This window comes from Phytoactinopolyspora alkaliphila (genome assembly GCF_010550695.1).
Lineage (GTDB): Bacteria > Actinomycetota > Actinomycetes > Jiangellales > Jiangellaceae > Phytoactinopolyspora > Phytoactinopolyspora alkaliphila.
The window spans coordinates 173,467-231,137 of sequence record NZ_JAAGOB010000009.1; the positions used below are offsets into that span (position 1 = coordinate 173,467).

The following is a 57,671-nucleotide window of genomic DNA, read 5'->3' on the forward strand; positions in this document are numbered from 1 at the left end:
ACAGGTCGCCGGTCCCCGGGGGGTGCGCGTGGGGGGCGGGGGGCGGCCACCGCCGCCGCCGCCCGACTCGGGAGCAAGCGTCACATACGCGGGCTGATATGTGCTCTCATCTGACACGACGGAAGAACGTGGTGAATTTTCTCGAGATTTTTAACATATTGAGAAGAACGTGTTGAAAGAGTTGACACGTGCCCTGGAACCCTGAACTCTCGTTCAACGAGCTACCGCCACTGCCACCGCCCGGAATCGATCTCGAACCAAGGTCGGTCCTCAAATCAACCATCGAAGCACGGACTACGCTGGCGACTCTGGCCCAAGCTGGACAACTGCTGCCCAACCCGAACGTGCTGGTCCACGCCGTCCCTCTCCTCGAGGCATAAGCAAGCTCCGAGATCGAGAACATCGTCACCACAGCCGACGAATTGTTCAAGCATGTCGACTCCGGAGGCGGCGACCATGCCACCAAGGAGGCACTGCGCTACCGCAGCAGCGCCCTCTTGGCCGGAGTCGAGGCATGAACCGCCCCGGGTGTCTGGAGGCCCGGTTTTGTGGCTCAGCCGGTTGGCTGGAGCTCGTTCCTTGCAGCGTAGTGGATCTGTTCGACAACGGCTGGTGGTAGATCGTCGACTGCTTCATGAGGTCGCTCGTGGTTGAACCAGTGGACGTAGTTCAGCGTCTCGATCTCGACGTGCTCGACTCCGCGCCAGGGGGCCCTCGGGCCGGATCAGCTGCCTTCAAGGTCATCGATCCACGCCGAAAGCTTGTACCGACGCAGGTCAAGCTCTTCGGCACCTAGCGGCTTCGGTCCGGCTGGTATGACCTCTCGGGCCTCCTTTGCCAAAGCCACGGTCTCTTCGTTCTTACTTATTGCAAGGCCGTTGGCGGCCAGCGAATCGAGAACCGGGCGGCGCTCATCATGCCCCCTCTGAAACCACTCGCGCGCCCTCGCCGAGCCATAGACAAAAGCCTCAATCAACCATTGCCGATGTGTGGTTGTCTCTACATACGAGACGTCCGCGCTGTCTCCGCTCAGCACGATGAGTATGTCGAGATCCGAGGTCGGAGTTACCGCTCCTGAGGCCGCGCTCCCATCCAAAATGGCGACCTGCGCATCGGGGTAACGCTGATCGACAAATTCCCTCGCCACTGCATAGGGATCCATCACACTGCCATCCTGCCCAACGGCATCGTGGCCAATGCACACCAGACCCGGATAGGGCGCTGGGCCAACCAAGCGTCCATGACGTGGTCGGGCGTGCCCGTTTTCGGCACGACCATCCAGCACAGCCGGCGTGGGCAGTCGTCGACCGTAGCGGCGACGCACGCCGCGCGGTCAGCACACCGATCAGCCCGGCCGACAACACAGCACCGACACCGACCGTGGTCCGGACGAGCCCGACTACGCCGTCATCGTCATCGGCTCCGTCGTCAACATCCGGCGGAAGAACAGCGTCAGCGGACGCAGGTGCCGGATCGTCACAGTCATCACCGACGACGCCGGCAGCGGCATCGACTAGCGAATGCGCAGGCCAATCGGGATCTATCCATAGAACAGTGACCGAACGCCTCGCTGGCGTGGGAACCTGGTTGAACCGTCTGTGATATCGCGTCAGGATGACCGCATGGATAGCGCGTGAGCGACTCGAGCTCGAGCGGCAGGCTACGCTCAAACGTCTGGCGAGTCTCACCGGCAGTTTTGACGCGGTGGTGGCGGCCTCACGCCACACCAACGCTGATGACGAGCACGATCCGGAGGGCGCGACCATCGCCTTCGAGCGGGCGCAGGTCGGAGTTCTTGTCCAGCAGGCCGAACAGCATCTTCAAGAGATCGACATCGCCATCGAGCGCCTGCACGCGGGCACCTACGGAACATGCGAACGCTGCCGAGGACCCATCGGCGAGCGGCGGCTCGCAGCGAGACCGGTAGCGCGTACCTGCATCACGTGCGCCGCGTAGAGCCGACGTCCCACTTCGACCGGTCCCAGCCAATCGGAGGCAAGGTCCCGACGCGGCCACGCACGAACAACCATCCGCTATCATGTCCACATGCATAGGGCCTGCTACCGAGCTAGCGCTTCAGGTGCTCGGAGCTGCAGTCGACTCTCGCCAAATGATCTGGTTTAGAGGGGCGAGACCGTCCGGTGGAGGCTCATCGCGTAGTGCGGCGATAAGCCGCAGCATCGCTCGACGTCCAGCCTCGGCTCGGTCATTGTCGACGGTAGTCAACGATGGAAAGAGGAATGGACTCACATCGTAGTTGTCCCAGCCCGTGACGCTGATATCACCCGGAACTGACCAGCCGCGCTCGGCTGCGCCGCGCATGACTCCGACCGCGACAAGGTCGTTGGCCGCGATCACTGCCAGTGGCGGTGTACCGTCAGGAAGGGCGCGGATCGACTCCACGCCAGCCTCGCCCGTCCAGTCGTACCCGACAATTCCCAAGGACACGAGGCCTAGACGCTCGATTGTAGCGGCATAAACCTGGTTCCGGCGCTGGGCAGAGGCGAAATGCGGAGGGCCAGCGACGTGTAAGAAGCGCGTGTGGCCAAGAGCAGCTAGATGCTCGATGAACGCCTCGACCGGGGTGGCGTCAGCCAACTCGCCTGCCGTATGCATATCGTCGTCGAAGTTCACTGACGTGACGATGGAGACGTCCCGCGGTGCATTCTGCTCGAGGGTGGGCAGCGTCGGCGCGAACGACAAGATGCCCTCATACTGTCTCGATCCGGCTAGTTCGAGGATGCGTTCACTACGATCTTGGATGTTCCCGTCGACGCTATGCATCTCCATCACGTAGCCCGCGGCCTCAGCTGCTGATCCCGCGCCCGCGAGCATGTGGACGGGGTTGTAGATAGGGATGCCCATCACGACGGCGACCCGACCGGTCTTCCGTGTGCGCATGGCCCGAGCCGCAAGATTTGGCTGGTATCCGAGCTCCTTGACCGCCCGCAGAACGCGCTGACGCGTTTCTGGCGAGATCGAGCCCTTGCCCGAAAGTACGTAGGACACCGTTGACTGAGCCACACCGGCTAGGCGTGCTACGTCTCGGCTGGTGGCTCGTGCGCCCATTTGTGCCCTATCCTTACCGTCATCCGGGGCGCCGAGCAGGCTCCCCGGCCCGCGCTCCGACACAATCTTGACCCGGCGCGCCGTGCTGACCTCTACCTTGGTGGTACGTATCATCCATGATACGTACCACCATGGCCGGGATCGACATCGGTGATCGCATCGTCACCCGCCATCGACGGCGGCTACGAAGCATGATGCCGGCCCCCCGAGGACAGGGGCCGGCGCAGCTCAGCCGATCAGATCCGGGCCTTGCCCGCGGCCCGCATGATGGCGCTGCGCTCCCGCTCGTCGATCACTGCCCTCTCGACCAACTCATCGGTCACGTCACGAACGTGACGCATGAACGCACCCTTATTCGGCCAAGACTGCTCGTCCAGGATCAGATCGTTAATCGTGCATCCATTGCCCACTGTCCGGTTGGGCACACCGCTATCCACGCCGCCAACCACGACGGTCTCGCGCTGATCAGGATCCGCGCAGGCCGGATCTTCACCGTCTTCGCTCAACGCGCTGAACTCGAGATAGTCAAGAACCAAGGCGCGACCGCTGGAAACTGGGTGCGTGCCCACGGCCCTGAATTCGATCTCGTGCGTACCTGTTGTGAGCTCGACGATACCGATATGCGCGCCGGCGTAGGTCTCAGTGCCGTACTGATCGACCGGACCACCGACAGCCGTATCATCGACATAAACCTGCGCGATTCCGTGGCTTTCCGCCTTCTTGCCTCCGAGGCTCAGGTGGTAGACGCCATCTTCGGGTACCTGCACGGAGTAGACGACCCCTTGGCCGTCGTCGGTCGTGTCGAGGAGCGTAGCGGCGTTGTTGCTCGCGCCGGACTCATCGAGGCGGTGCACGGTTGCCCCCGAACTCGTTCTACCCTCCAGATCTTCGATCTCCACGCGGAAGGGTTCGGTGCTGCCCACCGCAGGCATCACGTCGATGCGATGGGCGGCATCGCCGGGGAGCGTCAACGCGACACGTGCGCCGTCGGCGGTTACGTCGATGTCCTCGTCGAGAACCACAGGTGGTGCGGTCAGCGCCTCCGAGTTGGTCAGAAGCGTCGCGCGGACACGAACCGAATCGTCGCGGACGAGCTCGGCCGGGATGTTCACGAGTTCGAGGTTCACCTCTTGCTCCTCTGACGTCTGGTTACCGATCAGCGTCACCGAGCGGTGCAAGCCAGTGTCGACCGCAGTGAGAGCATCCACGGGGACTGGATCAGGGATCGTGACCTCGCCCGCGTTGACGCCGAGGTAGTCGATATTGGGGCCGCGGGCACCGGTGTTCGTGACCCGCACAGTGTTGACGCCAGCGGCCAGGTCTGCATAGACGACCTCGTACTCCCAGTTGCTCCATCCGCCGGTCACCGGGAACGGCGATGTCAGAACGTGCTGCCCGTTGATCGTTAGATCCAACGGACGGTCACCGGTGCCGCCGTTCGCGTATCGGAACAAGAGACTGTGCGTGCCGGCCGTGGGCCCATCGATAGTCCATTCGGCCCAATCGCCGCTGGCGTTCAACGGGTTCCAGAACCCGGCACCGGTGAAGCCGGACCAGTCGGTGGCCAGTTGCGCCCCGTGCATCTCGGCGTCCTCGGCCTGGTAGATCATCTCCGGGCCGGTGAACTCCGGCGAATCGCCGGACGTCGTGGTGACCAGGCGGCCTGTCATGTCCCGGTATGCGTTGAGGTTCCACCAGACGCCGCGCGGGAGAGACACTGTACGGTCGACTGCGTTGCTGAGGGTGGCCCGGAAGTCATCGTCGTCACCGCTCCACTCCCACGCCGCTAAGCCGGCCGACTCCAAGCCTAGGCGAGCCACGCGCTCGAACTGGGCGAGCCAGCGCACGTTGTTGCCAACGTGCCAGGCACTTGGATTCCCGGTCGCGCCGCCTTGGTATTCGGAGACAGTGATCGGCATCGGTTCGATGTCGTTGGCGACCATCCATTCCGTAATCTCCCGGACGTGACCCGGGACATCGGTCGGGGCGTGCGCCAACTCGTGCCAGCCCAGCAGGTCGGGCAGGCAGTCGTTCTCCTTGCAGAAGGTCAGGACCTCCGTCAGTCGCTGGGGATTGTAGCGCCAGAGTTCGGGGCCCTGCACGCGCGCGTCCGGGTCAAGTTCTTTGAGTGTGTCGTGGGCGACCTTGTGCGCCTCGAGGAACCGACTGAAAGGTCGTTCCGGGCTGTTCCACTGCAGGTCTGGCTCGTTCCACGTGATCCACGAGTCCACCTCGTAGCCCTTCTCGACAGCCTCCTCGAAGACGCCGGTCACGATTTCGCGCCAGGTGTCCCAGTCGCCGTCGTCCCCAGGACGGTAATCGCGGAGCGGGTGGTCCGGGATGCTTTAGTAGTAGTACACGCCCACTTGGAGGTTGGCACCGGTCGCCGAGACGCGCTCGTAGGTTGCCGGGTCGTACAAACTCGGCAGGTTGTGGTGGTAGTCAGCTCCGCGGATCGTGCGGACCTCGACGCCGTCAACCAGGTACTGGGGCGGATCCTCCGCGTCGATTCCGTGCAGGAATCCGCTGGCAACCTGTGTGGAGGGACCGGCGTCAGCGGCGTAATCGACTGTCACGTCGATAGGCTCGTCCACGTCGAGCTTCTCGGCCGTGGGGGCGCTGATAGCACCTACCGACCCGGCCAGAAGCACGCCGGCAGCCGCAGCGATGGCAGTGGGTGATCGGCGCCTGAAGCCGAGCCGGTACTGACGACCTGCAGCCGGAATCGTAGTGCGTTGCGTACGCATTATCGCAGCTCCTTCCAACGGGGCGTACTCGCAGCTAGGACGGTGGTTCGGTGCGTGCGAATCATGTGCTCTCCGATCTTCATTGATGGGACATGACGGCATGGCTCAACGCGTCGCTACACGGAATCTGCGGCCGCGGAGGGTGCGACGATTGCGGCCGGCCAGATGGGTTCGTTGAGAACGCCGGGTCCGTGGGTGCCTAGGCCTCCGGCCACGGTGTCAACACCCTGGCCCCGAGCTGTGCACGCACACTCAGCTCGGCGGCCTTGAAGGCGTGCTCCTGGGTCATGGCCGTCTCGGTCCGCTCAAGGCAGTCGAGGATCAGATGGCCGAAGTACGGGTAACCCACGTTCCTGTGCGCGACGAGGTGGTGCTCGCCCGAGTCGTTGACCAGGAAGACGTGGCCCGGGCCGTCGTCGGTGCCAACGTTGACGTACTTTCGGAGCTCGATGTATCCGTTGGTCCCGAGGATGAACGTGCGGCCGTCGCCCCATGTGCTCAGCCCGTCGGGCGTGAACCAGTCGACCCGGCAATACCCCGTCGCGCTGTTGTCCATGACGATCGTTGCCTCGCCGAAGTCGTCCAGGCCCGGGTGCTCGGGGTGGTGGTAGTTCGCGATCGCCGAGTAGGCCACCTCGCCGTCCTTCGCGCCCGCGTAGTACAGCATCTGCTCGAAGTTGTGGCTGCCGATGTCGCACAGGATGCCGCCGTACTTGTCCTTTTCGAAGAACCAGTCCGGGCGGCCGGTGCCGAGCCGATGCGGACCGAGACCCATGACCTGCAGTACACGGCCGATCGCGCCTTGCTCGATCAGCTGGCCAGCCAGTACGGCCGCCTCTGCGTGGATGCGCTCGGAGTAATAGACGGCGTACTTGAGCCCCGTGCGGGTCGTGGCTTCTCGGGCGGCCTCAAGCTGCTCGAGCGTCGTCAGCGGCGCTTTGTCGGTGAAGTAGTCCTTGCCGGCGCCTATGACGCGCAGTCCCAGCGCGCACCGCTCAGACGTGACAGCCGCACCGGCGACCAGGCGGACCTCGGGGTCGTCGAGCACCTCGTCCTCGCTGCGCGCGACTCGCACGTCGGGAAACCTCGCGCGAAAGGCCTCGACCTTGGCCGGGTCACGATCGTAAACCCACCGTAGCGTGCCTCCGGCGGACGCCACGCCCTCGCACATCCCGTAGATGTGTCCGTGGTCGAGGTGCGCGGCGGCGAAGACGAACTCACCCGGGCCTACTACGGGGTCGGGTACTGGCTCGGGCGTATAGGATGCGCCGCTGGTCCCGCTCATGAGGTCCTGCCGGCATGGTCTGCGCTGCTGCCGACAGCGATGGCGCCTGGCAGCTCATCGACCGATGTCGACTTCTCGAAGAAGTGCGGCGCTCGCTCGACGAGTGTGCCAGTGCGGTAGTACGGATCGTCCGGCGCCAGCGGCAAATCCACGGTGCGACGTTCGATACCCGCCGCGTAGATCGCGGTCACAAGTTCGACGGCCCGGCGACCGTGAACGCCGTCGACTGCGGGACGACAGCGCTCGCGCACCGCGGCCAGCACGTCCCCAATCTGCCCGCGGTGCCCCACGTGCTCCAGTGGACGGTGTGCGGCCGCGAGCGCCTCGATCTTGGCGACGCGCTCGGGGTCGCCCCCGGGCGCAGGGAAACCGTTGGGCATCGAGGCCTCGGCAACGACTTTCCAGGGCTGAGACACCCGCGCGTGCCGGCCGTGCACGACGATCGCCTGTTCCTCGCCGTGGTGGACCACCGAGCTCGTCACCTCGGCCAGCGCCCGTTCGTACTGCAGGACTGCAACTGACAGGTCCTCAACCTCTGCGTTCTCGTGCGCGGCGTTGGTGAGCACGGCCGTCACGGCCCGTGGTGTACCAAGTAGCCAGAGAGCCAGGTCCAGGTGGTGGATGGCATGGTTGAGCGTGCAGCCGCCGCCCTCAGACGCCCACGTGCCACGCCAAGCCAGATCGTAGTATGCGATGCCGCGCCACCAGGCCGAGTTGAACTGTGCGTGGGATACAGGCCCGACGAGCTCCGATTCGAGTATCGCCTTGAGCCTGGCCATGTCGTTGCGGAAGCGGTTCTGGGCGACAACTGAGAGCACCCTGGCGTGCGCCGCGGCGGCCGCGATCATGGCGTCGCACTCCTCGAGCGAGGGCGCCATGGGCTTCTCGACCAGCACGTCGACCCCGGCACGTAGGGCCGCAATCGTCAGCTCGGCGTGCGTGGCCGGCGGTGTCGTGATGCTCACGAGATTGAGGTCCTCGGCCGCGAGCATGTCCTCGGCGCGCTCGTAGACCCTGGCTCCGGCGAGGCCGAACTCGTCCCGCCGGGAGGCAGCTTTGTCAGGCACGACGTCGGACAGCGCGACAATCTCGCACTCCTGCGTGAAGCGCAGGTACCCGTCGATGTGCGAACCGGCTATGCCGCCAGTGCCGATGATTCCGATCCTCAGCATCTATCCCCCGCTCAACCCGCGGTCGCGATGGAATTTGCCATATGCGAGATGAAGGCATCCGCCGCCGGATGCTGCGACCTCGACGAGATAGACCAGTACATGCCGGGCTTGAAGTAGTCGTACTTCGTGACGCCCGCGTCGGGTGTGGGCAGTGGCACCAGCTCGAGCTCGGCCCCGCTGGCTGCCGTGTAAGCCGTGATCGTTGTCGACGGGACGAAGATCGCCGCTGCATTGCCGGTCGCCATGGGGGTCTGGTCGAGCGGCAGGCCGGCACTCTCGGCCGTCGCTGAAGCCGGCGGTGCGGCCCCGCCCGTCGTCCAGTCGAGCGCGAGCTGGAAGAAGTTGGCCATGGTTTCCTGCCGGATCACGATGGTCTCTTCGTCGAAGAGCTCGTCACCGTGCTGCCGAGCGAAGTTCTGGAGCGTGAACTCGTAGGTCATGATCCCAGTGCCGTACGTGCCGGCGGGCGAGTTCTTGGTGACGTCCTGGGCCCACACCTCGAACTCCTCCCAGCTCCAGGTCGACATATCGGGTAGTGGCACGCCGACTTCCTCGACCAGGTCCCTGTTCACCAGCAGGCCGGCTGCCACGGTTGAGATCGGCATCCCGTACAGCGCGTTGTCCGACTTGCCCATGTCCAGCACGGATTGCTCAAGGTTCGACGTGTCGAGTTCGGGCAGGGATCCGAGGTCCACGAGGCTGTCACGCGAGGCGTACGAGGCAAGATAGAGCTGGTCCATCTGGATGACGTCCGGAGCGTTGCCGCCCGCCGTGGCGGTTGCGAGTTTCTCCCAATACCCACTCCAGTCGGAGAACTCCGGTTCGATCGTGATGTTCGGATACTTCTCTTCGAACAGATCCAGGACTTCCTGTGTGCGAGAGTGGCGGGCGTCGCCGCCCCACCATGTGACGCTCAGGGTCACCGGGTCGTCACCGTCGCTGCGCGCCAGTGCCAAAGCCAGTGCCAGCGTCGCGGTGGCACTGGCGACTGTCCGACGAATCTGGATGGTCATGTGTTGGTCCTTCCTTCCGTACTGAGGCTCACTTGAGCCCGGTCGTAGCGATGCCTTGGACCAGGACCTTCTGACCGATGGCGAAGGCGAGGATGAGGATGAGGGGCACGATAGAGACGACACTCATGGCGAACATCGCTCCGAATGACGACGTCGACTGAGCGTCGATGAACGACAGCAGCGCAATTGGCACGGTGTACAGCTGTGGATCAGTCAGGTAGATGAGCTGGGAGAAGAAATCGTTCCACGTCCAGATGAAGGTGAAGATCGCGGTGGCGGCTAGTGCGGGCGTCATGAGCGGCAAAATGATCAGGGCGAAGATCCGGCCATGACCCGCCCCGTCGATACGTGCTGCATCGTCGAGGTCGCGGGACAGGGCCCGAATGAACTGGACCATGAGGAAGACGAAGAAGGCGTCGGTGGCCAACAACTTGGGCACGATGAGCGGCCAGAACGAGTTCACGAGGTCCGCCTGTGCCCAAAGGATGTACTGGGGCACGATGACGATGTGCACGGGCAGCATGATCGTGATGAGCATGTAGGCAAACGCAGGCCGCTGGAAGCGAAAACGCAGCCTTGCAAAGGCGTACGCCGCCAACGAGCAGCTCACCAAGTTCCCGATGATCGAGCCACCGACCACGAGCCCGGAGTTAAGCAAGTAGACGGTGAACGGCCGACCCAACGCCGTCCAGCCGTACGTGTAGTTCTCGACATGGAACGTCGTGGGCATGATCGACGCGTTGCCGAAGATCTGACCGTCCGGGCGCAGCGAGCTCACAAGCATCCAGAGCACTGGGTACAGCATCGTGAAGACTGCCGCCATGAGCAGTGCATGCTTCACCGCACGTCGGGCAATGCGCTTGAGTCGTGTCCTGTCCCAGCCTCGGAACCGTGGCTGTCGCACCATGTCAGCATCGTCCACGGCTCCTGGACGGTCCGCGGAGCGGCTGGCCGGGCGGACGTTGGAGTCAGTCGGCATAGTGAACCCAATACTTCGAGAGCCAGAAGTTGACCGCGGTGAACGCGCCGATGATCAACACGAGAAGCCAGGCGAGCGCTGATGCATAGCCCATCCGGAAGGACGTGAACCCTTCCTGATACAGGTAGAGCGTGTAGAACAACAGCGAGTCGGAAGGTCCGCCCGTGCCGCCCGAGACGACGAACGCCTGGGTGAAGGACGAAGAAAGAGTTGATCATGGCGAGCACGAGGTTGAAGAAGATGAACGGCGTCAACAGCGGCAACGTGATCGCCCGGAATCGGCGCCATGGTCCTGCACCGTCGGTTGCGGCAGCCTCATAGAGCTCGGTTGGAATCTGTCGCAGGCCGGCCAGGAAGATCACCATGGGCGACCCGAAGGTCCAGATGTGCAGGAGGATGATCGTTCCAAGAGCGGTATTCGGGCTCCCGATCCAACTCGTCGTTGTGTGGATGCCGAAAAGCCCGAGCAAGGTATTCACCAGTCCGGTGCCCCCGAACACCAGGCGCCACAGCACTGCGATCGCTACTGATGCGCCCAGCATGCTAGGCAGGTAGAACGCCGCGCGATAGATCGACCTGCCCCGCAGGCCGCGGTCGAGCAACAGCGCGAGCCCAAGAGCCGTGAGAAGCTGCCCCGGCACGCCGATCACCACGTATCTGAAGGTCACCGCCAGCGCCGAGTGCAGCCGTGTGTCGTCGACCATGCGCTCGAAATTTGCCGTACCAACCCAGTTTGCATTCTGGAGCAGGTTGTAGTCGGTGAATGCGAGATACAGCGATGCGACGATCGGGCCGAGGGTCAGCGCTGCTGCACCCAGCACCCAGGGCGCCAGGAAGGCCAAAGCCGTACGGTTGTCCGGGGTTGCCTGCGTTTGGCGCGCCTTAGTAGAGCGGCGAGCGAGCCGTTTCACCTCGGCGACGGACATAACACCTCCACTTTGCGGCAGAAAGCCTCTTGGTAGTGATACGTATCGGTGACGTGGATCGCTACTTTGATGCACTGTCACGTTTCTGTCAAGCAGCCCACCATGCAAACGTCCCCCTGCGATCGGGGCCGCGCCCTCACCTGCGTTTCCGCTGGCGAGTGTGATCTACCAGTGGTAGCCCCGACGGGATTCGAAACCCGCGCTGCCGTCTTGAGAGGGCGGCATGCCTACGCCGAGCACACATAGGATGACCTGCAACGATGCTTACTCGACGGCCGCGCAGACGGAAACTTGGGCACGCATTCGACACAAACTGTCGACGACGACCGGAGACAGCTGGCTACTGTCGTCCGTCAGCACGCCGTCGGTACACCACTAACGGAACATCCGCTGGGCTATGGTGAGGGCATGAGCACGCCGCTGAACCGCTACCCGGCGGTCACCCGACACCACCGGCCGCCGACCCGGCCGCCATCCGGGCACGTCTGAGCTGGCGGGTCGCCGTCGAGTTCGACACCGAATGGGACATCGTCCTGGAGTGGGCCAAGCAATCCAAGGACCTCACCGGCGTGCATGAGTTTCTCCGCAAGTGGCAGCACATCGCACACACCGAGACCACGGATCCGGGCTCGTACTTCCGCGTGCTGGCCAAGGCCGAACAGATCACTCATACCGGCCACAACCCCGACACCGTCCCCGCAGAGCAGATGCACGAACTCATCCGGCAACGCTTGAGTTCGTAGATGTGTACCGCCTCATCCCGGACGCAGCCGTACTCGGACCAACTCGCCGCACTCCCTGACCGAGGACGCACTAGCTGCCTACGCCGATGTCCTCGACGTTCTCCAGCTCACACCATGGAACGGCCGACCCCAGCACGAGGCAGACCCGAACGGCGCAGTAAGGTGGTGGCCGTTCGGCCCCGACCACGCAGGTCAGGTCATCTACCTCATCCACGAGGAACAACAAGAAGTCCACCTGCTGCTCATCCAATGGCTCGGCTGACGCCGTCATCCGGCACGCCATCGACAACTGGCCAAAGTCCTGCCTCCAGCGCCGGTCGCCCTGGCGCAAACCACGCTCGTCAGTGCGAGCAAAGTCTCCGCAGACTAGCGCGCTCACTGCCTCATCCACGATCTGGAAACCGCCTTACGTCACGCCACTGCTGCGTTGGGGTCACGAGCCGAACCCAAAACGAACACCCTGGTCCGCTGATCTGCCGATTCGTTGTCGAGCTGGGCTGAAAATTGCGCGCCAAACCCTGGGGACAGTCCTCAGCGGTGTAGGGAGTTCCGCACCGCGGCACAACGCTGGGAAAGTCGGTCTCAGGCCCCGTGACGCAACTCGCCGAATTCGCCGAGACCTTCACAAGAACCGATCGGGACGACAGCCACGCAAGGCGCCCTGCACCTCGCCATCCACGATCTCCTCGGCAGCCAATCGTCCCGCAGCCGCCAGCCAGCGTCACTCCCGAGTGCATGACGGTCACGTAAAGACCGGGCCTAAGCGCACCAATGATGGGCTCCTCCGTCTCCAGGCATCGGCCGCCATCCGATGTCAGCCGAGAGGATCTCCAGCGGCGACTCTACTGCGAACATGCCACGGATGACATCCCTCCCACGACGAGCGCTCCGGTCAAGGTCGGCACGGCTCGACCCGCCGCTACGACGATCGTCGTGGCCTCAATCTCCCCTTCGGTCGTACTTCCTCGGTGCAGCCATGGATGCCATTCTCCCTCGCTAGATCGACAACCTCCGGGAGATCCAGGACGGTTCATCGCCTACGGCACCAAAGGACAAGTCGACTCCTGTGCCTGGGCAGTACCAGGACTAGGATGGGCCGCCAAAGGACTCAAGGTAGCAAATCAAGCACAAGGAGCGGAGATGAGCTTGTTGATCTCGCTTCGTCACCTCGGCGCCGCCATATTTTCGATGGCGAAGTCCGCTCAAACGGGTCGTACGGTGGCGGGCACCGCCCGGGCACGGGGTTCCCGAACAAGTCCGAATTTCCCGCTGACTGCTCAGACGACCGGATCATGCACGAGATCTCGGATATTGCAACGGACCCATCGCTTGCCTGGCGCGCTGGCAACAGGCCTGGCGACATCTTCGTCAGTGGAACTCGCGATGGTATCGACACTGAAGTTCTCATCCGCAACAACCAGGTCTGCACCGGCTATCCCACGAACGTCGTCAGGAATGCGCCGTGAGCCCTGAGGAGTACCTCGGAGCCGTCAAGGCGGTCGCCTGGGAAGCGGCTGACTACTTGCCGGCCGAACGCCTGGCTGAAGTCCATAGTCTTATCGACCATGGAGAGCCTGCCGAGGGACTCTGCTCCTTAGCGTGGGCAATCGTCAACGAGCAGGTGCAGGTTCCGGCCGCCCTCATCAACGCGATCTACGAATTCACTGCCGAGGTGATCGAAGATGAGTTCATGCCCACCGATCTCAGGAAATTTCAGCTCTCCGACGGCGGCCGATGATCCCGTGGCTTCGCCAAGCCATCACAGCGCTGCACGTCGCATTCATCGCCGCAATGGCGGTCCCCGGGGGCAGCGGCGGTCCGCGCCTGCGGGAACCGGCGCACGTCTACACCTATGTTGAGTGTTGAAATGACTGAGTCGAATGTGGTCGTCCATCCTGAGCCAACATGGCGAGACAGATCAGACTTCATCATTAGTGCGGATTTATCGGAAAAGGGCCGTTCGGAGCAGCTTTGGGCACGCCAACTCGCTGACTACCGGTTTGAAGTTTGCCGTATCCCATTTTTTATGTATGACGTCGCGCTCGGAGATATCGTTGAGACCGACGAGTCGTACGATATGACCAAGGTGATTAAGAGTTCAGTTCATTCGGTATTCCGTGTCTGGTTTGGCAATTCCGGATATCCGCGCCAGGATATTGCGGACACTGCTAACATGCGGCGCGGCGATCGAATGGTCTGCTGTGAACCTCTTAGCTGTCGATGCTGCGGATGCTAAAACGGCGGACTCCGTCCTCATATTCCTCACTGATCAACACAATAAAGGCAAACTAACGGTTGAGACTGGAAAATCCGCCTAATGCTGCCGACCTCGTGGACGCATGATCCCGATATCGCTCGCCAATATGATGGCGCCGGCGGTGTTGTGCTTGGAGCCCTCGGAGACCAGGGCAGCCCATACAAGTAAACGCGAGATACATTCCGTGAAGCGTGGCAAGAGACGCTCCCGGCGGGAAGACCGCGGCTGAGTTGATGGCGGAGCTTTCCCACGATGAGGACTACCTACGCATGAAGGCCGCCCAGGAGGAGAAGCTGCAGGCGCGCGCGGAGGTGTTGCGCCGAGCCGAGCAACCCATCTTGAAGACCTAGCCCGTGCCGGTGTTGAGGTGTCGTCGGTGTGGGACCTGGTCAACAACTCCTAACCCTATCCCGACGCGCTGCCGATCCTGCTGGACCATCTGCGGCGCGGCGGCTACCCCGACCGTGAACCGCCGCCGCGAAACCTCAGGGAATCAAAGGTGGGTTCAAGCCGGGACCGGCTCGGTTCGCGCGAAGTCGCCCGTGTTTGGCAGCCGCTATGCACGGGCAGGCGCGGCTGACCTGCTCGGCGGAAGACGCGCGGCACTGCTCATCGGCGATCCGTTCGACCTGATCACGGAACTCGGGACGTCGTCGCTTGCCGCAACGCTTGCCAGCGTCGACGCGTTCGACGCAGGCGCCGATCGAGAAGGGGTACTCGCTGCGTTGCCCACTCCGCTCGCGGGGAAGGGAACCGCCTACAAGTTCGTGGCAATCCAGGCGCGTCACGGCCCGGCGTCACTCAGGAACTCTTGCTAGGAGAGTCTGTCGAGTGCGCGACGTGGGCGTCGCCGAACGTGACATAGATCGGAGTAGCTCGTGGAGTCTGGAGACGTGGCGAGGCGGCGGCCTCGCCGCACTAGCCACGATTAGTCTCGAGGAGGACAACTGAATCACCTGTCGCGCCATGTTAGCTGGTCAGATGGCTCGCCGCGTGTGTCGTTTTAGTGCTCCGGAGGTGCGGTGTAACTCGTGAATCGCGTCGTCCGCTGTCGGCACCCGACGAGATGGAACGTAATCAGGAGGAGTTAGTCGTGGAGCGTGTTGAGACCAACGTGCGGCGGTCTAGGCTGTGACCGACGGAATTGAGCTCGTCGACGAGGAACTGGCTCGCGAGCTGATTGCCCAGGGGTACGAGAAGACTGGGAGGCACGCTTCCAAGGGTTTCGGCGATGAGGTGACGTGCTATTCCTTCATGCACGTGTCGGTACGTGTTGTCCGCGATCGCGGCCAGTGGTTCTTTGAAGCATCACCGACCAATGGAGTGGACTGGTTCGATGCGGACTTGTGGCACGCATGCCTCACGAACGAGACCCCGCCTGTGGAGCCGCGTGCCTCTGCGGCTCAAGCGCACCTGCTGACAAATGATCTGGCAGACCTTACAGAAACGGCACAGGAGGCACCCATGGCGACCGTAGAGCGCCTGCGGTCGCTGCGACGGGCACGTTCCCAGCAGAGGATCGGTCTCGACGTCGGAGAGGACAACAGCTAGTGGCCATGGGGCATGCGTTGGCACTGGCAAGAACAAACAAAGCGAGCATAGCGCTACGTGGTTTCCGCCTACGTCACCATGTTGATCTACAGCCTGCTGGGAGTGGAGATATCTCGTTGACTCGATACATGGACCGGTCCACTGTCCTGTCTCTTCTTCGTGACCGTTCCGACGAACCGTCTCGGACCTTGGCCGCTGCGCTGCGGGTCACCGATCAGACCGAGATGTTGCCCGTGACAACGATCGTACCCGCCGAACTGGTGCCGACGTACGAAGTGCGGCTTCGCCGCAGCGAAGCAGGCGAGGGTCCCGAAACAGTCGGGCTCAGCCAATTCGTGCACTGCCTGCGGCTGGACAACGCGACAGAGATGTTCAACATCACGAACGCCGATACGACTTGGATCGGGCTGCTCGATGCGAACGGAGTCTTTATAGCGCTCACTTGCGTCATGAGGAACTCAACTGGCGTCCATCCGTAACCACCTTGGCGGACAATGATGTACGAGGCTGGCCACACGGCCTAAGGAGTGGTCGGGCATACCCTCCAGCGCGCTTCGCCCTACCGCATGTCAACGGCGCCGGGCCTCGACTCATTGAAGCTCCAGTGAAGTTCCGACTGGACTTCGGTCAGTCGAGGCCTTCGATGATGCGGAAGTCGCGCTCGAAGCCGTCGGGGAGTTCGGCCAGCGCCTCCTGGTAGGCCGCGCTCGCGCGTGCGGCGACTGCCTTTTCGAAGCTGTCGAACTCGATCAGGACAACGCGCTCGGCGATTCCGGCTTCGTGTGCGTCGACCCGGCTGCCGATGCTGGCGAGCACCCGCCCGCCCGCGGCCGCGACGGCTAGACCTGCCCGTTCGTTGTAGACATCAAGCGCCTCAGGGTCTGTGATGGTGGGGTAGACGCTGACCCAGTAGCCCTTGGGCATGGAACCTCCAGTGTTGGAAGGGGTGCTTCGAATTCCGAAGCACTGCCGCGATGTGCGATACTACCGATTCGGAATTCGAAGCACAAGAGTTGACGGAGAGTCATGAACGCGTCGCCGACGCCCATGCCGGGCCGGCCGGTCCGTGGGTCCACCACGGGACGATCGTTGATGGCGGCACTGGACCTGTTCGGGCGCCGCTGGACTTTGCGCATCATCTGGGAGCTGGGGAACGAGCCGCTCGGCTTCCGGCTCCTGCAGCGGCGCTGCGACGGCATGTCGTCAAGCGTCCTGCAGCAACGGCTCAGAGAGCTCCAAGAGGCCCGGCTCGCCGAGGTGCTGCGCGACGGCAACTACACCCTCACCCCGCTCGGCCACGACGCCCGCGAGTCCCTCGGTCCGGTCATCGAGTGGTCGCGGCGGTGGGCTGCCGAGCTTGCCGACGCCCCGTCCACTGCCGCCGAGGGTGCGGCGACGGCTAGCGCAACCGGTTCTGACAGCGGTCCGCGCGCGGGACACCTCAGATTCTTGGCTCGAAACCACAGGACTGGAGACCACGGACCATGACAGAGTTCCCCTCACAGGCGGCGCGAACCGCCGTCGCCGCTGCACTGGCCGAGGATGAGGCGAGCCAGGACGTCACCACTGCGTGGAGCGTTCCCGAAGGCCTGGCGGCCGTGGCCGATATCCGCGCCCGGCAAGGCGGCATCGCCAGCGGTCTCCCCGTGGTCGCCGAGGTCTTCGCCCAGGTCGACCCCGAGGTCACAGTGGAAGCGCTCGTCCCCGACGGCGCCCGGCTGACCGGCGACGATGTCCTGGTACGCCTGTCCGGCTCGGCGCGCAGCCTGATCACCGGGGAGCGAACGGTGCTGAACTTCCTGCAACGCATGGGCGGCATCGCGACGCTCACCGACCAATACGTCCAGGCCGTGGCCGGGACCGAGGCGCGCATTCTGGACACCCGCAAGTCGGCGCCGGGCCTGCGCGCCATGGACAAGTACGCGGTGACCGTCGGCGGCGGCCGCAACCACCGGCTCAACCTCGCGTCGATGGTGCTGCTCAAGGAGAACCACATCGCCGCGGCAGGCGGCGTGACCAACGCGATCGACGCGGTCCGGCGCGGGACGGCGCGCACCGGGCAGAAGGTGGAGACCGATGTGGAGGTGCAGACCGTGGCGCAGGCCGTTGAGGCCATTAGTGCCGGGGCCCGCTGGATCATGCTCGACAACATGCCGGTGGCTGACATCGAAATGGTCGTGAAAATCCGGGCCGAGCGGTGCCATGCCCCAGGTAGTGGTCATCGACGCGTGTCAACGGCAGGGCCGGGGCGGCAGCCCGACCGCTGTTCTCGACGAAGTGTCGTTCACCGACGAGGAGCGATGCCGCATTTCCCGGGAGAACTGGGCACTTCGCACGCCGTCTTCATCCGTGCCACCGGAGTTGAGCGCGGCCGTCCCTCGTACTCGACTCTCAAAACCCGTGGCACTGAGCACCCGAGGTCGCGTTCCTCGTCCTCGCGCGCCGACCTAGCCGGCCCAGGACAAGACCTCGTCGGGGAAGTTCCAGCCATTGCTCGACGGTATGCCCGTACCCCGGTCCAGGTTGAACCCAGCCTGATCACACAGACCCTTGCGAATACGTCGATACCAAGTGACCAAAGTCAGCAGCCACGACACGTCGTACAGTCGCCGAGGCGATGACGGCAGTGACATGTTCGTTTTCACCACCGAACGCGGTCAGCCGGACGGAGTGCAGCTGCTGTCGGCCTTGAAGAGGTTCGCCTTCAACTCGAGACGTCGGGACGATCCCGACCCCGAATCGGTCTCCGAGACATTGCGCTGGGCGAGCAAAAACACACGACCGGTCTCAGAGCTGGCCGATCGCGCCGTCCTCGAACTCGCTCTCGATACGGCTGGACGGCCAACCGCATGCCCCCAGCGTGGTGTCCCGATGGCGGAAGATCCTCAACAATGCCGTCGAGTACGCCATCGAACGCAAGATCCTCACCACCAATCCCCTACCGGCGCTCAAATGGAAACCACCTCGCACCGTTCAGGCCGTCGACCGCCGCCGCGTCGCCAACCCCGCACAAGCTCGGGCGCTCCTTACAGCCGTAGACACGCGGGCACCACACCTTGTTGCGTTCTACGCCTGCCTGTACTTCGCCGCCCTGCGGCCAGAAGAAGCTGCCGGGCTCACCAAGCAGAATCTGACCCTGCCAGCTGAGGGTTGGGGCGAAATCCATCTCGAACGGGCGAAGCCTCACGCTGGCAGCGAGTGGACCAACACCGGCGATGAACGCGACAACCGCCAACTCAAGCAACGCGCTATCGGGGAGATCCGGACCGTACCGTGCCCGCCGGAACTCACCGCCCTGCTTCACCGCCACATCAAACGGTTCGGCACGACAGCGGACGGGCGACTCTTCGTCGGCGAACGCAACACCGACCACCTCCCAGTCCTCACCGTCACCCGAACATGGGCGCGTGCCCGCGAAGCCGTCTTCGGCCACAATGCCGGTACGTCGCATGTCGCGGCGAGACCCTACGATCTACGCCACGCAGCCGTGTCGACATGGCTCAACGCCGGCGTCCCGGCAACCCAAGTTGCCGAATGGGCCGGGCACTCCGTCGACGTCCTCCTCGCCACCTACGCCAAGTGCATCGACGGCGACGCAGCGCGCAACCAAGCCAAGATCGAGAACGCTTTGGGCCACGGCCCGGCACGCTAAAACTTAGACGCGTATTAGACGAGAGCGGCCGTAGAAACCCGTTTTCTGGCCGGAGACAGCCGGACACACGAAGAGCGCCCCTCACTCGCGTTTCTGCAGGTGAGGGGCGCTCTACCAGTGGTAGCCCCGACGGGATTCGAACCCGCGCTACCGCCGATGAGAGACCGGCATACCCGCGCAAGACGTACCTGCGCTGACCAGCACCGACACCCCTTCGACTGGGACGCCTACGAAAACTTGAAAACGTATTGGCGCGTACGGTCGACCGCAACCGGAGACGTCCGGTCACCGTCGTTCATCAGCACGCCGTAGGCGCGCCGCGCACACAGCACAGCGCGCTTCGGATGCCTGAGCTGCTACAAGGTGGGAACCCGACATCCGTCGGCAGCCGGACCCGGCGGGCAAGCCCACCAACCCACGCGAAAAGCCTGGGTTAGGTCATCTCCGGCATCGTGTCGCCGACGCCCCGCAGTCGGTCCTTGTATGCGACCACCTTCTCGAAAATTGCGGTGATCCAGTCCACAAAGCGGGGGTCACGCAAGTACTTGCCGCCGACAATCACGGACTTCTTAAACAGATGTGCTGACCCCTCGTACGACAGTTCGTGGCCTTCAGCGACATGCCTCCATGCCGGATCACGATGCGTCGGGGTAAAACCACGCTCCGCCTCCATTCCCTCTGCACAAAAGATCGCCCGCATATCCGCCGGCGAGAGGCCCAACTCCTCTTCAAGCTCTTCCGTGGCGACCATCTGGAACATGAAGAAGGGCGGGAACTCGGCATCCATCGGCGCATTCCACAGGATTGGAACGCCGAACAACCCGGGTTCGGCCAACAACTGCTGAACGCGGCGCCGATTCTCGCGAGCTTGGACACGAGCTTGGTATGCACGCAACCATTGGAGCACCATCAGGCCAGCTGCGTGTTCGCCCAGCCGCAGGTTTCCGGCCGTGAGTCGGGGCATTTCCTCGAACGGAATTGCGTCCAATCGACTCGGACCAATTCCGGTGTGTGTATCTGCTCGCATGATCCGTGCCAATTCTGGGTCACTCGTAAGCGCCACGCCCGCCTCACCGGCGGGGGTGGCTTTCCCCTCCCCTTGTCCCGACACTGAGGCTGTCGTCGCTCGTGATCGCTCGTAGCGCGCGCCGCCACCGAGAGCGTTGTCGTGGTGCAGCATCACGTCGTACTTCCTCGCCAGCGCGACGAACCGATCGATCTCACCGAAAGCGCCGTACATTGTCACCGGAACCAACGCCAGCACACGGTCGGCGTGCTGATCCATGTATTGCTCCGCTGCCGCGGAGCTCGGTGTGGCGTCACGGCTGGCGTCGATGGGCACGAGAACTATTCGACGTTCGAGATCTGGCGCGAGCCCGGCGAGGACTCCGTAGTGCGCTGATGCGTGAGTCGTATCCGCGACGAGTACGCGCTCCCTGCCAACGACCCACTGGGGGTCGACGGCTTGTCGCGCGCGGAGCTGTGCCCGGAGACCAACGGCGATACCGAGGGTCCCGTTCGGCACGCCAACCCCGTACGCATAGCCGGTCGAATCCGCTACGAGTTGTTCAAGCGTGAGTCGCCACTCTCCGGCTCCGCGACCAAATGCGAACCACTGTCCTCCTCGTGTTATCTCGGTGAGGAGTCCAACTTCCAGATCGCCCCTAGGGGGAAAGGTCGGCTCATCTCCCGCCGCCAGCACCGGCTGGCCGCCGAGAATGGCCGGCAAGGCTGTCCGGCTCACGTCTTCACAACTCACAGAGTTGGCAAGAGTCGGTGGCCCGGGGCGAATCGATCGAGCGCGAACTTATCTAGCCGTACACCGAGTCCCGGGCCTGACGGAACGGCGAGCATACCGTCGTCGTCGAGCCGGAACGGATCCTCGACCAGATCATCGATGTACGCCGAGCCGGTCTTGTACTCCACCAGCTCGGTGCCCGGTAACGCCGCAGCGAGGTGCAGGTCGGCCGCCAACCCGACCGCAGTGTTCCAGCCGTGCGGGATGAACCCGACCGCGAATTCCTCCGCCAGCCACGCCACCCGCCGTGACTCGCTCAACCCGCCGCCCTTCGTCGTGTCAGGCTGCACGATGTCGAACGCGCCACCAGCGATGAACCGGGCAAAGTCCTGCCTGCGGCTCAACACCTCGCCACCGGAGATCGGAACCCGGGAGACCTGCCGCAGTCGCGCGAATCCGTCGAGGTCGTCGGGCCGCAGCGCTTCCTCGAACCACGCCACGCCATATCCGGCCAGCATGTCCGCAGTCCGCACCGCCCACGAGTAACCGCGCCGCCAGAACGCGTCGGAACCGCCGGCGTCGACCGCCAGTAGCGCGTCAGGCCCGACCGCGTCCCTCGCGGCTGCCACGATCCGTTCGTCGACGGTGTCCCGTTCCCGCCCGAAGTTCCCCCAACCGATTTTGAACGCCGTAAACCCCGCTTCGGCCAGCCGAGTGAGATTGCCAGTGAGCACCGGCTCATCGTCCACCAGCACCGACGCGTACGGGCGCACCCGCTCGCGATACCGCCCGCCCAGCAACGTGCTGACCGGCAGCCCTGTCACTTGGCCCAGGATGTCCCACATCGCCACGTCGATGCCGCTGATCGCGTGCGATATCGCGCCGCCACGGCCGAGCCAGAACGTGTTCTCATGCAGCACCTGACTGACCCGATCCGGTTCCCGCGGATCCGCGCCGAGGCACAAGGGCTCCAATGTCTGCAACGCCGCCCGCACCAACGCTTCGCTGGAGAAGACGCTGCCGACGCCCACCACACCGTCGTCGGTGTGCACAGTGACGAGGGTGTGCACGTTGTCGTCCGGATCCAGCTCCTGGGCCCAGCCACCCTTCGGGGTAGCGCCACGCAACCCGGCCGCGCGTATCTCGGTGATCTTCACGATGGTTCTCAGCCCTTCTCGATGTCGATGACGACCGCCTCGTCGGCGGCCAGGTCCAGCTCTCGCCCGATGCGCCCACCGGGTTCGCGACCGACACTCGACACAACGAGTGTCCCGGCAAAGTCCAGCCTGACGGGCACGGGCTCGGAGGCAAGGTTCAGCAAGATGACCTTGTGGTCATCGCCGGCGCGTCGCTCGTACGCGAGAACGCGGTGAGCGTCACTGTCAGCAGCGACATCAGGCAGGAAGACGATCTCACCGCGGCGGAGCGCCGGGGACTCGTGCCGCGTGCGCGTCAGCTGCCGGTAGAGCGATAGCATCGAATCCGGGCGAGACAGCTGTGCCGCCACACTGATCTCTGCGGCGTCGGAGGCCGCAGGCAGCCATAGCCGCTCTTCTGGCGCCGCCGAAAAGCCACCGTTGACGTCGTCGTTCCACGGCATCGGCGTCCGGACCGGGTCACGGCTGACTCCGCCGGTCGCCCGGGCGAAGTAGTCCCGCTGGCGGTCGACCGGCACCGGCCGGTCGGTGAGGCCCAGCTCGTCGCCGTAGAGGAGACAGGGCGTGGCAGCCAGCGTGAGCAACAGAACCGCGGCCACCCGAGCCTGGGCCGTACCGAGCCGCGTCGCCAGGCGCGCACGGTCATGGTTGCCGAGCGCGACGATGGGCCACGCACCGGGTGGCAGCGCGGCGTACATTCCGTGCAGTTCGGCGCGGAGGAGGTCGGCGCTCCAGTGGGTCTCCAGCAGCCGGAATGGGAACGGCAAGTGCATTCCCGCCAGGTCGGTGCCGTAGTACTCAGCCCAGTCCTCCCAGGACATCGCCTCGATCTCGGCGATAGTGACGGTGCCGGGGTACTCGTCGATGACGGCGCGGATCTGTGCCAATGCGTGGTGCGTGTCCGGGTGACGTCTGTCGTGCAGATGCACCTGGGAGCCGAAGTCGGGGTGCTGCAGGTCGAACGGATTGTGATTCCCGCTGGGAGCCTCGGGATTATCGCGGAACTTCGGGTCTTTCATCAGCATGTGCGCGACGTCGATCCGGATCCCATCCACGCCCCGGTCCAACCAGAACCGGAGGACATCGAAGAGCGCCTCCCGGACCTCCGGATTGCGCCAGTTCAGGTCCGGCTGCTCCTTCAGATGTGAGTGCAGGTAAAACTGGCCCGTCCCGGCGTCCCACTCCCAGACCGATCCGCCGGCTTCGCTCGTCCAGTTGTTGGGCGGCCCGCCGTCGCGCGGATCACGCCACACGTACCAGTCCCGTTTGGGGTTGGTGCGCGCTGATCGCGACTCGACGAACCAGGGATGCTGGTCCGATGTGTGGTTGGGGATGTAGTCAACGATGATCCGGATGCCACGCGCATGTGCCTCGCGTAACAGCCGGTCGAACGTTTCGAGCGTGCCGAACGTCGGCTCCACTTCGGTGTAGTCGGAGACGTCGAAGCCCTGATCGAGCAGGGGTGACCGGTAGAACGGCCCGGTCCAGACCGCGTCCACGCCGAGGGTGTCGTGCAGGTAGTCGAGCGAGGCGATCAAGCCTTCGAGGTCACCGATGCCGTCGCCGTTGCCGTCGCGGAAGCTGGGCAGGTGGCACTCGTAGATGATGGCCCCGCGCCACCACGCCTCGGCTGAGGTGGAGGGCGGGAACTGCACGTTGGTGGACGTGGACGTAAACATCGACCTGTCCATGGGAATTGTTTGCTCCTTCGGATGAGTCATGGGTTGACCTGTTTGAACAGGTGAACACCGGCGTCGACGAGGTCGTCCTCGATTCCCGGATGGAACGGAAGGCGCCCGCAGATCAGGGGCACTTCGTAAGCCGGGTATGGGTCTGCCGGCGGCTGGTACGCGTCCCGCGTGGGTGCGTAGCCGAGCCAGCCGTTCGTGGTAGACAGCACCAGGCATTCATCCCCCAGGTCAGCCTGTAACCGTCGTTTGATGCCATGGAAAACCTCGAGGTTGTAGCCGAGCAGGGTGATCGGACCGATCCGCAGGGCCTGGCACCACACCGGCCCTCCGACGTTGGCGCCGCGCTCGAGACGTTCGATGGTCCCGTTCAGCGAGTTGCGGACGACGGCGGCCGTCGCCTTCTCCGCGGCTACCTGGTCGGCCGGCGTGGAGTTGATGAGGTGCTGTGCCTCGTCCCGACGCCGACGCAGCTCATCCAGCCTGTGCGGATTCGGCTCGTGCGCAACCTCCGCCATGGCGACAGCGATCGGCGCGGCGTCGATCGGTTGTGCGGCGCGAATTCCGTGATCCACGCACTCGGCGAGCTTGCTCCCGAATAGCTCCAGGGCCACCAACGACTCCGCCGGCGGGCCGTGTGCGTACAGCGGGTTGATGTTTCCAAGCGCTCCCTGCAGGAAGAGACCGGTAGCCCTGGGGTACGCGATCTCGAGAAGGCGCAGCGCCTCCCCGGGAAAGTCACCGTGAATGGTCGTCGACTGCTCGCAACAAATCACCGGATGGCACGAGTAGTAGACCAGGAATCCGGCGAGTTCCTCGCCGTGGTCGACGCGGAGCACTCGGACCGAGGTGTCGATGGTGTCCGGCTCCGGCTCGCGCCAGGTCCCCGCCAGCGCCCGCTCATTGGTCAATCCTCGGCGCGGCAGCATCCGGTTGTAAGCGAAGGCGTCGAGCGGCACCTCGGCATGGCTCACCCTGGCGGGGCGAGCCCCGCTGATCGCATCGAGGCACGCCCGCGCGATCAGCTCCGGCAGCTGAGCGAGATACACCCGGTCAGGCTCTCCCCAACCATGGTTCTCAACCGCCGCGGGGCCGGAGTGGTTGTGTGTGGCGTGCACCGCGACGTCGTCCGCTCGCCATCCGGTGCGCTGGACCGTCAGCGCGACGACGTCGCGCACCTGTTCCGCGCCCAGTCCCATCAGATCGCAGCTCACCAGCAGCCAGCGTCCCGTGGACGACTCGACCGCCACGGCTCGGGCGTAGATCCGGCCGTGCACGCCGGTGCTCCGCCGGCGCAAGTACGGCCCGAATCCGGCAAGTTCCACCCCCACCGGTGGAGTGATGTCCGCACGGCCGAAACCGATCCGCGTGGTCGGCTCCGTCACTCTCGCGTCGATCATGTCGTCATCCCTTCGCTACCCCGGCGAGCAGGCCGCGGACGAAGTGCCGCTGCAGAGCCAGGAAGACGATCATCGGCACGATGACGGACAGCACGGCCGCCGAGGTCAGAATCTCCCAACCGTTCCCGCGCGATGCCACCAGCTGGCTGACGGCGATCGTCATCGGTGCCACTTCCCGGAAACCGCCGAGGAAGATCAGGGCAATCAGCAGGTCGTTCCAGGTCCAGACGAACTCGAAGATGGCGAGAGAGGCCAGGGCGGGCCGGGCCACCGGCAGGACCACAGCAAAGAAGGTCTGGCTACGGCTGGCCCCGTCGATCTCGGCCGCCTCGAACAGTTCCCGCGGAATCGCCGCGAAGAAGTTGTGCAGGAGATACACGGCGAACGGGACGGCATATCCCAAGTGCACGATCCACAGCCCCAGGAAGCTGCCGGTCAAGTCGAGCGCGTTGAACGCCCGCAACAGCGGGACGAACGTGATCTGGACCGGCACGATAATGAGGGCGACGATGAGCAGGAGCACGCCACCGCGGAAACGGAAGCGCATCGAGGCGAGGCCGTACGCGGCCGCCGCCCCCACGACGACGGTCAACAACGTCGCCGGAACCACGATCGCGAGGCTGTTGAAGAGGCTCAACGCCATCCCGTCGCGACCGAGAACCCGGCCGTAGTTCGCCAAGGTGTAATCGCCGGGCAGGGTGACGGACTCCCACCAGCCGGAGGACAGTACGGCCCAGGACGGCCGGAACGAGCTGACCACTAAGCCCAGCAATGGGATCGACCAGATGGCCGTGATGCCCAGGACGACGACATGGACCGGCACCCGTCGCAGGCGGGAACCGGCGGCGCCGGATGTCGCGACGACCCTCCGGTTGTCTTTGCTGGCGATCGGGTCGGCATGCGTGACCACGGCTCAGGCCTCCCTGCTGTTCCGGCGGAACTGCCGGACGTTGAAGATCATGATCGGGATGACGGTGATCATCAGAAGCGTGGCAACGGCCCCAGCCAGGCCGTTGTCCTTGGCGGTGAACAGCGCCCGATACATCACTGTGGAGAGCACGTCGGTGCCATAGTTTCCGTTCGTCATGACGTAGACGATGTCGAACGCCTTGAGGGCGATCACCGTCATCGTGGTCGCCACGACGACGATGGTCGGGCGCAGAAACGGGAGCGTGATGTGGCGGAATGCTTGCCATTCCGAGGTGCCGTCCAGCCGCGCAGCTTCCAGCAACTCGTCCGGCAGGCTGCGCAGCGCCGCACCGAAGATCACCATGGCGAATCCAGCCTGGGTCCAGAGCGTGGCCCCGATCAGCGCGTAGTTGTTCGTGGCCTCGTCGATGATCCAGGCGATCGGCCCCACCGACGGGATGAGTGTCACGACGGCGTTCAATGTGCCCGTCTGAGCGGCGCCGGGCGGCTGATAACCGTACATGAAGCTCCAGATCACACCGGCTGCCACCGCGGAGATCGCGATGGGCAGAAACAATGTGATCTTCACCAGTGCGCCGTAACGCACTCGCTCGGCGAGCACGGCGACGGTCAGCCCGACCAGTACCGCGAAGGACGGCAACAGCACCACCCACAACACCGTGTTACGCAGGGCGATCCTGGTGACGCCGTCGGAGATGAGATGAGCGTAGTTGGCCAGGCCCTTGAACTGCTCGCCGTCGGCGTCGAAAAAGCTCCAGCCAACCGTGAACGCGGCAGGCACCGCAAGCAGGAGCACGACGGTCGCCGTCGCAGGCCCAACGAACAGCCAGGGCGCCAGCCTGCGGTGCCACGCATGCGGCAGTCCGGCCAAAACGCGGTCGCCCACTCGCAGGTACCCGTACGCGACCGCCAGGATTACGCCGGCGGCGAGCGTCATGAGTACGATTCGGTCCCCGATCACGTGTGCTCCTACCGGGCGTCCTGGATGGTCTGCAGGATGTCTTCGAGTTCGCCGGGGTGCTGCGTGTAGGAGAGCCCGGCCTGCCAGAACGCGTCCACCTCGATTTGCGGCATTAACGCGTTGCCCAACGGGGAGGTGATTTCGGCGGTGTTCAGCAGCTGGTTCGCCTTGCTGAGGAACGGGTCGCCGTACAGGTCGGCGTCCACGTTGGTGTTCGGCGACAGCCAGCGTCCGGTCGCTGCGACCAGCGCGCCGGCCTCGGCGGATGCGAGGTACCGCACCAGTGCCGCCGACTCGGGCGTCTCATTGACCATGCCGACTACCTCGCCGGAGATCGAGCGGATGCCTGGATGCTCTGCGCTGAAGTCGGGCACGGGGAAGAAGTCGAGATCCTCTCCGGGCTCGACGTCGGGGAAACTGTCGGTGATGATCCCACCCATGAAGGTTGCCTGCTGAAGCAGGTAACACCCAGGTGGGTCGGGGAACATCGGGGTGCCGGCCTCGACGAAACTGGTGCTGAGTGCGGTCATGACCCCGCCGTACATCATCTCCTCGGTCACCATCTGGCCATAGGTCTGAAACGCCTGTCGAACCTCGGGCGACGTCCATGGGACATCGCCGTCTCGCCATCGCTCATGAAACTCGGGCCCGGCTTGGCGAAGCAAAATCTCGTCGATGAAGTCCGCTGCCGGCCATCCGCTGGCCGCGCCACTCTCCAAGCCGACGCACCAGGGTGCCTCCCCCGCCTTCGCCTTCTCCGTTGCCCAGTGCTGGAGCTCGTCCCAGTCGGCAGGTGCGGTGGGACCGTCGTAGGTCTTCGGGTTGTACCAGACGAGACCGCCCAAATTCACGGTGTTGAACAGTCCGAACAGCTCGCCGCCGGATGATCCGGTTTCGAGCAGGCTCTCGGTGTAGTTCTCGTTGAGTACGTCGCCGCCGATGACGCCGCGCAGATCGGTGAGCGCGCCCTGTTCGGCCAGGCCCGCCATCTCACCGATCGCCGGCGTCATCACCAGGTCCGGCGGATTTCCACCGTCGATTCTGGTCTGCAGGACGGCGGTGAAGTCCCGTGTGCCTTCGTATTGCACATCCACGCCGGTGGCGTGCTCGAAGGGCTCGAGCACCGATTTGAGCGCATCAAGCTCCTCACCACCCATGACGCCGAGCATGCTCACCGTCCCACTCAGGTCTTCACCACCCGCCGCCTGTTGTGCAGCTTGTTCCGCGGCGGCGCGAATCGATTCGTCGGTCGCCGGTTCTTTCACCACAGGTTCCTCACCACGTGTCGATACGTCGCTGCTGCACGCCGCCAGGATTAAGCCAGCGGCGACGAGCGCGATCCAACGAATTCGGACGTTCATGCCAACTCCTCAGAGGTGGTACGTCGCCGGCGTGCGGCGCCGGCCAGGAAGGTGCTGAGAACCGTAGCAGAGTCGACAGACGATTGTCGACAGTCGCTCGTATGCAGTACTGTTGGGGCTCGTCCACCGTTTCAACGTTTGGAGGTTGCCCCCGATGGCCGGATTGGGCTTACGGCGAGTTCCCACCCAGTCGCGCCGCGAGCACGTGGCGGAGATCCTGCGCGACGCCATCACCAGCGGGCGTCTCGCGCCTGGGGATCGGCTGATCGAGCTCGACCTCGCTGCCGAGCTCGGCACCAGCCGCGCCCCCGTCCGGGAGGCGTTGCGGCAGTTGGAGCAGGAAGGGCTCGTCGTGTCGTACCCCTACCGGGGCAGCGAGGTCCTCGGGGTCTCGCAGGACGAGGTGGAGCAGGTGCTCGTCCCCATCCGGATCACGCTCGAACGGTTCGCGTTCAAGAAGGCACTAAGCACGCTGACGCCGCAGGACCTGGAGACCTTGCAGACTCTGGTGGACGAGATGGAGGAGACTGCCCGCGCCGGTGCGGCGGAGGAGTTGGCGGACGCCGACATCCGGTTCCACGAGCTGGTGATCACCCGCTCGGAACAGCGGCACTGCCTGCAGATGTGGAAGACGATCCAGCCGCGTGTGCGTGCGTACTTCCGCCGGGACGCACCTGCACATTCCGACCCTGCGTATGTGGCGAGACAGCACCAGCACCTGCTGGACGTGATCAGAACGGGCGACGAAGCCGCCGTGCTGGACGCCGTTGAACAGCACATCCACATTCACCTGGAACCGGCGACCGAGCCTGAAGGCGGCGAGCACGGTGAGTGAGACCACGCTGGTCACCGGCGCCGGATCCGGCATCGGCCGCGCGGTGTGCCTCGCACTGGCCGAACGCGGTGCGCGACTGGGTGTCGTGGATCTCGACGGCGACGCCGCCCGTTCGGTTGCCGAGCAGGCCACGACAAGGGGAGCGGCCACGGCGGCTCCGGTCAGCTGTGATGTGTCGGCGGAAGGCGCGGTCCGCGAGGCGTTCGACACCGTGACTCGGACCGTGGGTGCCCCGACCCGCGTGTTCGCGAACGCCGGCACAGAGATCAACGCGCCGCTACACGAGTTCGACGTTGACACGTGGCGCCGCGTGATCGAGGTAAACCTCATCGGTGTCTTTCTCACGTGCCGAGAGGCGCTTCGCCGCCTCGTGGCCGACGGCCGCGCAGGCTCCGTCGTGTGCACGTCGTCACCGGCGGCCTTCGTCGGACATTCGGGAGGTGGCAACAGCGCCTACGCCGCATCGAAGGGCGGCGTGTCCGCGTTCATCCGCTCAGCCGCGCTCGACTACGCACCGTACGGAATCCGTGTGAATGCGGTGGTTCCAGGAGCGACGGACACAGCGATGCTGGTCAACGGCGTGGCCTACGACGCACGCAAGGACGAAATCGAGCGGATCCGGGAGGCGGCGAAAGCCCAGGTCCCGCTGGGCCGACTGGCCCGTCCCGACGAGGTCGCCGCCGCGGTGCTGTGGCTCCTCTCGGACGAATCGTCATACGTAACGGGCTCGCACCTGATCTGCGACGGCGGGCTCATGGCCAAAAGCGCCAACGACTTCTAGAAGGAGGCACCGGACGATCATGCTCGACACCCTTCCCCCGGTGGGCGCGACGACGTGGGTCGTGGCTGACGGTTACATCCCTCCGGGCAGCACCGGCACGAACCTGGAGACGGCCAGCCACGAGAGCGTGTGCATTCTCAACGCAGGGCCAGAGCCCGCAACGGTGCGCCTCTACATCTTCTTCACCGACCGAGACCCGTACGGGCCCTACGTCATCGAGATCCCCGCCCGGCGGGCGCATCATCAGCAGATCAATCGGCTCTGCGAGCCGAGCACGGTACCTGTCGGCGTCGACTACAGCATGCTCTTGCTCGCCGACACACCTGTGGTCGTCCAGCACACCAGGCTGGACTCGCGGCAAGCGGAGAACGCGCTAATGTCGACCATCGCATACCCCGTCGACCACTCGGCTGGAGCCACGCGGAACTCGAGCTGAATCGGCCTGGGATTCGTGGAGGGCGGTGTTAGGCCGCCACGGGGGTGTCGCGCCTTCGGGGAGAATCGTAGTGGGCCTATCCGTACCTCCCCGTCCTCACCGTCACCCGAACCTGGGCCCACGCCCGAGAAGCGGTCTTCGGCAAGAACGCCGATAGCTCCCAGATCGCGGCCCGGCCTTCCGACCTACGTCACACCGCAGCCTCGACGTGGCTCAACGCCGGCGTCTCACCCACCCAGGTCGCCGAATGGGCCGGGCATTCCGTCGACGTCCTCCTCAAGATCTACGCCAAGTGCATCGACGGCGACGCCGCGCGCAATCGAGCGAAGATCGACTAGGCCCTCGGCCCGTCTCCAACCCCCTGAAAACTTGGCCATGTATTTGCCAAGAACGGCTGTCTCCGGTCAGAAACCCGTTTCTGACCGGAGTCAGCCGGACACATGCAAAGCGCCCCTCACTCGCGTTTCCGCAGGTGAGGGGCGCTCTACCAGTGGTAGCCCCGACGGGATTCGAACCCGCGCTACCGCCTTGAGAGGGCGGCGTACCCGAAACTCAACGCACTTGCGCTGACGTGCGACGATGCGGGTTCGACGACCGCGCGAACGGAAACTTGGGCACGTATTCGACACAAACCGTCGGCTAAGTCCGCCGACAACCGGTCACCGTCGTCGACCAGCACACCGTCGGAATGCCCAGAAACAGAACGTCTCGCTGGACTATCGTGACGGCATGAGCACGCCCGCTGAACCGCTACCCGGTGGTCCCCCGACACCACCGGCCGCTGACCCGGCTGCCACTCGGGCACGCCTGAGCTGGCGAATCGCCGTCGAGTTCGACACCGAATGGGACATCGCCCTCGAGCGGGCCAAGCAGTCCAAGGACCTCACTGGGGTGCATGAGTTTCTCCGGAAGTGGCAATACATCGCCCACACCGAGACCACTGATCCGGGCTCGTATTTCCGCGTGCTCGCCAAGGCCGAGCAGATCACCCGGACCGGGCACAACCCCGACGCCGTCCCCAACAGAGCAGATGCACGAACTCATCCGGCAACGCTTGGGCGAAGCTGAACATCGGCCCATCCGCGTATTCTGATGATGAACAGCCATTCCGGCCTGCTGCCCGGACTGCTCGGGAGGCGGGCCCAAGGTGATGATCGACTACAACGTCAGCGACCATTGGTCCGCTGACGATCCGGATTGGCTGAAATCTCTCGTCTCGTCACTCGACCGCCGCCACGGTGTCAGCTCCGTGCTGCCACTTACCGTGATCCTGGAGGAGGTCCTGGAGTGGCTGGAGCTTGCCAGCGGCGTAGACGCCTGGAAGAAGGCCGCGAACCGAAGGTCGCTGCAGCTCGACCTCGACGAGTCCATCGGCGCAACTGGTGCCTCACTTCGAGCACACGTCGCCGCGTCACTCGCACAGTTTCAAACGACCTTCGCGCAGCTCATCAGTGGCCCTGCGACGGTCTTGGCACAGCCACCAGGCACCCGCACCGACGCCGCGTGGACCGATGTCTCCACGGCCGCGAAAGATCTCCTCGAAGCGCTCGACACCGACGAGGCCGTCCGGGTCAGCTGGGATGACCTCGTGGCCACAGCTCAGGACCGCACACTGGGGGGCCGGGAGTACCGTCCGATCGCTGCCCTGCTCTTCGACCAGTTGCGCAGGCGCGGCCTCAGCGCGGAGTGGACGTTCCACGACCTCGTCTCGGCGGTCGCATTCGGCCGTGATCCCGACGACATTCCCATCGGTCAAACGAACATACCGCTAGAGGAGCGGATCGCGAGCGCCCGAACCCACGTCAGCACTCCCGCTAAGGTCGAGCCGATCGTGGTGTGGCTCGGCTACCAGGGCCAGGCTTTCGCACGGCTTTCCGCTGGGCGAGTGTCCTTCATGAATGCCTACTGGGCGGTACCCAACGCCGGACCCGATGGCCAGGACTTCGAGCACAAGGCAGAGCTCTGGAAACTGGTGCAGGACGGCAACCTCTTCAAGGTCGCAGAGCTGGTCAGCGAGGAGTCCGACGTCGACCTTCTCGTTCGCGTCGACCTCGGTGAAACCACGGCCGCCGGTGCGTTGAACCGTGCCGTTGACATCGTGAACACGATTCTCAACGTCTCGATCCACAACTCTGGCGGGACTCGCCCGCACCTCGCCCAGCACGGAGTCCTACGCTCCGGCCAGACCGCCTCGTTCAACTTCATGGCCTCTCGACGCGAGACGGGCTTCCCCAAGGATCACTACGGCGCTCGCATCACCGCAGAAGCAATCGAGGAGCACGGGCCGCGTATCGCCGAGGCGCTGGCCCGCGAAGAGCTTCCCCGATTTCTCGCGGCCGCCCTCGAAGTACAGACCGCAGCCGACCACCCCTTTAGCCGTGACGTGGTGTTGCGCAAGCCGTCCGAAGCAGACATCAGCAGCGTGATCCCCCTCGCGGACCGCGTCGTGCAACACGTCGCGGCACACGCAGCGCTCGACCCAAATGACTTGTTCAATCTCCTCAGCGAGCGCTGGCCGCATGTTCGGTGGCTTACCGATGTTCGGCGAGCCGTTCATATGTGCCTGCCCGGCGGTGGATTCCAGAACGAACTGCTCACCGAGCTGGCACGCGAGTGGTACGCCAACAATCCGTCGCGTCCGTGGATTCTGTTCGTCGCTGACCGCTCTGGCGATCTACTCTCGTTCTGCCGTATCGAGTCCGAACGCGCCTGGATCAGACGGATGTTCGCAAGCGTGAGCGACTACGCCGAGTACCGCGCCCTGATTGAGTCCTACACTGCCGAAGGTGCTGTGTTGGAGGCCAGGCGGCGTCGCGTCCGGAATGCCTTGGTGCACGGCAACCCCGCCAGCTTCGCGATTGTTGAGTCCGTGCGCGAGTACGCCGAATTCTTGAGCGGCACCGCACTCAGCCTCGGCCTCGAGTCCTACGTCGAGGGCACGGTGCCCGCTACCGCACTCGCGAGGCGGACCGATGAGTTCACCGCGATGCAGACAGGCCAGGACGCGGCCAGCTACTGGCAGGCTCAGCTCACGGCCAAAGCTGCGACGAGCGCCGGCTCGTCGTAGGCACAGGCTTCGACACACCGGCGCCCACTGGCTGGCCAGCGCAGGCGTACCGTGCTGCATCACTTACTCGCACAGCAAACCCGTAGCCAGGCCGTCGCACGCCTCGCACATTGTTGGGTCAGCGCCAGAGTGGATTCTGCGGTGGACGCATGGCGTCGACAGCGAGCGGAGCCTCAAAGGCCGTTGTACTGGCCGATTGACGACAGCGGAGCCGTTCCTAACGGAACAAGTCCATGCCCTGAGCGGCAGCTTCCTCGTACAGTCAGCGGCCTCGCAGCTGCTGAACCAGTGAGTCCCCCGATTGCGACCAGCGCCAAGAGCAGTGTATTGTCATCTGTGACAGATGGATCATCTGCGACACTTGCTAGGTGCAGAATGAAGACTCTAGAGACCACCAAGATCCCTACCGAACAGCTCGACGCGCTCGAGCGGTTCGCTCTGTCCGAGGCAGGTCCTGAGCTTCGCGACGTTCTACTAAGCCTAAGCCGCTGCGTCCGCGAAGGCGATGAGATCGTCGTCATTGACGGCTCCCGCACGCTCACGCCGAATCAAGCCGCTGAACGCCTCGACATGAGCCGCACCCACCTCTACAAGCTCCTCGATCGCGGCGAGATCGTCTTCCACCGAGTCGGCCGTGACCGCCGTATCCGGGTGCATGATCTCGTTGAATTTGAGCAGCAGCGTCAACGCGACCGTCGCGAGCTTGCCGAGCGTTTCGCCCACCAACGCGAGACCGCTGCGACCGCAACCGACGAGATCGCCGATCTGCTCTGACACGGCAGGGTTGACGGGCTTCGTCGGACGATTTCGGCAAGAATGGGGCGGTGCACAACCGTCGCGCTCGCCCCACGCTCCGGGTTCTCCAGGAGGACCTCGCCACTGGCTGGGAATCACCGCAGCCACAGCGGTCGTTGGCGGCCGGCGAGCTGATTGAGCTTCATCCGCTGAGCGAGCTACCGCACCCGATCATCGCCAAGGCAGTCGAAGCATTCGGGCCGGATCACGCCAACGACAACTACGTCGGACCGATCGCCAGCTCCACGCGACTGCGCCTACTGGAGATCAAGAGCTCCCAATGGCGCGGCGGAGTCTGGGAAGACCCAGACTCGGGTGTCCGGTGGCTGTCGGTCGCCGGCCTGGCGAAAGGCGGACACCAGGACCACGACGACTTCTATAGGAAGGTCCAGCGAGAGAACGACTCAGGGAATCCAGCTCGTTGGCTGCCCACCGAGGCAGACCTACGACTACTCAAGCAGGAGACAGCCGCTCGGCTGCGGACCGCATGGGAACTGGACGTGCAACGAGCCGTCCTCCACGCATTGCACACGGTCCACGCGGGCGGTCGCCAGCAGATCGAAACTCCGCATCCCGTTGCCGATCAAGGACCCCTTGCGCAGGTCGATCTCACCGCCACCCCGGTCCGCGAGGATGGGTACGAAGCCGACGAGGTCGTGGTCGAGATCCTCCCCGAGAGCAAGTACGCCGGCAGTGCGCTCCTATGGCAGCTCACGGCTCGGGTCCTGATTTCGATCGAACCACCCGAGCAGCACTGGGACCGCTTCGGCGATACGTACTCGAACATCGGCGAGCCTGGCTCCTGGACACAACGCACGCATGCTCTTACCGCCCTCGTCGAGGCCAACGAGCTGGCGGTGTCCGAGCCAGGGTCCACTAGCCACTACACGCACCGACAGCACCTCGCCGGGCGGACGATCGACGGTCATGCCGTGCGCGCTCTATGCGGGGCCTACTTCGTCCCCACCCAGGACCACGATTCACTCCCCCCCTGCCCAACCTGCCACGAGCGACTCTCTGAACTGCCCGAGTAAACGCTCCGGGCTGACTAGAACATAAGTCCGCAGGATCGCCACCTCGGCGATGCGCCGGTCGACGGACGTTCACCCTTATCCGCAAACAACGTGATCATCTACGCTCGGTTGGTTCTCCTCCACGACCGCGCCGTGACGCCACCAGCTCGCCGCCGGCGTCGTGACCCTATGAGTATTGCTGAGATCTCACTCGAAAGCCCAGCGATGGACGCAGAATCCCGGCACGCAAGTGCTCACGACCGCGCGGCGCTCATGGTGACGCCGGGCGAGGAGACTGGTTGAGCCGGCCTGGGGCGCGGTGCCGGGATTGCTCTCGGTCCGTTTCCCCAGGCCGACTCAACTAGGGGTTCGCTACGAACTGTCGGTCGTGTCCGACAAGATGTAGACCGAAGGGCAAGTGGAACGGGAGACGATAGTGAGCAAGCACACGGGACGGCTTGAGCTGACCTGGACCGACAAGGAGAAGACGCTCCTGTCGACAGGTGACGGTCAGTACGACTACACGTTCGTCGACCCGTCGGACTACCGCGTTTCGGAAGTCCGGCTGCTCCACGCGGTGGATCGTGTCGAGGCCCCTACTCCCGAAGGGCGTCCCGAAGACCTGCCTGAGCCGACTGACGACAACCTGCTCATCACGGGCGACGCGATGCACGCCCTCGATGCGCTCGCGAAAATCCCCGAGTACTCAGAGAAGTACCTGGGGAAGGTGAAGCTCGTCTACATCGACCCGCCGTTCAACACAGGGCAGGCGTTCACGAACTACGAAGACAACATCGAGCACTCGATCTGGCTGACGATGCTTCGGGACCGGCTGCGACAGATTCTCCCCCTGCTTGCCCGGGACGGATCCATCTGGGTCCACCTGGACGACGTCGAGGTGCATCGCTGCCGGGCGGTCATGGACGAAGAACTCGGTCCCGAGAACTTCCTCGCTGAGGTCGTGTGGCAGAAGGCCACATCGCCGCGAAACGACACGACCGGCTTCTCGGTGTCACACGACAGCCTGCTTGTGTATCGCAAGACCGACCAGTGGTCACCGAATCGGATGAAGCGGCTCGCGTCCTCGAACACCTCTCGCTACCGCTCGCGGGACGGTGACCCGGTTCCTTGGCGCGACGGCGATGCAACGGCGGGGAAGGCAGCTACCAATCACCCTATGGTCTACGCCATCCAGCACCCGGTCACGGGCGGCCTCATGTACCCGACCCCCGGACGATGCTGGGGTAAGGCACAATCCTGGTTCCTCGACCAGATGAACGAGTACGCGAAGTACGAGCTGCGCGACATCGGGGACGAAGAGCGGCGCGCTGTCATCTGTGGAACCACACCCGACGAGGTGCGAGCGGGTGTCCCGGCCATCATGCTCGCGGAGCCACTGGAGGACGCCGCTAAGTCGGCACGCGCCCGACACGAGGCCGGCCAATGGCCAGATTTGGTGTTCCTCGACCTGAACAAGGAGCGCCTCCAGCGCAAGAAGCATCTGGCCGACGAGGGGCGCGTTCCGGAGACGCTGTGGTTCGCCTCAGACGTCGGCGGCTCGCTCCGAGGTAAGAATCAGATTCGCGACCTGTTCCCCGACCTCCATGCCTTCGCCACCCCGAAGCCCGAAGAACTGCTCCAGAGAGTCATCCACATCGCCACCGACCCCGGTGACATCGTGCTCGACTGCTACGCCGGTTCCGGAACGACCGCAGCGGTTGCACACAAGATGGGATGCCGCTGGGTAACCGCCGAGCTGCTGCCCGCCACGGTGAGCAGGTATACCAAGCCGCGGCTCACCCGAGTGGTCAAGGGCGACGACCCAGGTGGGGTCACAACGTCGAGCGAGCGCGTTGCTGCCGCTGCCCTTCCGGACGGCGTGACGCCCGACGAGGCACAAGAGTTCAACCGGCTGCTCAACAAGGTGGCCAATGGCCAGGGTGACCTCGATACCGACACCCTGAAGGCGCTTCGGAAACTCACCAAGACGAAGGTCGAGACCAGCACTCTATGGCACGGCGGTGGCGGTTTCACACACCTGGAGGTCGGCCCCTCCATGTTCGAGGACGTCGACGGCATGGTGCTGCTCGCCGACTGGGCCACCCAGGGCGAACTGGCCGAGGCGATGTGCGCCCAACTGGAGGTCACCTACGCCCCTGATGGCATCTTCGCCGCCAAGGAAGGCACCGTGCGGTACGTGGTGGTCGACGGGCTCGTCGGCGAGTCCACCGTCCGCTCCATCCTCGACCAACTCCCCGACGGTCAGATCGTTGAGGTGTGGGCGACCCAGGTCGCGGACGGCGCGGCTGACCTGCTCCGAAAGGAGCGGAAGGGTTCCCGGCTCGAAGCCATCCCTGACTCCGTACTCGATCGGTACCGTAGGAAGGCGTCGAACGGTTCGCCGTTCAAGAAGGAGAAGACCAGTGAGTGACCTGAAGGTCGACGAGCACCTGCTCGAAGAGGTCCGACACAGGCTGACCCTGCGAACTCCGAACTACCAGGCGGTCGAGTCGGTCGCCTACATGATGAGCCAGCACTACGACGTCGAGGAGAGGCAGGAGCCGTTCGAGTGCATCGTCGACTCCGCCACCGGTGTCGGGAAGACGTACATCATGGCCGGGCTAATCGAGTACCTTGCCGGAATCGACACCCCGGCCCGCAACTTCCTGATCCTCACCCCGGGCCGAACCATCCGCGACAAGACGGTCCGGAACTTCACCCCGGGCGACGACAAGGCGATCACGAGCTCGATGAGGTCGGATCCGGTAGTTGTCACCGCTGACAACTTCGACTCCGCCGCCATCGCGAAGGCGATCACGGACACCTCGAAGACGAAGGTGTACATCTTCACGGTTCAGGCGCTCACGAAGCCGGACACTGACGCCGGGCGGGCTACCCACGACTACCAGGAGTTCCTCGGCGCCTCGTTCTACGACTGGCTCGGCACGCTGGACGATCTGGTGATCCTGGCTGACGAGCACCACTGTTACCGCGGGCCGGCGTTCTCGAGAACCATCACCAACCTCAACCCTGAACTCGTAGTCGGTGTGACCGCCACCCCGGACTCCAGGGACCAGGACCTCGTCGTCTACCGGTACCCGCTGGCCAAGGCGATCGAGGACGAGTATGTGAAGATCCCAGTCCTCGTAGCCCGCCAGGACGACAGAAGCGACGACCAGACCAAGCTCCTGGACGGAGTCACGCTGCTCAAGCACAAGGAGCGGGTCAGCGAGGCGTGGGCGGCAGAGAACGGAGTCATGCCGGTGCGCCCCGTCATGCTCGTGATCGCCCAGACCATTGAGGACGCAGAAGCTTACCGGGACATCCTCGACTCCTCGAGCTTCGACGGTGGGGCCTGGGCGAGCAAGACCCTTCTCGTCCACTCGAAGCTGTCCGGTGACGACAAGGAGAAGGCCCTCGCCGAACTGGACGCCGTGGAGAACCCGTCATCTACAGTTCGGATCATCATCTCGATCGGGATGCTTAAGGAGGGCTGGGACGTCAAGAATGTCTACGTAATCGCCTCCATGCGCGCGTCTGTCTCCGAGGTCCTGACCGAGCAGACTCTCGGCCGCGGCATGCGCCTCCCGTACGGCAAGTACACCGGTGAGCAGATGCTCGACACCGTCGAGGTCCTCGCACACGAGAAGTACGAGGCGCTGCTGAAGAAGCGTCAGGCGCTCTCCCAGTCGATGGTCGACCACCGGATCCTCACCCAGGTCCGGACCACCGGCGACGGCAAGAAGGTCGTTCGTAAGAAGACCGAGGAGGTCGAGAATCCCTTCGCGGACGAACCCACCCCCGCACCGCAGGGCGGCGAGGTGGGCTTCCTGGTCTCGGAGGAGCCCGTAGAACACGTCCAGTCGCTCGACGACCATCTCAAGCAAATCGAGGACTGGGCCAAGGACATCCCCGACGAGGCCCGGACCCACCTGCCGCTGCCGGACCGGGAACCCATCCGCATTCCGTACGTGCAGCGGGTGGCGCAGGCCCAGGCGGTGTCACTGAACCAGGTCCACGAGATGAAGGCTTTCGAAGACCTCGGCAAGGCACTCAAGCACGAGGCCGGCGACGAACTCATTAGGACCGCGCTCAAAGCCAAGGGTGGCCAGATCAAGGGACAGAAGGCTGAAGACACCGTCGAGGCGCTCCACCTGGACATGCCCCTGGAGACGTCGCGGAGGGGCCTCATCGACCGCGTGATGAAGGTAAAGGGCGTCGAACGCCGCAAGAGCGAGCTCAACGCAGCAGGATCGATCGTAGACGCCGTGCTCGAGGCGATGGGCGACACCGCGACCGAGAACCTTTCCGCCTACTTCGACCGTGCTGCCAGACGTCTCGAATCCGAGGTCTCCAAGCAAATTCGGGAGCGCGCCCGGTTTGACGTCGTCTTCGACGACAGGGTGCAGATCGCCGACCTGGACAAACCCCGGATCGCCCACCGGAAGCACGAGGCCGACCACACCGACACGTTCGAGCGCTCTCTGGCCTACAACGGCTGGGAGAAGAACGCCTACGAGTACGCCTGGTTCGACTCCTCCCCAGAGTACAAAGTCGCCGGCGCCGTGGACGCCGACGGCAACGTCGTGGTGTGGGCCCGGCTTCACCGCAACGACATCCCGATCACCTGGACCCAGGAGGGACGGGAGTACAACCCAGACCTCGTAGTCATCGAGGACGTCGACGACAAGCGAATCTGCTGGCTCGTCGAGACCAAGATGAACAAGGAGGTGACGTCCGCCGAGGTGACCGCGAAGAAGAGGGCGGCGCGTACCTGGGCGAACACCGTCAACAACTCGGGGCAGGTCGATGGTCGCTGGCAGTACCTGCTGCTGAGCGAGGACGACGTGAACGACGCTGCCGGATCCTGGGCACAGATGAAGGACTTTGGGCAGTGAAGTGCACGGAGATCCACTTCGAGGGGTACAAACGTCTGGCCAAGGCCAAGTGCAACGTGAGCCCCCGTCTCCTCGCCTTCGTCGGCCAGAACGAAGCGGGAAAATCATCCGTCCTGGGTGGCCTAGCGTGGCTCACCGAGGAGGGCGAAACCGCGCTCGCGGCGCTGGAGGAGCTCGGTCTCAGGGACGTCCTGCGGGGATTCTCTCTGTGCAAGCAGCTTGACGGCCGCCTTCACGTCACCTTCGAGGACCCTGACAAGCCCCAGCGTGACCCGCAGCCGTTCATCGCCGCCGCCCAGGCGCTGACAGCGGCCACCGATCGTCTCCGATTGCAGACGGAAGTGACCGACGATGAGGATGCGCAGGACAAGGAGGGTAACCCCGCGTCGTGGGCCAGCCTGGCGAGCGAACTCCTCGATGAACCGGACCACCAGTGGTCAGAGACCGACCAGGAAATGGTCATCGTACTGGCCGACTGGCTCAACGAAACGCCTCCGAACCGGAAAAGGGCCCGTGACCCAAAGGCCGCCGCCTTGATTCGCGCCGCTGCCGAGATCGAGGTCGCTGAGCATCCTGCCGACGCGGGCCTAGACCTGATGCGCAAGCGGGTGCCGAAGTTCGTCGCGTTCGCGGAGGGCGGCCGGGACCTCCCCACGGACACTCCGATCCACACCGTCGTCGAGGCCCGAACGGCAATCGCCAATCATTTACGCCGATTCGACAGTACTGGTGACGGTATATCTCGGTTAGACTGAGCCGTCCAAGTCAGGGTGATCGGGCGGTGCTGGAGGGATGCGGACGTGTATGGCAGAGACGATCGCGAATACGCTGACCTTCTCGATGAAACCATTCGGTTCTTGGGTGAACGGGCACGGCTCGAGCGAGACACGTCGTACACCGAATTGAGAAGTGTCCTCGCGCGGAGGACCGGTTATCCACCGTTCGATTTCGGTCTCGACCGAGACCGGGCCGGCATGGGCCAACTACTCGGCGATTCGGTAACGCGCACCTACCCTGAAATCGGCGCGATGATTTCCTCCATCGTGGTCTATCTGAACGCCAACGACGCTGGTCCAGGTTTTTATCGCTTGGCCGAGAGGATGGGCCTACTCCGTCCGAGGTCCTCCCGATCGACGCGTGAAGCTTTCTGGCTGAGGCAGGTGGACCAAGTTTTCGAATACTTTCATCCCGGCAACAAAGACCGATCCGCATCAGCGTCCGATCCGGCTGGAGAATAGGGGCTTGGAAACTGGGGACTGGCTGGCGCTCACAGCAATAATCGTCGCCGTTATGAGTATACCGATAGCAGTTCTTGCCACTCGGCATTGGGGAAACCGGCGAGCGCGGATAAGCTACGACATCGCCACCGTACCGATGATCCCATCTGATGCCGAACAGGGCCCGCTCCAGATCAGCTACCACGAAATACCTGTAGAGCGTCCGCACCTCGTGACTGTAACGCTCGACAACACCGGGCCCCGGGATCTCACATCCGACATGTTCGACGGAGGCGCTCCAATCTCCGTCCACTTTGATCAAACCTTCTACGGCCTCACTAATCGAGAAGGCGGAGTCAACACACTCTCATCGGCATTGGGCTCATCAGGAGACGACGCCGTGGTGTACATCAAACCCGGCCTCTTGAAACGCGGCAATCGGTGGTCGTTCAGCGCAGTCGTCTCCGGTCCGGTCATAGTGAACTGTAGCGCGCCCTTGGCCAACACCGACTTCGTGGATGCAAACCATCGGCGCCTCAATCGCGCCAAATGGCGTGAGAGGGCACTTCAGAGCATCCTCGCGGCCCTGCCTTCCTCATCCTTTCGGTAACATGCTAGCGAACCCACAAATGCGTATCACTCCTCACTCGCCGCAAGGTCGGTCCGACTGCACGGCAGCCCTAGCAGGTCCAATGGCCGACACAGGCCACCCCGTGCGGCGAGAATGTCCAGACGACCCTGGAGACGCTAGATGAGATCGTGCTGGAGATCAGGTCGCATGGATGAGGGCTGCGGCGTGATAGGCGAGGTGAGCACGGCTACCGGTATGGTGCCTGCATGGGTGGTGGGGGGAAAGGCGAAGTCAGGCCAAACCGCTGGAAACGACGCGGGCGGCAGTGAATGCGCTGTTCCACATGGAGCCGGCAGTCCTTGAGGCATTGTCGGCAAACGTCGTAGACAGTGTCTCCGACTCCCGCGCGATTGCAGCACTTATCACCACGTTGCCAGACGTCGCAGATCTCGTTCCAGACTTAACCGATCTCGTCTCGGAGAACACACTACAGCAGCTCTCGGGGTCATTTCGGCGTATCGCCGCCAATGTCCACGTCGACACACAGGCATTCCGTATTACAAGGGACTCAATCATCCGCACGCAGTCGAACCCGGACCTGTACGAGTCGCTTGCACCGCCTGCAGTGGCCCCAACGCCAGCGATCCACAGAGCGCCCACTCCGGTCGTGACTCTCGCGGCATACGATCACTCCGCAGCTCCCCGCACACTTACTGGGTCCGTCTCCGGGATCTGCGGCCGCGGTGAACTACGATGCTCGACCCACCGGCCACGCGTCCTCTGCAATCTCCACCTGGCCGGGCGAGTGCTCCAGACAGACCACTTCCAATGCCAGTCCGGCTCACCCATACGGCGCAGGTCGACGCGCTGCGCCATTCGTGTTCTCGGACGAAGGCGAATCCAGACGATCTCAACCAGCGCCGGAGCGTCACCGGAGGGAAGCCTGACGTCGAACCCAACCGGCGCCGAATCGGCAGTCATTCGAGAGATCTCCACGCCGCGCTCTGCAGCCACCAGCTCACAACCGACGAACCGCAGATGTACGCCATATGCAACGGAAGTTCCCTGGGCCGTTACCGATACGGAGCAGAAGTGCGCTTCCGTCGGTTCGTTGGGCGGTTCAGATGCGACCGCGACCCAGCGCTGGGTAGTCAAGGGTGATCACGATCGCATCCGCACCTTCAGCATGGCTCATGGATCGGATCAGCTCGTCGCCGTAGCGATAGTGAACTCCACTGAGGTGGCGCCGCAATTCACTCGCGGCAGCGACGAGACCACCGTCCGCGACCGCGACTACGTGACCACACATGTACTCCGGGCATGTGATGCTCATAAAACAACTATCGAACATGTGTTCCCATGATCGCCAGTCGCCCCTCACTCGTGCGCGACACATGGCAAGCGATCAGTCAACTACGGCGTCGACACGCCAGGGCCCAAAGCCATTGAGCGGGTTACGAGTTCGCGCCTCGACGACTGGGACGACGCTCGCTCCACGCGATGATCGTCGACGGCCACCACAGCGGGCCGACCGATGGCCAGTAATCCGGCCGAGGCATCTGATTCCGGTAGAGATAGCTGGCCACCGTGGACTTCTGAACACCCAGGTGTTCCGCAACGCGTGCCATGTCCCAGATCTCGTCCTCGCGTCCTTTGGGCACGACGTCGAGAGTAGAGTACATCGGACGCATGCGAGAGCCTTCAGTTACTTGGCTATGTGGGTCTTACGATTCACACTCCAATCAGATTGAACTCAATGCCCTCGCGGCTGACCCTCCGGCCGTTCACAAAGTTCGCACCGGTTGCACTTCAGCCCTTAAGTGCCCATCTCATTGAGCCCTGCGAATTTGGAGCGTCGAGATCGAGCGACGGTTGGTCGGCGACGAACAAGCTAGTCGCTCCAAACTTCACCAGCCTTGCGACAACCTGAGGATCGGTTATGACCTGCACTTGGACTGCGGGGCGAGATTGAGGTTCTGCCGGGCGACGGAACGTCTACCACCAGCCGGCGTTTTCGACCGTGGCATCCGGCCTCTGGCGCCTGATGACTGGCGCGCCGTCCTCCGACATCCGTGGGTGGTCGAGGTTGAGTCGCGGAGATCGGTGGAGTAGGCCTTCAAGTCCGACGCTTGCACACCCGGCCACTTCATGTCCTGCGGGGCGACCCAATGAGACCAGCGCACCTAGTAGCCGTGGAATGATCTTGAGGATGCGGTGCACACAAGCTCGCATGGTGACGTTGGGAGGCTGATTCCGTGTCCCGACGGGTGCTGCGGAGCAGAGCCCAGCCATGTCGCGGTGATCGTTATCGTCTCGTTATAAACGACTCCCAATGAGGGCATTTCGCAGGGCAGTCGCGCCCGATGATGCGTTCCGCGCACACCAATTAAGGGTTCCGGTCGGCAGCGCAATGCGCTGCTTGCGTCGCGCACTTGTTAACTCGCTGTTACTGTCTGGTGCCCATCGGGTGAGGGTTCATACGAATTGAGGGGTTCGGGTGGGTCGAGGATTGCGTGGGCGAAGTGTCTCATTATCGATGATCTTGCTCGTGGGTGTTGTCGGCGCTGGGGCGCCCACCGCGAGCGCCAGCACCACGAGTCAACCGGCGCTTGCGAGCGCTGTTGCCTCCTCGGAGATGGCGAACGCCGAGGCCGATGCCATGGCAAGCGCTATCTCATCGGGTGAGCCGGTGGTTGTGGATGAGTTGACGACTGAGCATCAAGTCGTGGTGGCGGAGCCGGAAACGGGGGTGTTTCGTGCCGAACTATCGCCGGTCCCCGTACGAGTGCAAGCCAAATCGGGAGAGTGGCTGGATGTTGACACGGACCTCGTACCTCGCGCTGGGCGGCTTGAGGTCGCCGTTGCTCCAGCACAGATCAACTTCTCGTCAGGCGGCGATGAACCACTGGCTCGAATCGATGATGGTGACGGCCGGTGGTTCGAGCTGACGTGGCCTGACGACTTGCCGTCTCCGAACGTCCAGGGAGCGTCGGCAACCTATAGCGACGTGTATCCAGGCGTGGATCTCGTGGTGCAAGGCGGCGCGGAGGGATTCAGCCAGTTTCTCGTGGTGTCGTCCGCCGAGGCCGCTCAGAATCCAGAGCTCGATGAGATTAGTTTCAGCTATTCCGCAGGCGAGCTCGAGGTTGTGGACCTTGATGGATCGGCGGTCGTCAGGGACGGCTCGGGCGAAGACGTGTTCGTCATCTCCGCGCCCCGGATGTGGGACTCGTCGAGCGGGCCGATCGATGACCAGCCAGGGGACGCCGTCCCAGCTACGCGCGGGGCCGAAGCCGTTGGAGAAGGCGATGGCGGCCGATCGGCCGTGATGGAGATGACAGCCAGCCATGGTGTTCTGACTGTCACTCCTGATCACGAGCTTCTCCGAGGCGAAGACACAACATTTCCCGTGGTAATCGATCCCTCCGTATCGCGGCACCGCAACTACTGGAGCATGGTGTGGTCGGACGGCCAGAAATTTTTGAACCACTCCACCGAGAACGCGCGCGTGGGATACGACGGTTGGAGTGACGGGAAAAGGTCGCGCGTCTTCTATCGCTTCAATACGTCCACCTTTGCGAACCGGAGCATTCAGTCCGCGAAGTTTGCGCATCGCCAGATCCATTCCCCGAACGGCGACTGCACATTGGAAACCTACGGACCAGGCGTGGAGCTCTCCCGCACGCATGACATCATGTCGGAGACGTCGTGGCCGGGGCCAACACGCACGAGCGGGACGATCACCACGACGAGCGTGGCTCATGGGCACAGCAGCTATTGTCCTGGCTGGACCCGAACGGAATGGAACGCGAAACCCGCGGTCGAGTACGCTGCGTCGCGTGGACATGATGCGCTGACGTTGAGCCTGCGCTCCGCGGATGAGAGCAACCGCAATGGTTGGCGGCAATTCGAGAACACATCGTCCTACCCGGTACTCACGGTTGAGTACAACCGGCCACCGAGCACACCGTCGAGCCTGAGGACGACATCGCCGACGACGTCCTGCGTGACCGGCACGTCGCGGCCGTGGATCAACGATGACACCCCGGTGTTGCGTGCGACTTTGTCGGATCCGGACGGACAGAACGTGCGCGGGCATTTTGAACGTCAGAAGTATGTCTCGGGTGCGTGGGGATCTTCGTCGACCGTCACGACGTCGTACGCAGCCGCCGGCGAACGCTCTGCCCAGCTACCTGCCTTGTCTGATGGTCGCTATCGGTGGCGGGTCCGCGCCTATGACGGTATCGAGTATGGGGCATGGTCGGGTTGGTGCGAGTTCTATGTGAAGACCACGGCACCTCCTGCTCCGACGATCTCGATCAGTGATCCGTACCGGCTGGACGTGTGGACTGATCAGGACGGATTGCCGCAGGCCACGTTAACAGTGGGACGAAACGGTGACACGTCGGTGGAGGACTTCAAGTACTCGATAGGTTCAGCGACCCCGACAACCTCCCGATCGATGTCAGGCAGTTCAGCTGCGGTCACGTTCACGCCTCAGTTCGGGTTGACGACGATCAGTGCCCGGTTGGTGGACCGTGCCGGAAACCAGGGACCGATCAAACGAGTCACGCTGAAGCTCATGTCGCCGAAAGCGCAGCACGCGTGGCTGCTCGATGACGGGTCCGGAAGCACCGCAGCAGACCTGCCACGACCCTCCAACGATACGGTGTCCCTGCAGTTCGGCGCCGGGGTTTCTTGGGCGTCGGGAAACCTCGCGGACTATTCCGGGGATGCGACCGATCGTTCCCTGCAGTTCAATGGCTCAGGCGCAGGAGCGTACACCAGCGATGCGTTAGTTCGGGTTTCGGACAGCTTCACGGTCATGGCCAAGGTCCGCCTCGATGAGTTGGATCCTGGTTCGAAATCGTTCATCGCTGTCAGCCAAGACGGAAACGTCAACAGCGCGTTCCAGCTCGGGTATGACACCAACTCTGACGCGTGGGCCGCGTGGATGGCTAACACGGACGCGTCTGGACCGACCTGGACACGCGTAGCAGCCGATTCCGGGCCCATTGACGAGGCCGACAACGATGGTTTGCCGATCCCCGATGGGGAGCCCGACTGGCAGCACCTCGCGATGGTGTATGACGCGGTGGATGAAGAGGTCGAGCTGTATGTCGATGGGAATCTCGCCGCTAGCGCCAACTACACGTTCGATTGGCGCTCTGAAGGATCGCTGCGCGTCGGGCGAGGCAAAGCGCACGGCAACACGCAAGGCTTGGCGACGGGCCGAGTCGATGACGTTGTCGTTTTCGACGCCCCGTTGACCGAAGCGCAGATCCGTGTGCTCAGAGGTGCTGACAAACCGGACCACATTGAAGCAGCCCGCCAGGCCATGCTCGACGAGGACAAGGCCGGACACTGGGCGATGGACGACGGTTCCGGCGCTCAGACGACGGATTCCTCCAACGGTGGGCATCAGGTCACCCTTGGCTCTGGAACGTCCTGGATCAGCGGACGCCAAGCAAGTGCTGACCCGGCAGACCGTGCGTTGAGATTCGACGGGACGTCATCGGCGTACGGCTACACCTCCGGTCCTGTTTTGGACACGACGTCGAGCTACACCGTGACGGCCTGGGTCAAGCTTGCCACCGGCCACACTCAGACCGCTGGTGTCGTTTCACAGCGAGGCGTGGACTCGAGTGCGATGTTCCTGGTCTACAGCGGTGGACAGGATCGCTGGCGCTTCGGGGCGTTCGCCTCCGATGTCAGCGGTGCCGATTCGCTCGGGGTCAATTCCCGTGCTCCAGCGGCACGGAATACGTGGACGCATCTGGCCGGTGTGTATGACGCGGATGCCGACGAGATGAGCTTGTACGTCAATGGCGTACTACAAGACACCGTCGCCGCACCGAACACCTGGTCAGCCACCGGAGCTCTGCAGGTTGGACGCTACCGCAGCAGCGGAGTCTACCGAGACAGGTGGGCCGGAGACATCGATGATCTGCGGGCATACCAGGCCCCGCTGAGCCAGTCCGAGATTCGCCAGGTAATGATCGAGGAGCGCCCGTGATGAAGAGTCCTGTGCGCAAGGCCCTATCAACGGCCACCTACGGCTTCATCGCCTGCGCTGCTGCCCTGCTCGTCATTGTCTCCGGGCTGCCAGCCGACGAACCCGCTGCAGCGTTGGAATCGCAGTTCGGTCCAGAGCTCGACGATGAGGACGCGCTGGAACGACGGCGCGCCGAAGAGACTGGCGAATGGAATGCCGACCGGCCCAAGCCAGAAGAAACAGACACCGTCGATGTCCAACCGGTGACACCGAAGACGCCGAAACGCGTCAGCGGTGAGCGGCCACAACGAGGACGGCCCGGGGTGGAGTGGCCGAAGGCCGGGTCGGCGCGGGTCGATCTTAAACAGGGCGCCACGAACGAGCAGGCCGACCCGACGTCCCGCCGAGGCATCAAAGCCGGCGCCCTTCCGTTTTGGTTGACTCCTTCAGATCAGGTCGCCAACGGCAAGGATTCGGACTCGAATCCACCAGAAACCGTGGACGTCGAGCTCATTCCCGCTGAAACAGTTGAACGAGACGGCGTACACGTCGCCTTCAGCGTGGAAGCCGTGGACGATACCAACGTCAGCGAGGAGGAATCCAGCTCCAGCCGCCATGAGACACATGCAGAGTTCGAGACCGCACCTAGCGAACGCGCGAACGCGAACAATGACGACGACGCCGCCCTAGACGTCACCGTTGACTACTCGGGTTTCGCGCATGCCACAGGCGGGGACTTCGGCTCACGCCTCACGGCTCGCGTCTACGACCTCGACTGCTACCTCAGCGGCGACGCCTGCACGCCCGTCCCGGCCGAGCCCGCAAATGATCCAGCAGAGTCCACCGTGACCACAACAGTCCCCACACCGTCGTCGGGTTTCGTCGTCGCGCTCGTTGCTGACGCTTCCGGACCAGCCGGCGACTACGCCGCTACGTCGCTATCGCCAGCATCATCGTGGGAAGCGGGCGGATCATCCGGTGACTTCACCTGGTCGTATCCGCTCCGCACGCCCGATACGGCCGGCGGATTAAGCCCAGAACTCTCTTTGAGATACTCGTCGGGCTCCGTCGATGGACGCGTCACCTCAACCAACAATCAACCGTCATGGATCGGCGAAGGTTTCGAACTCGACTCCGGCTATGTCGAGCGACGCTACGTCCCTTGCGCCGATGACATGGGCTCTGGCGCTAACAACACGGTAAAGACGGGCGACCTTTGCTGGAAAACCGACAACGCTGTCTTGATGCTGGCCGGGACAACCACCGAACTGGTTAAAGACAGTACCACCGGGCAATGGCGTCCACTGCATGATGATGGCTCCCGCGTCGAGCACCTCACCGGTGCGTCGAATGGTGCCCGCAATGGCGAGCATTGGCGTGTCACCACCACCGACGGCACGGAATACTACTTCGGCAAACACAAGAGATACTCAGCCGACACGGCGGAGACAAACTCGGTGTTCACCGTACCTGTTGCCGGAAACCACAGCGGTGAGCCATGCCGGGCCTCGGCGTTCAAAGACTCCTTCTGCCAGCAAGCCTGGCGATGGAATCTGGATTATGTCATCGACCCTAACGGCAACACGATGACCTATTTCTACGAGCGAGAAACCAACCGTTATGGGCAGAACCTCAACGACACCTCGGTGTCGTACACTCGCGGCGGTTACCTGAAGAGAATCGAATATGGCCAACGAGCCGGCACGGAACACACCACGCCCGCCTTGGCACGAGTGGTCTTCGCTGTTTCGGAACGGTGCCTGCCCAGCGGCACCATCACGTGTGCAGAAGCCCAGCTCACCGAGTCCAATGCTGATCACTGGCCAGACGTGCCGTTCGATCAAATCTGCACCAGTACTACCTCATGCTCGGAAAGGGTCTCGCCGACGTTCTTCAGCCGCAAACGGTTAACCCGCATGCAGACCTGGATTTACAACGGCTCTGTTAACCAAACCGTTGATCGATGGGACTTCACCCACGACTTCCCCGACCCTGGCGATGACACTTCCGCCGCGCTCTGGCTCGACGCAGTCGAACACAGCGGCAGAGCGGGAACAGCAGTCACAATGCCGAAAGTCACATTCGACGGCGCACAAATGGCGAACAGAGTCGACGGCATCGACAACGCGCCACCACTGAACAAGTGGAGAATCCGCGCTGTCCACACCGAGTCCGGTGCTACAACATCTGTGAACTACTCAAGTCAACAATGCTCACCGTCGTCGGTGCCCTCCAATGCCCACACCAACAACAAACGATGCTTCCCCGTGTACTGGACGCCAGACGGCATGATAGAACCGGAGCTGCACTGGTTCCACAAGTATGTAGTCGATTCGGTCATCGAAACCGACAATGTCGGCAACGGAGTCGACGTCGAATCGCACTACACCTACCACGGCGATGCGGCCTGGGCTTACACCGACTCGGAACTGATTCAGGAGGACCGGCGTACCTGGGGGCAGTGGCGCGGCTACGGCAAGGTCACCGTCCGCGGAGGGAATCCGAGCACTGATCAGTTGCGCACAGAGTACCTCTATCTCCGCGGGATGCATGGTGATCGTGCGACGCCGTCAGGAGGGACCCGCTCCGTCTCCGTCACCGACTCGTGGAACGATGCTGTCACCGACCATAAACACCTGGCCGGATTCACACGCGAGGTCATCGCGTACGACGGCTCCCAGGTGGTCTCGTCGACGGTGAACGATCCCTGGAGATCAAGCATCACCGCCACCGACGGCAACGACGAGGCACGGATGGTCAACATCGCGGCCACCCGCGAGCACACCAAACTCGCTGCCGGTGGCTGGCGCACCACTGAATTGACCACCACGTACGATGAGCACGGCCTGGCGGTGACCACGAACGATCGAGGCGACACGTCCATCACCTCGGACGACTTGTGCACACGAACCGAGTACGCGAAGAATCTGAACAAGTGGATCCTCGACGCGGTCAAGCGCACTGAAACAGTCTCGATCCGCTGTTCGGAGACCCCCTCGCGTCCTGGGGACGTTGTCAGCGACGAACGATTCAGCTACGACGGCGGCGTCTATGGTTCCACCCCGACCCGCGGCAACGTCACTCGCACACAGGAGCTCAACAGCTGGAGCTCTGGCCCGTCTTATGTCACCACCTCGACGACCGTCTATGACGTGCACGGTCGGGTCACCGAAACCAAGGACGCACTCAACCGCAGCACTAAGACTCAGTACTCACCGAGCACTGGTGGCCCGGTCACGCAGATCAAGACGATCAACCCGGCCGGGCACTCCTCGACGGCCACGATCAACCCCCGGCAAGGCCAGCCGGTCACCATTGTCGACTCTAACGGCAAACGCACAGACCTCACCTATGACGCGCTGCGCCGTCTGACGCACGTATGGCACGCCGACCGATCCAAAGCCAACGGCGACACTGCCAGCACCCAGTACATCTACCGGGTCAGCAAGACAGCACCCGCGGCAGTCACCACAAAGGAACTTCTGCCCTCTGGTGATTACGCGACGAGCGTCACGCTGTATGACGGCCTGCTGCGATCTCGACAAAGCCAATCACCAGCACAAGGCGACAACGGTGGCCGCGTCATCACCAAAATCACTTACGACTCCCGCGGCCTGGTATCCGAAGCCCTCGGACCCTACTATGCGACCGGCGCCCCAGCGACCACGCTGGTGACACCGACAACCACCGTCCCGGCGCGCAGCGTGGTCAAACACGACGGCGCCGGGCGTCCGGTCCGAGACACGTTCTACGTCCACCAGGACGAGAAGTGGCGAACCGTGACAGCGTATGAAGGTGACCGAGTCAAGGTCACGCCACCGGCAGGTTCGCCAGCGACGACGACAATCACCGACGCACGAGGACGCACGATCGAAGCCCGACGGCACCACGGTGTCACACCATCTGGGCCCTTCGATGGGATCACGTACGACTACACCCCAGCCGGCCTGCTGGAAGGCGTCACCGATCAAGCGGGCAACGAATGGAGCTACGCCTACGATCTTCGCGGTCGGCGCACCCACGTCGACGACCCAGACGCCGGCCTCAACGTGACGACCTACGACCACGCCTCCCAAGTCACCTCGGTCACCGACGCCCGCGGAGAGTCGCTGCACTACACCTACGACACGCTTGGCCGTAAGACCCGCACAAGAGAAGGCTCCCCAACAGGGAACCTCATCGCGTCCTGGACATTCGACACCCTCGCCAAAGGCCAGCTCACCTCGTCAACGTCGTTCGTTGACGGTGCCGCCTACATCACCGCTATCACCGGCTACGACAACGCCTACCGGCCAACAGGCACCCAGGTGACCATCCCGTCGCAGGAAGGACAGCTCGCCGGCACCTACTCCAGCATCCGCACCTATTTCCCAGACGGTTCAGTACGTGCCCAGACCGCACCGGCCAAAGGCGGGCTGCCACAAGAGACACTGTGGCATTACTACGACGACAACGGCGCGCCCGAGTGGCTGTTCGGGCAACGCACATACGTCGCTGACACGATCTACACCCCATTCGGGGAAACAGAACAGTACTCACTCGGCGTCAACTACGGACGAGCAAACTGGCAGACCTTCACCTACGAAGAAGGCACCCGAAGACTCAGCACCGTCCGGGTGGACCGCGAAGGCGTCGATCCCAGCGACATCGACCGTGCCTATCACTACGACGCCACTGGCAACCCACAAAGCATCATCGACACCGGCGGCACAGGCGCGAACGACGTGCAGTGCTTCACCTACGACCACCAACGTCGCCTCGCCGACGCATGGACACAAAGCAGCACCAGTTGCGCCACCGCACCAACCTCAGCCGTCGTCGGAGGAGCCGCGCCATCGTGGCAAAGCTACACCTACGACACCGCAGGCAACCGGGTCACCATGACCGAGCACGGGATCGGAACCGACCCGACCACCACCTCAACGTATACCTACCCATCCCCCGGTGCTGAACAGCCGCACGCCCTGGCCACACGGTCAACGCAATCGGGGAACAGCCCAGCCGACGTGACCACATTCACCTACGACGACGCGGGCAACACCACGGACGTGGTCACCGGCACGGAAACCACGAGCTACGAATGGGACAGCTCAGGCCGCCTAGCCGGGATCACCACCCCGGACGGTGAAGGCGAGAACATCTACACCGCCGACGGTGCCCGGCTGATCCGACGCACCCCGGACACAACCACGCTGTATGTCGGCACCGACGAATACACCCTCACCCACGCGAACAACGTAGTCAGCGGCACCCGCTACTACACCCACGCCGGCGCGGTACTGGTCGTGCGGGAATCTGACGGCACCATCACCAGCCTCGCCACCGACGCCGGCGGCACACCCATAGCCGCGATCGACGCCAACAACGCGATCACCCAACGCTGGAACGACGCGTTCGGAAACCCCCGTGGCGACGAGCCGCTGTTCTGGCCCGGCGATCGCGGGTTCCACACCGGCACCTCGGACGAGTTCAGCGGCCTAGTGCGCATGGGCGCCCGGCACTACGATCCGGCCCTCGGCCGGTTCCTCACCGTCGACCCACTACTCGACGTCACCGACACCCAACAAATCAACGGCTACACCTACGCCAACAACAACCCCCTCGCCTACACCGACCCCAACGGCCTGTCACCAAACCAGATGCACGACGGCGGACCCTACGCCCGCACGCCCGGATCACAACTAAAAACACTGGTCAACCGATACAAGCGAGCGATCTCCCAACGCCTTGCCGAAGTAACAAGACGTACCGCCGTGTCAAGGCCCGCCTACCGACCAGTTACCAGGCCATCGTCAACAAGCTCACGCGCCAGACGCAGCCAGACCATCTCGACCCTTGCACAAAGCCCAGCGCACGGTCTACGTCTTGGCATGGGCGGCGAGGAGTACATGCGCCAGCGCGCCAGCCTGCCGTACAACCCCGCCGCGCTGTACCAATACCACGAACGAGCCAGGATCGCGGCCGGAATAGAGACCGGAGCAGCGCTGCTGCCCATGGCTCCAGACCCGTTCATCGTTGCCGGGGACATCCTCGGAATCAACGACATCATCGCCTGCGGCACCGAAGGACAAGTCGATTCCTGCGCCTGGGCAGCCGCCGGTGCCGTACCGGGACTGGGATGGGTTGCCAGAGGACTCAGAGTCGCTAAGCCGACCATTAAGGCGACACCAAGCATCAAGCCGGGTTCAGCAGGCGGTCCGACGGCAAGCCAGAAGTTCCCAGAGCGTGTCCGACAGGAAGAGTTGGCGGACAATCCGAGTACGTGTGTATATTGTCGGATGGAGACAGATCGTCCGCAGGTTGATCATGCCATCCCACGATCTCGTGGCGGTAACTCGACACGCGACAATGCGCAGACGACCTGTGCCCACTGCAATGCATCCAAGGGAGCGAGGGATTTCCCTGTGACGCCTCCGGAGGGATTCGCAGGTGCTTGGCCCCCACCGTGGTGGGGGGTGCCATGATGACTGCGGGTACCGATAGATTCTCCTTACATCGAGCACCGGCTTGGAGGGACCGAGCGAACTTCATCATCAACGCCCCACTCCCGGAGCCTGGACGCTTCGAGCAGCTGTGGAGCCGACAGGTTAGTGATGACACCTTCGAAGTCTGTTGCATACCGTTCTTTCTCTACGATCTCGCGTTGGGAGACGTGGTCCAGACCTCGTCGCAAGACGGGCGGAAGTATGTAGTTAGCCGAGTGTTAACAAAGTCCGGTCGCTACGTCTTCCGGGCGCACTTTGAACCGTCCATGTACCAATTCCGTGACGAGATATCCGCGCGCCTCGACGACCTCGGCGCGCTGTTGGAATGGTCATCACCGACACTGGTGGCAGTCGACGCGCACGGCCCGGCCCACGCGCAACAGATCGCTGGATTTCTGCAGGAGCGCGCCGAGCAGGGACAACTGATGTACGAAACTGGTTACACGGCCTAAGGCCGTAAGGAGAGGACGGGCATACCCTCGAGCGATGCTTCAGGCGTGCCGGAGGCGTCTCTGGCCCAGGCGTGAGCGATGTGCATACGTGCCTGTCGTGTCGACTACCACAATCGGCTCCGCACTGCTCCCCACGTAGTCCGCAACGAACACTCACGTTGTTCCCGCTCTGCATCGGCCCAGGCGGTCCCTGCACGTGAGCATCCTCTGCGTACGGCCTGGTAAGGCTAAGGTTCATTCCATGACGCGTGGCAAGAAGCGCTCTGGTGGGATGACAGCGGCTGAGTTGATGGCGGAGCTTTCTCAGGATGAGGACTACCTGCGGATGAAGGCCGCCCAGGAAAAGGAGCTCCAGGCGCGCGCGGAGGTGTTGCGCCGGGCCGAACAACCCATCGTTGACGACCTTGCCCGTGCCGGGGTTGAGGTGTCGTCGGTGTGGGACCTGGTCAACACCTCCGAGCCCTACCCCGACGCCCTGCCCATCCTGCTGGACCACCTGCAGCGCGGCGGCTACCCCGACCGGGTCATGGAAAGTCTAGCCAGTGCACTAGCGGTGCGACCGGCCGCGTTCGCCTGGGACGTGTTCCGGGACCTGTACTTGCGCGCCGAAGGACGAGGCGAGGAGGAAGGACTCGCCGTCGCCCTGGCCGCCTCAGCGACCGAGGAGCACTTCGATGCCCTGGTCGACCTGCTCGGTGTTGAATCCAAGGGCGACACGCGGATCCACTTGTTGCGAGCGATCAAACGCGTGGGTGGGAAACGAGGCCGAGAAATCCTTGAATCCCTGACCTCGCACCCAGTGTTCGGGGAGCAAGCACGCATTCACCTGAAGTCGCGCCGCTGACACTTGAACCGCTCAACGCGTGACCCTCAACCACCTGATCCGCGCGCAACAGCGCGGCTCGAACCCGTCGGTCAAGGCGATGATGATGTCTGCCGGCGCAGACCGTCCCCGGCGATCCGGCTGCGCTTGAGCATCCCTTGCAAAGGACTTCCGGTGATCCTCGCCCAAGGGTCAGCCCAACCGATGGCTGCCGAATCATCCTATTGGGGTCCATCGTCGCCTTGGCTACCTTGCGAACCCGAGACCTCCCAAGGGGACAGCTGGTGAAGCTAAGGTTCATTGCATGGCGCGTGGCAAGAAACACTCTGGTGGGATGACCGCGGCTGAGTTGATGGCGGAGCTTTCTCAGGATGAGGACTACCTGCGGATGAAGGCCGCCCAGGAGGAGCAGCTGCAGGCGCGCGCGGAAGTGTTGCGCCGGGCCGAACAACCCATCGTTGACGACCTTGCCCGTGCCGGGGTTGAGGTGTCGTCGGTGTGGGACCTGGTCAACACCTCCGAGCCCTACCCCGACGCCCTGCCCATCCTGCTGGACCACCTGCAGCGCGGCGGCTACCCCGACCGGGTCATGGAAAGCCTCGCACGCGCACTAGCCGTGGGACCGGCCGCGTTCGCCTGGGACGTGTTCCGGGACCTGTACCTGCGCGCCGAAGGACGAGGCGAAGAGGAAGGACTCGCCGTCGCCCTAGCCGCCTCAGCGACCGAGGAGCACTTCGATGCCCTGGTCGACCTGCTCGGTGTTGAATCCAAGGGGAACACGCGGATCCACCTGTTGCGAGCGATCAAACGGGTGGGTGGGAAACGAGGCCGAGAAGTCCTTGAATCCCTGACCTCGCATCCCGTCTTCTGGCAGGAAGCACGCGCTCTGACGAAGTCGCGCCGCTGAGACGTAAGCTCGCGCAAGGAGTCATCCGTTGACGCAATCCGGAGGAATTGGGCGTGGAGCGTGTTGCGACCAACGTCCGGCGGTCTGAGCCGTGACCGACGGAATTGAGCTCGCCGTCGAGGAGCTGGGCCGAGAACTGGCCGCCCACGGCTACGAGAAGACCGGGGGGCACGGTTCCAAGGGCTTCGGTGATGAGGTGACGTGCTATTCATTCATGAACGTGTCAGTACGTGTCGTCCGCGACCGCGGCCAGTGGTTCTTTGAAGCATCACCGACCAACGGAGCGGATTGGTTCGATGCGGACTTGTGGCACGCATGCCTCACGAACGAGCCCGCGCCTGTTGAGCCGCGTTCCGCATCAATTCAAGCGCACCTGCTGACCAATGAGTTGGCAGACCTCACTGAAACAGCACAAACATCACCCATGGTCACCCTAGAGCGACTGCGGGCGCTGCGTCGGGCACGTTCCCGGCGGAGGATCGGTATCGACACCGGCGAGAGTGGCAGCTAGTTGTACTGTCGCCTGTCATGCGTCGTTGGCACGAGGCAAAGTTAAACAGAGCGAGCATAGCGCCACGCGGTTCCGCCTACATCCCTGTTGTTGATCTACAGCCAGTCGCGATTGGAGGTATCTCGTTGACTCGATACATGAATCGGTCCGCTGTCCTGTCGCTTCTCCGTGACCGTTCCGACGAGCCGTCCCGGACCTTGGCCGCTGCGTTGCGGGGTGCCGACCAGACCGAGATGCTGCCCGTGACGACGATCGT

The 57,671-nt window shown here is 63.6% G+C and carries 51 protein-coding genes and 5 pseudogenes (1 of these 56 running past the window's edge); 32 read left to right on the forward strand and 24 right to left on the reverse strand.

Features of this window, described 5'->3' with window-relative positions; genetic code table 11:
- Window positions 1–188 precede the first annotated feature (188 nt).
- A pseudogene (locus G1H11_RS27130) lies at window positions 189–515 on the forward strand (Fic/DOC family N-terminal domain-containing protein); the annotation flags it as partial.
- Between the two features lie 38 nt (window positions 516–553).
- On the opposite strand, the pseudogene G1H11_RS27460 reads toward G1H11_RS27130, so the two are convergent.
- The 3 genes and pseudogenes from G1H11_RS27460 to G1H11_RS25910 form a co-directional block, all read right to left on the reverse strand.
- Window positions 554–697: pseudogene (locus G1H11_RS27460) on the reverse strand (IS3-like element ISMyma3 family transposase); the annotation flags it as partial.
- Window positions 698–724: 27 nt separating this feature from the next.
- The gene (locus G1H11_RS17455) at window positions 725–1,162 is read right to left on the reverse strand and encodes a nucleotidyltransferase domain-containing protein (RefSeq protein ID WP_163819864.1); all 438 of its coding nucleotides are present in this window, start codon (window positions 1,160–1,162) and stop codon (window positions 725–727) included.
- Between the two features lie 554 nt (window positions 1,163–1,716).
- A complete protein-coding gene (locus tag G1H11_RS25910; RefSeq protein ID WP_246211494.1) occupies window positions 1,717–1,854 on the reverse strand; it encodes a hypothetical protein in 138 nt (45 codons plus the stop codon).
- Between G1H11_RS25910 and G1H11_RS27465 the strand changes: the two genes are divergently transcribed.
- The gene (locus tag G1H11_RS27465; RefSeq protein ID WP_425501247.1) at window positions 1,849–1,956 is read left to right on the forward strand and encodes a TraR/DksA family transcriptional regulator; all 108 of its coding nucleotides are present in this window, start codon (window positions 1,849–1,851) and stop codon (window positions 1,954–1,956) included. The two genes, G1H11_RS25910 and G1H11_RS27465, sit on opposite strands and share 6 nt — an antisense overlap.
- Window positions 1,957–2,076: 120 nt before the next feature.
- Here G1H11_RS27465 and G1H11_RS17465 read toward each other — a convergent pair whose 3' ends face one another.
- The 9 genes and pseudogenes from G1H11_RS17465 to G1H11_RS17500 all read right to left on the reverse strand — a co-directional run bounded on the left by G1H11_RS17465 (window position 2,077) and on the right by G1H11_RS17500 (window position 11,191).
- Window positions 2,077–2,835: a substrate-binding domain-containing protein gene (locus G1H11_RS17465; RefSeq protein ID WP_246211495.1), complete on the reverse strand. Its 759-nt coding sequence runs from the start codon at window positions 2,833–2,835 to the stop codon at window positions 2,077–2,079.
- A 93-nt stretch (window positions 2,836–2,928) separates the two neighbouring features.
- Window positions 2,929–3,183 (reverse strand): annotated as a pseudogene (locus G1H11_RS27140) (LacI family DNA-binding transcriptional regulator); the annotation flags it as partial.
- 122 nt (window positions 3,184–3,305) lie between these two features.
- Window positions 3,306–5,342, reverse strand: a complete 2,037-nt coding sequence (locus G1H11_RS17470; protein ID WP_163819867.1) for a carbohydrate-binding protein — start codon at window positions 5,340–5,342, stop codon at window positions 3,306–3,308.
- 72 nt (window positions 5,343–5,414) lie between these two features.
- Window positions 5,415–5,816 (reverse strand): hypothetical protein, encoded by a 402-nt coding sequence (locus G1H11_RS17475; RefSeq protein WP_163819868.1) that lies wholly within the window; start codon window positions 5,814–5,816, stop codon window positions 5,415–5,417.
- Window positions 5,817–6,015: 199 nt separating this feature from the next.
- A complete protein-coding gene (locus tag G1H11_RS17480; RefSeq protein ID WP_163819869.1) occupies window positions 6,016–7,101 on the reverse strand; it encodes a Gfo/Idh/MocA family protein in 1,086 nt (361 codons plus the stop codon).
- Window positions 7,098–8,273 carry a Gfo/Idh/MocA family protein gene (locus G1H11_RS17485; protein WP_163819870.1) on the reverse strand — a complete coding sequence of 392 codons (1,176 nt, stop codon included), beginning with the start codon at window positions 8,271–8,273 and terminating at the stop codon, window positions 7,098–7,100. Before G1H11_RS17485 ends, G1H11_RS17480 begins: the two co-directional genes overlap by 4 nt.
- A gap of 11 nt (window positions 8,274–8,284) precedes the next feature.
- Window positions 8,285–9,286 carry an ABC transporter substrate-binding protein gene (locus G1H11_RS17490; RefSeq protein ID WP_163819871.1) on the reverse strand — a complete coding sequence of 334 codons (1,002 nt, stop codon included), beginning with the start codon at window positions 9,284–9,286 and terminating at the stop codon, window positions 8,285–8,287.
- A 28-nt stretch (window positions 9,287–9,314) separates the two neighbouring features.
- The gene (locus tag G1H11_RS17495; protein ID WP_163819872.1) at window positions 9,315–10,193 is read right to left on the reverse strand and encodes a carbohydrate ABC transporter permease; all 879 of its coding nucleotides are present in this window, start codon (window positions 10,191–10,193) and stop codon (window positions 9,315–9,317) included.
- Between the two features lie 61 nt (window positions 10,194–10,254).
- Window positions 10,255–11,191 (reverse strand): annotated as a pseudogene (locus tag G1H11_RS17500) (carbohydrate ABC transporter permease).
- 452 nt (window positions 11,192–11,643) lie between these two features.
- Here G1H11_RS17500 and G1H11_RS25305 point away from each other — a divergent pair.
- A pseudogene (locus G1H11_RS25305) lies at window positions 11,644–11,934 on the forward strand (DUF6247 family protein); the annotation flags it as partial.
- A 70-nt stretch (window positions 11,935–12,004) separates the two neighbouring features.
- Here G1H11_RS25305 and G1H11_RS17510 read toward each other — a convergent pair.
- Window positions 12,005–12,205 carry a hypothetical protein gene (locus tag G1H11_RS17510; RefSeq protein ID WP_163819873.1) on the reverse strand — a complete coding sequence of 67 codons (201 nt, stop codon included), beginning with the start codon at window positions 12,203–12,205 and terminating at the stop codon, window positions 12,005–12,007.
- An 820-nt stretch (window positions 12,206–13,025) separates the two neighbouring features.
- On the opposite strand from G1H11_RS17510, the gene G1H11_RS27470 reads away from it, so the two are divergent.
- The 7 genes from G1H11_RS27470 to G1H11_RS17545 all read left to right on the forward strand — a co-directional run bounded on the left by G1H11_RS27470 (window position 13,026) and on the right by G1H11_RS17545 (window position 16,221).
- The gene (locus G1H11_RS27470) at window positions 13,026–13,400 is read left to right on the forward strand and encodes an EndoU domain-containing protein (RefSeq protein ID WP_163819874.1); all 375 of its coding nucleotides are present in this window, start codon (window positions 13,026–13,028) and stop codon (window positions 13,398–13,400) included.
- Window positions 13,397–13,672, forward strand: coding sequence for a hypothetical protein (locus tag G1H11_RS17520; RefSeq protein WP_163819875.1), 276 nt, complete (start codon window positions 13,397–13,399; stop codon window positions 13,670–13,672). The genes G1H11_RS27470 and G1H11_RS17520 overlap by 4 nt, the downstream gene beginning before the upstream one ends.
- Window positions 13,673–13,801: 129 nt before the next feature.
- Complete coding sequence (locus G1H11_RS27475) at window positions 13,802–14,170, forward strand: DUF4265 domain-containing protein (protein WP_163819876.1); 369 nt, start codon at window positions 13,802–13,804, stop codon at window positions 14,168–14,170.
- A 212-nt stretch (window positions 14,171–14,382) separates the two neighbouring features.
- On the forward strand, window positions 14,383–14,541 hold the full coding sequence (locus G1H11_RS17530) for a hypothetical protein (RefSeq protein ID WP_163819877.1): 159 nt from the start codon (window positions 14,383–14,385) through the stop codon (window positions 14,539–14,541).
- 192 nt (window positions 14,542–14,733) lie between these two features.
- Window positions 14,734–15,009, forward strand: a complete 276-nt coding sequence (locus G1H11_RS17535) for a hypothetical protein (RefSeq protein WP_163819878.1) — start codon at window positions 14,734–14,736, stop codon at window positions 15,007–15,009.
- 313 nt (window positions 15,010–15,322) lie between these two features.
- Entirely contained in the window at window positions 15,323–15,742 is a 420-nt protein-coding gene (locus G1H11_RS17540) for a hypothetical protein (protein ID WP_163819879.1), read from the forward strand.
- Between the two features lie 128 nt (window positions 15,743–15,870).
- Window positions 15,871–16,221 carry a hypothetical protein gene (locus G1H11_RS17545; RefSeq protein WP_163819880.1) on the forward strand — a complete coding sequence of 117 codons (351 nt, stop codon included), beginning with the start codon at window positions 15,871–15,873 and terminating at the stop codon, window positions 16,219–16,221.
- 148 nt (window positions 16,222–16,369) lie between these two features.
- Here G1H11_RS17545 and G1H11_RS17550 read toward each other — a convergent pair whose 3' ends face one another.
- Window positions 16,370–16,666, reverse strand: coding sequence for a DUF1330 domain-containing protein (locus G1H11_RS17550; RefSeq protein ID WP_163819881.1), 297 nt, complete (start codon window positions 16,664–16,666; stop codon window positions 16,370–16,372).
- Between the two features lie 102 nt (window positions 16,667–16,768).
- Between G1H11_RS17550 and G1H11_RS17555 the strand changes: the two genes are divergently transcribed.
- From G1H11_RS17555 to G1H11_RS17565, 3 genes are all read left to right on the forward strand, one after another.
- Window positions 16,769–17,230 carry a winged helix-turn-helix transcriptional regulator gene (locus G1H11_RS17555; RefSeq protein ID WP_163819882.1) on the forward strand — a complete coding sequence of 154 codons (462 nt, stop codon included), beginning with the start codon at window positions 16,769–16,771 and terminating at the stop codon, window positions 17,228–17,230.
- A complete protein-coding gene (nadC, locus tag G1H11_RS17560) occupies window positions 17,227–18,363 on the forward strand; it encodes a carboxylating nicotinate-nucleotide diphosphorylase (RefSeq protein WP_163819883.1) in 1,137 nt (378 codons plus the stop codon). The genes G1H11_RS17555 and nadC overlap by 4 nt, the downstream gene beginning before the upstream one ends.
- A 239-nt stretch (window positions 18,364–18,602) precedes the next feature.
- Window positions 18,603–19,394: a tyrosine-type recombinase/integrase gene (locus G1H11_RS17565; protein WP_216843868.1), complete on the forward strand. Its 792-nt coding sequence runs from the start codon at window positions 18,603–18,605 to the stop codon at window positions 19,392–19,394.
- Window positions 19,395–19,827: 433 nt separating this feature from the next.
- Here the strand turns inward: G1H11_RS17565 and G1H11_RS17570 are convergent, their stop codons facing one another.
- The 7 genes from G1H11_RS17570 to G1H11_RS17600 are packed head-to-tail and all read right to left on the reverse strand — an operon-like array spanning window position 19,828 to window position 28,629.
- Window positions 19,828–21,153, reverse strand: coding sequence for a DegT/DnrJ/EryC1/StrS family aminotransferase (locus G1H11_RS17570; RefSeq protein WP_343074875.1), 1,326 nt, complete (start codon window positions 21,151–21,153; stop codon window positions 19,828–19,830).
- A complete protein-coding gene (locus G1H11_RS17575) occupies window positions 21,150–22,289 on the reverse strand; it encodes an enolase C-terminal domain-like protein (RefSeq protein WP_163819885.1) in 1,140 nt (379 codons plus the stop codon). Before G1H11_RS17575 ends, G1H11_RS17570 begins: the two co-directional genes overlap by 4 nt.
- Before the next feature lie 8 nt (window positions 22,290–22,297).
- On the reverse strand, window positions 22,298–23,980 hold the full coding sequence (locus G1H11_RS17580) for an alpha-amylase family glycosyl hydrolase (protein ID WP_216843869.1): 1,683 nt from the start codon (window positions 23,978–23,980) through the stop codon (window positions 22,298–22,300).
- 26 nt (window positions 23,981–24,006) lie between these two features.
- On the reverse strand, window positions 24,007–25,377 hold the full coding sequence (locus G1H11_RS17585) for a neutral/alkaline non-lysosomal ceramidase N-terminal domain-containing protein (protein WP_163819886.1): 1,371 nt from the start codon (window positions 25,375–25,377) through the stop codon (window positions 24,007–24,009).
- A 4-nt stretch (window positions 25,378–25,381) separates the two neighbouring features.
- On the reverse strand, window positions 25,382–26,287 hold the full coding sequence (locus G1H11_RS25915) for a carbohydrate ABC transporter permease (RefSeq protein WP_216843870.1): 906 nt from the start codon (window positions 26,285–26,287) through the stop codon (window positions 25,382–25,384).
- Between the two features lie 3 nt (window positions 26,288–26,290).
- Window positions 26,291–27,268, reverse strand: coding sequence for an ABC transporter permease subunit (locus tag G1H11_RS17595; RefSeq protein WP_163819887.1), 978 nt, complete (start codon window positions 27,266–27,268; stop codon window positions 26,291–26,293).
- Window positions 27,269–27,276: 8 nt separating this feature from the next.
- Window positions 27,277–28,629, reverse strand: coding sequence for an ABC transporter substrate-binding protein (locus G1H11_RS17600; RefSeq protein ID WP_163819888.1), 1,353 nt, complete (start codon window positions 28,627–28,629; stop codon window positions 27,277–27,279).
- Between the two features lie 154 nt (window positions 28,630–28,783).
- On the opposite strand from G1H11_RS17600, the gene G1H11_RS17605 reads away from it, so the two are divergent.
- From G1H11_RS17605 to G1H11_RS17660, 12 genes are all read left to right on the forward strand, one after another.
- A complete protein-coding gene (locus tag G1H11_RS17605; RefSeq protein ID WP_163819889.1) occupies window positions 28,784–29,464 on the forward strand; it encodes a GntR family transcriptional regulator in 681 nt (226 codons plus the stop codon).
- On the forward strand, window positions 29,457–30,245 hold the full coding sequence (locus G1H11_RS17610) for an SDR family NAD(P)-dependent oxidoreductase (protein ID WP_216843871.1): 789 nt from the start codon (window positions 29,457–29,459) through the stop codon (window positions 30,243–30,245). The genes G1H11_RS17605 and G1H11_RS17610 overlap by 8 nt, the downstream gene beginning before the upstream one ends.
- A gap of 19 nt (window positions 30,246–30,264) precedes the next feature.
- Window positions 30,265–30,681, forward strand: coding sequence for a sensory rhodopsin transducer (locus G1H11_RS17615; RefSeq protein ID WP_163819890.1), 417 nt, complete (start codon window positions 30,265–30,267; stop codon window positions 30,679–30,681).
- Window positions 30,682–31,410: 729 nt separating this feature from the next.
- Window positions 31,411–31,749 carry a DUF6247 family protein gene (locus G1H11_RS17620; RefSeq protein ID WP_216843872.1) on the forward strand — a complete coding sequence of 113 codons (339 nt, stop codon included), beginning with the start codon at window positions 31,411–31,413 and terminating at the stop codon, window positions 31,747–31,749.
- An 82-nt stretch (window positions 31,750–31,831) separates the two neighbouring features.
- On the forward strand, window positions 31,832–33,748 hold the full coding sequence (locus G1H11_RS17625) for a hypothetical protein (protein WP_174257718.1): 1,917 nt from the start codon (window positions 31,832–31,834) through the stop codon (window positions 33,746–33,748).
- A 375-nt stretch (window positions 33,749–34,123) separates the two neighbouring features.
- On the forward strand, window positions 34,124–34,522 hold the full coding sequence (locus tag G1H11_RS17630) for a helix-turn-helix domain-containing protein (RefSeq protein ID WP_163819892.1): 399 nt from the start codon (window positions 34,124–34,126) through the stop codon (window positions 34,520–34,522).
- A gap of 50 nt (window positions 34,523–34,572) precedes the next feature.
- Window positions 34,573–35,577, forward strand: a complete 1,005-nt coding sequence (locus G1H11_RS27145; RefSeq protein ID WP_163819893.1) for a DUF3039 domain-containing protein — start codon at window positions 34,573–34,575, stop codon at window positions 35,575–35,577.
- Window positions 35,578–35,992: 415 nt separating this feature from the next.
- Window positions 35,993–37,987, forward strand: coding sequence for a site-specific DNA-methyltransferase (locus tag G1H11_RS17640; RefSeq protein WP_216843873.1), 1,995 nt, complete (start codon window positions 35,993–35,995; stop codon window positions 37,985–37,987).
- On the forward strand, window positions 37,980–40,454 hold the full coding sequence (locus tag G1H11_RS17645) for a DEAD/DEAH box helicase family protein (RefSeq protein ID WP_163819894.1): 2,475 nt from the start codon (window positions 37,980–37,982) through the stop codon (window positions 40,452–40,454). The genes G1H11_RS17640 and G1H11_RS17645 overlap by 8 nt, the downstream gene beginning before the upstream one ends.
- A complete protein-coding gene (locus G1H11_RS17650; RefSeq protein WP_163819895.1) occupies window positions 40,451–41,209 on the forward strand; it encodes an AAA family ATPase in 759 nt (252 codons plus the stop codon). Before G1H11_RS17645 ends, G1H11_RS17650 begins: the two co-directional genes overlap by 4 nt.
- A 45-nt stretch (window positions 41,210–41,254) precedes the next feature.
- Entirely contained in the window at window positions 41,255–41,692 is a 438-nt protein-coding gene (locus G1H11_RS17655) for a hypothetical protein (protein WP_163819896.1), read from the forward strand.
- A gap of 4 nt (window positions 41,693–41,696) precedes the next feature.
- Window positions 41,697–42,281, forward strand: coding sequence for a hypothetical protein (locus tag G1H11_RS17660; protein WP_163819897.1), 585 nt, complete (start codon window positions 41,697–41,699; stop codon window positions 42,279–42,281).
- A gap of 1,081 nt (window positions 42,282–43,362) precedes the next feature.
- On the opposite strand, the gene G1H11_RS17665 is transcribed toward G1H11_RS17660, so the two are convergent.
- The 3 genes from G1H11_RS17665 to G1H11_RS17675 form a co-directional block, all read right to left on the reverse strand.
- Window positions 43,363–43,575, reverse strand: a complete 213-nt coding sequence (locus tag G1H11_RS17665; RefSeq protein ID WP_163819898.1) for a hypothetical protein — start codon at window positions 43,573–43,575, stop codon at window positions 43,363–43,365.
- Window positions 43,576–43,696: 121 nt separating this feature from the next.
- Window positions 43,697–43,924, reverse strand: a complete 228-nt coding sequence (locus G1H11_RS17670) for a MarR family transcriptional regulator (protein WP_163819899.1) — start codon at window positions 43,922–43,924, stop codon at window positions 43,697–43,699.
- 1,205 nt (window positions 43,925–45,129) lie between these two features.
- Window positions 45,130–45,867 carry a hypothetical protein gene (locus G1H11_RS17675; protein WP_163819900.1) on the reverse strand — a complete coding sequence of 246 codons (738 nt, stop codon included), beginning with the start codon at window positions 45,865–45,867 and terminating at the stop codon, window positions 45,130–45,132.
- An 837-nt stretch (window positions 45,868–46,704) separates the two neighbouring features.
- Here G1H11_RS17675 and G1H11_RS17680 point away from each other — a divergent pair.
- The 7 genes from G1H11_RS17680 to G1H11_RS17710 form a co-directional block, all read left to right on the forward strand.
- The gene (locus tag G1H11_RS17680; protein WP_163819901.1) at window positions 46,705–48,258 is read left to right on the forward strand and encodes a LamG domain-containing protein; all 1,554 of its coding nucleotides are present in this window, start codon (window positions 46,705–46,707) and stop codon (window positions 48,256–48,258) included.
- Window positions 48,258–54,701 (forward strand): RHS repeat-associated core domain-containing protein, encoded by a 6,444-nt coding sequence (locus tag G1H11_RS17685; RefSeq protein ID WP_163819902.1) that lies wholly within the window; start codon window positions 48,258–48,260, stop codon window positions 54,699–54,701. Before G1H11_RS17680 ends, G1H11_RS17685 begins: the two co-directional genes overlap by 1 nt.
- A complete protein-coding gene (locus tag G1H11_RS17690; RefSeq protein ID WP_163819903.1) occupies window positions 54,701–55,174 on the forward strand; it encodes a DUF4265 domain-containing protein in 474 nt (157 codons plus the stop codon). The genes G1H11_RS17685 and G1H11_RS17690 overlap by 1 nt, the downstream gene beginning before the upstream one ends.
- A 241-nt stretch (window positions 55,175–55,415) precedes the next feature.
- The gene (locus tag G1H11_RS17695) at window positions 55,416–56,018 is read left to right on the forward strand and encodes a hypothetical protein (protein WP_163819904.1); all 603 of its coding nucleotides are present in this window, start codon (window positions 55,416–55,418) and stop codon (window positions 56,016–56,018) included.
- A 313-nt stretch (window positions 56,019–56,331) separates the two neighbouring features.
- Window positions 56,332–56,904 (forward strand): hypothetical protein, encoded by a 573-nt coding sequence (locus tag G1H11_RS17700; RefSeq protein ID WP_216843874.1) that lies wholly within the window; start codon window positions 56,332–56,334, stop codon window positions 56,902–56,904.
- A 91-nt stretch (window positions 56,905–56,995) separates the two neighbouring features.
- Complete coding sequence (locus tag G1H11_RS17705; protein WP_163819906.1) at window positions 56,996–57,415, forward strand: hypothetical protein; 420 nt, start codon at window positions 56,996–56,998, stop codon at window positions 57,413–57,415.
- A 242-nt stretch (window positions 57,416–57,657) separates the two neighbouring features.
- Window positions 57,658–57,671: the 5' portion of a DUF4265 domain-containing protein gene (locus G1H11_RS17710; protein ID WP_216843875.1), read on the forward strand. The gene runs 667 nt beyond the window's last position; 14 of the gene's 681 nt are visible here — the first part of the coding sequence; it begins with the start codon at window positions 57,658–57,660; its stop codon lies beyond the right edge, outside the window.

Bases quoted from the DNA above. Each gene is read 5' to 3' on its own strand.
- G1H11_RS17585 (WP_163819886.1), bottom strand. From the start codon at position 25,377: ATGATCGACGCGAGAGTGACGGAGCCGACCACGCGGATCGGTTTCGGC.
- G1H11_RS17625 (WP_174257718.1), top strand. From the start codon at position 31,832: ATGATCGACTACAACGTCAGCGACCATTGGTCCGCTGACGATCCGGAT.
- G1H11_RS17455 (WP_163819864.1), bottom strand. From the start codon at position 1,162: ATGGATCCCTATGCAGTGGCGAGGGAATTTGTCGATCAGCGTTACCCC.
- G1H11_RS17665 (WP_163819898.1), bottom strand. From the start codon at position 43,575: ATGAGCATCACATGCCCGGAGTACATGTGTGGTCACGTAGTCGCGGTC.
- G1H11_RS17550 (WP_163819881.1), bottom strand. From the start codon at position 16,666: ATGCCCAAGGGCTACTGGGTCAGCGTCTACCCCACCATCACAGACCCT.
- G1H11_RS17480 (WP_163819869.1), bottom strand. From the start codon at position 7,101: ATGAGCGGGACCAGCGGCGCATCCTATACGCCCGAGCCAGTACCCGAC.
- G1H11_RS17675 (WP_163819900.1), bottom strand. From the start codon at position 45,867: ATGGATCTGGCGATGCGCAAACTTCGCGGACTGAATGCTCCGGTTCGC.
- G1H11_RS17495 (WP_163819872.1), bottom strand. From the start codon at position 10,193: ATGGTGCGACAGCCACGGTTCCGAGGCTGGGACAGGACACGACTCAAG.
- G1H11_RS17465 (WP_246211495.1), bottom strand. From the start codon at position 2,835: ATGCTCGCGGGCGCGGGATCAGCAGCTGAGGCCGCGGGCTACGTGATG.
- G1H11_RS17545 (WP_163819880.1), top strand. From the start codon at position 15,871: ATGGACCGGTCCACTGTCCTGTCTCTTCTTCGTGACCGTTCCGACGAA.
- G1H11_RS17615 (WP_163819890.1), top strand. From the start codon at position 30,265: ATGCTCGACACCCTTCCCCCGGTGGGCGCGACGACGTGGGTCGTGGCT.
- G1H11_RS17630 (WP_163819892.1), top strand. From the start codon at position 34,124: ATGAAGACTCTAGAGACCACCAAGATCCCTACCGAACAGCTCGACGCG.
- G1H11_RS17670 (WP_163819899.1), bottom strand. From the start codon at position 43,924: ATGTACTCTACTCTCGACGTCGTGCCCAAAGGACGCGAGGACGAGATC.
- G1H11_RS17485 (WP_163819870.1), bottom strand. From the start codon at position 8,273: ATGCTGAGGATCGGAATCATCGGCACTGGCGGCATAGCCGGTTCGCAC.
- G1H11_RS17700 (WP_216843874.1), top strand. From the start codon at position 56,332: ATGACCGCGGCTGAGTTGATGGCGGAGCTTTCTCAGGATGAGGACTAC.
- G1H11_RS17600 (WP_163819888.1), bottom strand. From the start codon at position 28,629: ATGAACGTCCGAATTCGTTGGATCGCGCTCGTCGCCGCTGGCTTAATC.
- G1H11_RS17690 (WP_163819903.1), top strand. From the start codon at position 54,701: ATGACTGCGGGTACCGATAGATTCTCCTTACATCGAGCACCGGCTTGG.
- nadC (WP_163819883.1), top strand. From the start codon at position 17,227: ATGACAGAGTTCCCCTCACAGGCGGCGCGAACCGCCGTCGCCGCTGCA.
- G1H11_RS17475 (WP_163819868.1), bottom strand. From the start codon at position 5,816: ATGCGTACGCAACGCACTACGATTCCGGCTGCAGGTCGTCAGTACCGG.
- G1H11_RS27470 (WP_163819874.1), top strand. From the start codon at position 13,026: ATGGGCCGCCAAAGGACTCAAGGTAGCAAATCAAGCACAAGGAGCGGA.
- G1H11_RS27475 (WP_163819876.1), top strand. From the start codon at position 13,802: ATGACTGAGTCGAATGTGGTCGTCCATCCTGAGCCAACATGGCGAGAC.
- G1H11_RS17695 (WP_163819904.1), top strand. From the start codon at position 55,416: ATGACGCGTGGCAAGAAGCGCTCTGGTGGGATGACAGCGGCTGAGTTG.
- G1H11_RS17490 (WP_163819871.1), bottom strand. From the start codon at position 9,286: ATGACCATCCAGATTCGTCGGACAGTCGCCAGTGCCACCGCGACGCTG.
- G1H11_RS17680 (WP_163819901.1), top strand. From the start codon at position 46,705: ATGTCAGGCAGTTCAGCTGCGGTCACGTTCACGCCTCAGTTCGGGTTG.
- G1H11_RS17620 (WP_216843872.1), top strand. From the start codon at position 31,411: ATGAGCACGCCCGCTGAACCGCTACCCGGTGGTCCCCCGACACCACCG.
- G1H11_RS17580 (WP_216843869.1), bottom strand. From the start codon at position 23,980: ATGGACAGGTCGATGTTTACGTCCACGTCCACCAACGTGCAGTTCCCG.
- G1H11_RS17555 (WP_163819882.1), top strand. From the start codon at position 16,769: ATGAACGCGTCGCCGACGCCCATGCCGGGCCGGCCGGTCCGTGGGTCC.
- G1H11_RS17510 (WP_163819873.1), bottom strand. From the start codon at position 12,205: ATGACGGCGTCAGCCGAGCCATTGGATGAGCAGCAGGTGGACTTCTTG.
- G1H11_RS17685 (WP_163819902.1), top strand. From the start codon at position 48,258: ATGAAGAGTCCTGTGCGCAAGGCCCTATCAACGGCCACCTACGGCTTC.
- G1H11_RS17605 (WP_163819889.1), top strand. From the start codon at position 28,784: ATGGCCGGATTGGGCTTACGGCGAGTTCCCACCCAGTCGCGCCGCGAG.